Genomic DNA, 56,701 nt, shown 5'->3' on the forward strand with positions numbered 1-56,701 from the left:
TCGTCGATGATGGCGGTGCGGACGCTGCTGCTCGGGAAGGTGTTCGACCCGCGCGACATGCGCAGACGCGAGTTCGTGTTCCAGTCGCAACTGCTGTCGCAGCCAACCATTTCCTGGGTGGCGTTCGCCTGGCCTGACGGATCGCTCTATGCCGGGCACAAGCTCGGCGACGCCGTGATCGAGATGATCGAGCTTGGCCCGAACCGCAAGATGCGGATCGACCGCTACGAATTCGTCGGCAACGACCTCCAGCTCAAGAACACCCGGCTCGAGGATACCGACTATTCCGTCATCAATCAGGAATGGTTTCGGGTCGCGATCGACACCAACGATGAACACTGGTCGACGTTTTCAGCGCTTCCCACCGGTCCGAGGCTGGCGGCGGCGTTCGCGGCGCCGATCGAGATCGACCAGAAGCCCGCCGGCGTCATCGCCATCATCATCGAGCTGACGCGGGTTTCGAATTTTCTGTCGCAACTCACGGTCGGGAAATCGGCCGGCGCGTTCATTCTCGAACGGGACGGCAATGTGGTCGCGGCTCCCGACCCCGAGGCCAACGAACTGAACGCGTTGAAAACCGATCATCCGTTGTTTCCGGTCGCGGTGGCCGCGATGCGAGAGGCTGGCGATGCCTATCAACCGGGCGAGGGCGAGCCCCTACACAGGCAGGTGACACGGGACGGAAAAGCCTATCAGGCGGTGCTGACGCCGATCTCGTTTCCGGGCTGGTCGCTGGTGACCGTGGTGCCCGAGTCGGAATTTCTCGGGCCGGTGCAGATGACCATCCGGAACTTGCTGATCGGCCTTGCGATCCTGATCGTGTGTGCCGGGCTGCTCTCGGCCTGGCTGGCGCAGCGCCTGATCGCCGCCCCCCTGATCAAGGTGGTGGGCGAGATCAGGCATGTCGAGCGCTTCGATCTCGACCGCGTGAAGCGGCATTCGTCGCGGCTGACCGAGATCGAGAATCTGTCCAGCGCCATCGGTGACATGGCGCAGGGGCTCGCCGCGTTCCGGAAATACATCCCGGCCGATCTGGTGAAGCGGCTGATCAGCGACGGCGACGGCGCGCGTCTCGGCGGCGCGGTGCGGCCGATGAGCGTGATGTTCATCGATCTCGCCGGCTTCACCGGCATGTCGGAGCGGCTCGGCGACCGCATCATTCCGCTGCTGTCGCGCTATTTCGACGCCGTCTCGGTGCAGATCCAGAATCAGGGCGGCACCATCGACAAGTTCATCGGCGACGCCGTGATGGCGTTTTGGGGTGCGCCGGCGCCCCATCCCGATCACGCCGTCGATTGCTGCCGCGCGGCGTTGGCATGTCGTAGGGCGGTCGAGGAGGCGGGTCTGGTCGATGATCACGGCCAGCCCATCAAGATCAGGATCGGCATCAATTCCGGCGACATGCTGGTCGGCAATATCGGATCGGAAGTCCGGCTCAACTACACCGTGATCGGCGACGCCGTGAACATTGCGAGCCGCCTCGAAGGCACCAACAAGGTCTATGGCTCCACCATCATCATCGGCCCGGAAACGCGCCGGCTGGCGGGGACAAGCATCGTCGTTCGCGAACTCGACCGGCTTGCAGTCTATGGACGCGCGGGCGGCCTGCAGATCTACGAATTGCTCGGCATGGCCGGCGCGTTGGATGGCGCGAGCGACTGGGTCAGCCGTTACGAGGCCGGACTTGCAGCCTGGCGCGCGCGCGATTTCACCGCCGCGATCGGTTCGTTCGAAAAGGTTCTGGAAATTCGCAAAGACGACGCAGCGTCGGCGCTGATGATCGAGCGTTGCCGGTATCAGATCGAAAATCCCTCCGCGGACGACTGGGACGGCACCAGCATCGCGCGAACGAAGTAGGCGGAGAGTGTTGGTGGTTGCTTAGTTAAGCAATGTGATTAAGCTGGTGGCACGTTCCGCCGCGCCAAGACGGCGGTACAACAAAAGCTCTCCCGGGAGGGGCATGATGAGATCGAAGCCGATCAATCGTCGCGTCGTTTTGCAATCGTCGGTGGCCGCGACCGCCTGGCTTGCCGCAGCGCCCGCCCTGATCGGGCGCGCAGAGGCCGCCACGCTGAAACTCAAATGTTCGTCGTCGCTGCCGAACGATCCCAAATACGCCAACGGCCGCGTCTACTATGACAATCTGGTCAAGAGCCTGAAAGCGAACGGGCTCGGCGAGCAGATCGAGGTCACGTTCTTCCCCGACAACCAGCTCGGTCAGGAAATCGACGTCATCAATTCGGTCAAGCTCGGTGTCATCGACCTGATGGTATCGGGCTCATCGATCTCGGCCAATCTGGTGCCCCTGGTCGGCACCTTCGACCTCGGTTATCTCTTCACCAGTTTTCCGCAGCAGACCAAGGCGTTCGACGCCGGCGCCGCCAAGCCGATCGAGGACGCCCTGCTCAAGGGCGCCAATATCCGCATCATCTCCTGGGCCTATAATTTCGGCTCCCGCAGCGTACTGGCGAAGAAGCCGGTGAAGGGCCCCGATGATCTGGCCGGGCTCAAGATCAGGACGCTTCCGAATCCCGTCATCACCGAATGCCTGCGCCTGATGGGCGCCGCCGCGACGCCGCTGGCGTTCGGCGAAATCTACACGGCGTTGCAGGCCGGCGTGCTCGACGGACTGGAGCATGATCCGCCGACCATCCTCGCCAGCAAGTTCTACGAGACCGCGAAGAACTACGCGCTGACCCAGCATAATTTCTCGCCGCTCGCGACCTATTTCAGCGACGCGACCTTCAACCGGATGGATCCCAAGCTGCGGGAAGGATTTCTCGACGCCGCCAAGAAGGCCGCTGTCGACACCCGCGCGCACGGTCTCGAGATGGAGAAGGAGGCGCTCAAGAACCTCGCCGACAAGGGCGTCACCATCGTCGAATGCGACAAGGAGGCGTTCCGCAAGCGGGTTGCTCCGCAGAGCGAGAATTTCATCAAGGCGCGCCCCGAGGCGAAGCCCGTGGTGGACATGATCCGCGCGACGCAGGCTTGAGGGTACACGAGATGTCAGTCGCCGCGCCCGCGTCAAGCGGCGGCCGGATCACGGCTCCACTTCTTCGGTTGAGCGACACGGTGGCGGCGATCCTGCTCGTTGCCGACCTCGTGGTCGTCTGCGTGTCGGTATTGCTGCGATTTCTGTTCAACGCGCCGGTCGAATGGGCCGACGACGTTGCCCGCGGCCTGATGGTCGGATCGAGCTTCTTCGGCGCGGCCAGCGCACTGGCCCGCGCCGAGAATCTCGGCGTCGCGTTCTTTGTCGACATGCTGCCGGTCGCGGCCAGGCGGGTGGTCGATTCGATCGGGGCGCTGCTGGTGACGGTGGTCGCGGCCTATGTTGCATTCAACGCCATCAAGATGGGCTGGCTGACCACCGGGCAGACCTCCGGCTCCGGCCTGCCGCTGGAATGGACGTTCTACCCGATGGGAGCTGGTGCACTGTTCATGACGGTGTTCGCCGCCGAGATTTTTTGTAAGCGTTCCGTTCGCGACATGATGGCCGGACTGTTGGCAACGGCCGTGATCGCCGGGCTCTACCTGGCCTGGGATTTTCTAAGCCCCGATTCGGTGCCGTCGTCGGGCACGCTGATGCTGGTCGGCTTCTTCATCACGCTGTTTGGCGGACTGCCGATCGGGTTCGCGCTGGCGCTGGCGGCGCTGATCTTCATCTGGGTCGAAGGCACGCTGCCAGGCGTCATCTTCGCCCAGCAGATGGCGCGCGGCATCGACAATTTCGTGCTGCTCGCGATCCCGTTTTTCATTCTGGTCGGCTACCTGATGGAAGCCAACGGCATGTCGGTGCGGCTGATCGAACTGCTGCAGCGCGCGGTGGGGCGCATGCGTGGTGGCCTTAACGTCGTCATGGTGATGTCGATGGTGCTGTTCTCGGGCATCTCCGGTTCCAAAATGGCTGATGTTGCTGCCGTGGGCTCGGTGCTGATTCCGGCGGCGCGGCGCTCGCGGCAGAACCCTGGCAGCGCCGTGGCATTGCTGGCGGCGTCGGCGGTGATGGCCGAAACCATTCCGCCCTGCATTAATCTGATCATCCTCGGCTTCGTCGCCAATCTGTCGATCGGCGGTCTATTTGTGGCCGGCCTGTTGCCCGCGGGATTGATGGCGCTGGCCCTGATCGTGCTGTGCATCATTCTCGGCAAGCGTCCCGAGCCCGTCGAGGACGCTGAGCCGCAGGTGCCGGTGTCGGGCCTGTGGAGCGGCGCGATCGCGTCGTTCGGGCTGATCTTCATGATCTTCTTCGGCTTCAAGACCGGCTTTGCGACCGCCACTGAAATCTCGGCCTTTGCCGCGGTCTATGCCATCGTGATCGGCAGCATCGTGTTCCGCGAGCTCAGTTTCAAGACCGCCGCGCACAGTTTCGTGCAATCGGCGACGCGGTCGGGGCTGGTGTTGTTCATCGTCGCCGCCGCGCAGTCGCTGGCCTTCATTCTGACGCTGCAGCAGGTGCCGCATGCGGTCGGCGACTTCATGCTGTCGCTGTCGGGATCGCACGGCGTCTGGCTGTTCATGCTGCTGTCGATCGTGGTGCTGATCGTGATGGGCTCGGTGCTGGAGGGGGCTGCGGCGCTGATCATCTTCGGGCCGCTGCTGCTGCCGGTCGCGGTCAAGCTCGGCATCGATCCCTTGCATTTCGGCGTCGTGCTGGTGATTTCGATGGGGCTCGGCCTGTTTGCGCCGCCGCTCGGCCTCGGGCTCTATGGCGCCTGCCTGATCGGCAACGTGCCAATTGAGCAGACCATCAAGCCGATCCTGGGCTATCTTGGCCTGCTGCTGCTGTGCCTGCTGGTGATCGCATTCGTGCCGGCGATCAGCACGGCGCTGCCGCGCGCTTTGGGGTATTGAAGTGCCTGGGGTACTGACGTGAAAGTTCTGCTCACGCATACGCCGCAGGCGCGAGCGCAATATTACGGCGAGCGCAGCCTGGCCGGGCTGCAAGCTGTCGCTGACGTTAAGCTGCATCAGTCCGACGCGGCGCTGGATGCGATCGGCCTGATCGCGGCGGCACGCGATGTCGATATTGTCGTTGCCGACCGACTCACCGCCGGACCCAGCGAGATTTTCCCGAGACTGCCCAATCTGCGCGCCTTTGTCCGTTGCGCGGTCGATATCCGCAATATCGATGTCGGCGCTGCCTCAGCGGCCGGCGTGCTGGTGACGCAGGCCGGGCCCGGCTTCGTCCAGTCGGTCGCGGAACTGGCAATCGGCTTCATGGTCGATCTGTCGCGCGGCGTTTCGCGCGCCAGCGCCGACTATCATGCCGGGCACAAGCCCGCGATCGTGATGGGCCGGCAGCTGGCCGGCAGCCGCCTTGGCATCATCGGTTACGGCAGCATCGGTCGCTATCTCGCAGGGATCGCCAAAGTGCTGGGCATGGAGATTCTGGTCGCCGATCCCTTTGCGACCATCGACGATGCCGCCATCCGGCATCTACCGCTCGACGATCTCCTTGGTGAGGCCGACTTCGTCGTCTGTCTCGCGATCGCCAATGAAAAGACTGAGAACCTGATCGGGCAGTCGGCTTTGGCGCGGATGCGCCCTGACGCCTTCTTCATCAACCTGTCGCGCGGCAATCTCGTCGACGAGGCGGCGTTGTCGACGGCGTTGCGCGAGAGGCGCATTGCCGGTGCGGCGATGGATGTCGGCCGCGCACTGGACCAGATGCCGACGCCGGAACTGGCAAAGCTGCCGAACGTGATCGCGACGCCGCATATCGGCGGCCTGACGCCGCCGGCGATCGAAAGCCAGTCGCTGGAAACGGTACGCCAGGTCGAGAAGATCATCGCCGGTGAGATTCCGGTCGGTGCGGTCAATGCCGCGAACTGGACGCGGCGGCCTTGAAACTTCGAGGCGCGGATGTCAGCGTGATGTTGATCGGATGACCCGCTACACTGGGTCAGCAATGGAATCCCCGCTGATGCGACTTCCCTTCTTCTACGGCTGGCTGATCGTCGCGGTAACGTTCGTCACCATGGCGATCGGCGTCAATGCGCGCACCGCGTTCTCGCTGTTCTTTCCGCCAATCATCGGCGAGTTCGGTTGGGAGCGCGGCGTTACGGCGGGAGCCTTCTCTTTTGGCTTTGTGGTTTCCGGCGCGGTCAGCCCGTTGATCGGTCGCATGATGGACCGCTTCGGCCCGCGTGGAGTGATGGAACTCGGCGTCGCGCTGATGGGCGGTGGCTTGCTGCTGGCCCCGCTGACGACGCAGCCCTGGCATCTGTATCTGACCATCGGCGTGATGGTCGGCGCCGGCAGCGTCTGCCTCGGCTATTCCGGCCAATCGCTGTTTCTGCCGAACTGGTTCATCCGCCGCCGCGGCCTCGCGATGGGGCTGGCGTTCGCCGGCGTCGGCCTCGGCTCGGTGACCCTGTTGCCGTGGGTGCAGCACATGATCGAGCAGACCGGCTGGCGCACCGCCTGCACCGCGATGGGCATCCTGGTGCTCGTAGCACTCGCGCCGATCAATCTGGTGCTGCGCAAGAAGCCCGAGGATATCGGGCTGTTGCCGGACGGGGACGCCGCGCCGACTGCGACGTCCGCAAAGCCCGTCTCCAACATCGTCGATCCGGTCTGGGCCGGCACCGATTGGACGCTGGCGCGCGCGTTGCGCACCGCGCGCTTCTGGTGGATCGCGCTTGGTTATTTCTGCGGCCTGTACATCTGGTACGCGGTGCAGGTGCACCAGACCAAATTCCTGCTCGACATCGGCTTCAGCCCGAACGTCGCGGTCTGGGCGCTCGGCGTGGTCAGCCTGCTCGGCATTCCCGGCCAGATCTGGCTCGGGCATCTGTCTGATCGAATCGGGCGGGAATGGATCTGGGCCATCAGTTGCTTCGGCTTTGCCGTCTGCTTCGCGGCGCTGATCGGGCTGAAATATGCGCCGGTGCTGCCGCTGGTCTATCTGATGATTTTCACGCAAGGCGCGCTCGGCTATGGGCTGACCTCGATCATGGGCGCGGTAGTGCTCGAAATCTTCCAGGGCAGGCAATATGGCAGCATCTTCGGCACCATCATGCTGGCCGCGTTGGCGGGAGGCGCCGCGGGCCCCTGGGCAACCGGCGCGTTGTACGATCTTGCCGGCAGCTACACGCTGGCCTTTGCGATCGGCATTGCCGTCAGCCTGTTGTCCGCGATTGCGATCTGGCAGGCATCGCCGCGCAAGGTGAGGGCGGTCGCCGGCCAGATGTATAAGGTGCGAGATGTCTGATTTTTTCGTTTGTGTTACCCGGGGACATTGCTGACCAAGACTCCGACGACTTGAATAACCAGCAGGTCGCGGGCCAGGTTAGACCTTTCCCCGGACGGCCCCGAGCCTTCGCAGAAGCGCGGCCCCGTTCCGCGTTTGGCATGAACGGACCGGCCGGGCCGGTCCCGCGATGCGGCAAGCAGGCTTGCCTCAATGTCTTCGATTGGCTGTCTTGCACCCATCGAGAGGTCGACATGAAGTCGGCGCGGGGACCTCTCAGGGCTTCACGAACCGATAGGCGAAGCGATCGGTCTCGCCCTTGATCGAGGGATCGAACACCTTGATCGAGTGCGGATCGTCCTTGTTCGCGAGCACGGTGCTTTCCGCGTCCAGTACGAAGCCGGCCGCCTCCACCTCCTCACGAACGGATGCAGGCTCAATCCGATGCAGCGACTGGGCGTCGCTCGTGCCCGCTCCGACGGCGGCGGCGTGGTCCACGATGACGTAGGACCCACCGGGCTTCAGCCGCTCGTATACAGCTCGATTGAAGTGAGCCGCCGTCGCGCCCTTGGCCTGGATCAGCGCGGTGTGGAGATCGTGGTAGAACAGATGCAGCCACAGGACATCCGCTGGTTGCGTGAGCCCCGGCATTGCCAAGAGGTCCGCCGAGACGACTTCGACGTTCTCTCGGCCCGGCTCCTTCGCAAGCGTCCGCATGCGGCCGACCGGATCGTTCTTGAAGTGGGCGACTTCGGCCGGCACGAAGCTGTAAACCCGTCCTTCGGGTCCCACGATGTAGGAGAAGAGGCGGGTCCAGTCACCGTCGCCCGGGTAAATGTCGATGACGGTTGCGCCCGCGCCTACGCGTGCGAACCGGATCAGCTCGGATAGCTTGGATTGGTCGTACATCGGATTCTCCTTTGCGGTTGAGCACTCGACGAGCGCGCAGCGTGCGAGGCGGCGATCCACGGCTCATTCACCTTCGACGCCGAACCGATGGCCGCAGTCGGCCAGCGCTTTCACCGTTTGCTCCGAAGCCTGGATTTAGGCCCAGCGGCCGGCCTCCTCAAAATCAAGGCGAGGATTGCGCGGGAACACGGAACCTGCATCGCCGTGCCCAATGCTGCAGATGAAGTTCGACCGAACCCGCGTGCCTGAGAAGAACGCCTTATCCACGCCAGCGTTGTCGAAGCCGGACATGGGCCCGCAGTCCAGTCCCAACGCCCGCGCAGCGACGATGAGGTAAGCGCCCTGTAGCGTTCCGTTTCGCATTGCCGTCACCTCGGCCACGCCTGGTGCCGCGAAGTATTTCTTCATGACCTCGGCAGCGTGAGGCAAAAGCTTTGGCAGCTCGCCGGCGAAATCCAAATCGTGGCCGATAATGACCGTGACAGGAGCCTTCAGAATCTTCGGCTTATTCGGTTCCGCAGCAAGCCCGGCGAGCGTTGCCTTTCCATCGGGGCTACGCACCCAGACAAACCGCGCGGGGCTGCTGTTCGCCGATGTCGGGCCCCATTTCAGGAGGTCATAGATTTCGCGTACCAGATCGTCCCCTACAGGACGATCTGCCCATCCGTTGGGGGTGCGAGCGGAGCGAAGGATCTGATCAAGCCACTGATCGTTTAAAGCGGAAGTCATAGGTGGGAGCCTTTTCAGGAAATGGATGATGGTCGGCACAACATCGTGTCATGCCATCACGACGCACACGTCGAACTTGACTAGGTCCTTGCGTCGATCTGCGAGGCCCGCGCCAGTGCTTGCGTGTCGATGTACTCCTGGATGTGGGCGACTTTGCCGTCTCGAATGGTAATGTCGAAGACCCACTCGTCCTTGAACGGCCTATTCGTGGCTTTGATTTTTCCTGTAGCGACGCCGACGACCATAACCCGGTCTCCCTGCGCCACGAATTCGGGGGGCTTCGGGTATTGCGTTTCCACCTCTTCGGACGCCTTCTTGAGCACAGCCGCCAACTCCGCGTGCCCGCGGTGCGTGCCTGCCAGCGGCCAGCCTTCGCCCGGAATGATCCACTCGATATCTTCGGCAGCCAACGCCAGCAGATCGCGCGCGTTGCTGCTGCCCATGGCTGCAAAGAAATTCTTCACAAGCTTGACATTCTCTTCAGTGCTCATCGTATCTCTCCGTTTTCGCTCGGCGCGAATTCAGATGGCCGAGAAGCCGCCGTCGACGGACAACTCCACCCCGTTCACGAAGCTCGAATCGTCTGAAGCAAGAAACAGCGCGGCTGCCGCAATTTCCTCGGGACGACCCATCTTTCCCCGCGGGATCAGGGATTCGAACATCCGCTTCGCTTCCTCGGTGAGAACCTGGTCCTGCATCGGTGTGGCGATCGGACCTGGGTGCAGCACGTTCACCCGGATATTCCTGCCCTTGAGTTCGTTGAGCCACCCGCGTGCGAATGCGTGCAGCGCTGCCTTGCTCGCCGCATACACGCTGTAACCAGGAAAACCTTTGATCGAAGCAACTGACCCAGTCATGAAGATCGATCCGCCATCGTTGAACAGCGGCAGCGCCTTCTGGACCGTAAACAGCGTGCCGCGCGTATTCAGGCCGAAGGTCGTATCGAAATGCTGCTCGGTAATCTCGCCCAGTGGGACGGCTTCGCCCGTGCCGGCGCTCGCGTACAGGATGTCGATCCTGCCCTTTTCCCGCTTGACCGTGTCGAACAGACGGTCGAGGTCGTCGAGATTGGCCGCGTCGCCGCGCACGCCGGTCACGTTTCGGCCGATCAGCTTGACGGCCTCGTCCAGTGCCTCCTGTCTCCGGCCCGTGATGAAAACATGGGCGCCTTCTTCGACGAATCGCTGGGCGCTCGCCAGCGCCATGCCGCTCGATCCACCCGTGATGACTGCAACCTTACCTTCAAGCTTTCCCATGACTTCTTCCTTCCAGGCTTCCGCCTATGGTCGTTCGGGGACGCCCCCGAGAACCTCGACATAGGTCCGCCGGGGTCAGGCGTTGAGTGCGGAAACGCGCACATCGGTGGTGCGAAATCGATCCGGCCGGACGACCGACACCAGCCGCGACGATCGGTGTCCGCCGTTCGGAATTGCGCCGTGCTTGCCTGGCATAGGCCATGATTTCAGCCCGTACCGCTGTTCAATGTGTTAGATACGGGCTTTGGAAGGCGCACTGCGCGGTGCGGGATTGCACCATGATCGATTGGGATGACGTTCGCTACTTTCTTGCCGTCGCGCGCGGAGGCTCGGTGCGGGCGGCCGCCGAGCGCCTCGGTGTGAACCACGCGACCGTGCTGCGGCGCATCGCCCAGCTCGAGGAACGCCTCGGGGTCCACATGTTCGAAAAGCTTCCTTCGGGCTACCGCCTGACGGCTGCGGGCGAGGAGGTCCTCGAGTTCGCGGACCAGATGGAAGCGTCGTCGCACCTGCTGGAGACGCGCGTCTTCGGGCGCGACCAGAGCGTGCGCGGGCTTCTGCGGGTGACGCTGGCGCCGCCCCTCGCGACACACCTGCTCATGCCGGATTTCGCCGATTTCGCGCGTCTGCATCCGGACATCGAGATGGACATCTTGTCGTTCGGCGAGCTGGCAAATCTGACCAACCGAGAGGCCGACGTCGCGATCCGCGTCGTCTACGACCGCAAAACCCTGCCGCTCAATCTTCACGGCATGAAGGGACCGGAACTGTTCGGCGGCGTCTACATGTCTCGCGATCGACTGGCCGCGTGGCGTGCGGGCGCGCCTGATCCCATCCGGTGGATCGTCATAAGTATTCATGGAATTCCGGGTTGGGCCAGCGAGGGTGAGGTTCGCACCACAGGGGTTCCATTCAGGGTCACGGACGCCGAGGCGCAGATCGTTGCTGTACGGCAAGGGCTCGGGATCACGACACTGCCGTGCTTCGTCGGAGATGCCGACTCCCTGCTAGTGAGGGTGCCGGGCACCGGCCTGCACATGTACGGAACGCTCTGGCTTCTGACACAGGGAGAGACGCGCAAGACGAAGCGCGTGCGGCTCTTCACGGAGTTCGTATCCCGCAGGCTCGCTGCGTACGCTCCGCTTTTCGCGGGGCAGTCTGTATCGCGTGACTGATCTGCAGCAGTTCGCCATCGACGGCAAGTGCCTGCGAGCGCACATCCCGCAGCGAGCACACGCCCGAACTCACACTTTGTGAACGAAGATTTTCGAACACTTCGTTACGACGATGGTATCCCGATCGCTCGCTGCAGGTCGGCGATGGCGCGCAAAAAACTGTCGGCCGGCGTCTCCGGATCGATCAGCCGGTGCAAACGGAAACCGTCTTCCAGCGCCAGCACGACCGCGCCGACCCAGGCCGGATTCAGAATTCCGTTCTTGCCGCTGTTCTTCGCCGTGGTCTCGACGATGTCCGCGATCAGTTTTCGCCGGGCACGTAGCCGCTTGGCGAGTTCGGGCCGGCGCTTTTCGGCGCGCGCCACGAACAGGATCATCTCCATATGCAGCAGGGGCGAGCGGCCGAGCGGATCCTGCTTGCTGCGGTCCATGTTCCGGAGTGCGTTGATGAAATCCGGAAGGGTTTTATGCTCAGCCAGCAGCTCGTGCATGCGTCGTATAGATTGTTCGACGTGCTCCTCCATCATCGCGATGACCAGCTCGTCCTTGCTCTTGAAGTTCGAGTAGAACGCCCCGCGCGTAAAACCTGCCGCGGCCGCGATATCCTCGATGCTGGCGCCGCCGATGCCCTGTTCCTCGCAGACGCGGGCAGCCGCCTCGAACAGCTTTTCGCGGGTATCATCCCGTGTGGGTCGGGTTCGGACTCTTGACATCCTGGCAATTTAGGGCAGAATGCAACTCGATACAAGAGTGTATCGAGTTGCATTTTTCCGAATGACGTCGCCGTATACCGGCAAGATACACCGCGGTAACTCATTGAGGTCACCATGAACGAGCATGTTCAGACTGGGAATGGCGCGCCGCTGTTCAATCCGCTGTCGCCCGAGTTCATCAAGAACCCCTATCCGCATTACGAACGGATGCGCACCACCGATCCGATGCATGTGACGCCGCTCGGCGTGTTCGTCGCCAGCCGCCATGCCGAGGCCAGCCTGGTGCTGCGCGACAAGCGTTTCGGCAAGGATTATGTCGAGCGCACGATCCGGCGCTACGGTCCGAAGATCATGGAAGAGCCGGTGTTTCGCAGCATGAGCCACTGGATGCTGCAGCAGGATCCGCCGGATCACACCCGCCTGCGCGGGCTGGTGGTGAAGGCGTTCACGGCGCGCCGGGTCGAGGACATGCGCCCGCGCATCCAGCATATCGTCGATGAAACGCTCGATCGCATCATTCCGCAGGGCAAGATGGATCTGATCGAGGATTATGCGTTTCGCCTGCCGGTCACCATCATCTGCGACATGCTCGGCATTCCCGAAGAGCATCGCGAGGTGTTTTACACCGGCTCGCGCGATGGCGGACGCCTGCTCGACCCGGTGCCGCTGTCACCGGACGAAATCAAGCAGGGCAATGCCAGCAACGCGATGGCGGCGATGTACTTCCAGCAACTGTTCGAGTTGCGGCGCAAGACCCCCGGCGACGACCTGATCACGCAACTGTTGCAGGCCGAGGAAGACGGTAGCAAGCTTTCCAACGAAGAGCTGACCGCCAACATCATCCTGCTGTTCGGCGCCGGCCACGAGACCACGGTCAACCTGATCGGCAACGGTCTGCTGGCTCTGCATCGCAACCCCGATCAGCTCGAACTGCTCAAGGCCAGGCCTGAGCTCATCACCAACGCCATCGAGGAATTCCTGCGTTACGATTCCTCGGTGCAACTGACCGGCCGGGTCGCGCTGGAAGACATCGAGGATCTCGGCGGCAAGCGAATCCCCAAGGGCGAAAGCGTGCTGTGCCTGCTGGGCTCGGCCAACCACGATCCCGCGGTTTATCCCGACCACCCGGAGCGTCTCGATATTACCCGGCCCAATGTCAGGCCGCTGTCCTTTGGCGGCGGCATCCACTTCTGCCTCGGCGCCCAGTTGGCGCGGATCGAGGCCGAGATCGCGATTTCGACCCTGCTGCGCCGCCTGCCGGACCTGCGGCTCGATGACGCGATCAATCCGGAATGGCGTCCGACCTTCGTGCTGCGTGGCCTGAAGCGGCTGCCCGCGAGCTGGTAAATCCGGGGCTCCTCAGACAAAGACGAGAGCCTTGGTTTTGTATTTCAGAACCAGGGCCCTCGCGATGTTGCTGTGACTTCGCCATACTTGTCTCTATATACTGAGTTGCTCCGGCGCCGGTTCGGCTTCGCGCGGCCATGTGCCGGGGCGGTTCAAGGGGAGACACCGTGCAGACGACGCTGCTCGGCCTGGCATTCGCCTTCATCATTGCGCTCGTAGCCGCGCTGGTCGGGCCGTATTTCATCGACTGGAGCCAGTTCCGGCCGCAGTTCGAGGCCGAGGCGGCGCGAATCATCGGCGCCCAGGTTCGCGTCGGCGGCAAGCTCGACGCCCGGCTGCTGCCGGCGCCGTCGCTGCAGTTGCAATCGGTGGTGGTCGGTGGCGCCAACGATCTCGGCAAGGTTCGCGCTGACAAGCTCGACGTCGAATTCAGCCTCAGTTCACTGATGCGCGGCGAATGGCGCGCCACCGAATTGACCATCAACGGCATGTCGCTCGATCTCGGTCTTGATCCGAAGGGGCGGGTCGACTGGCCGGCCTCGACCGGGACGTTCAACCTCGGCTCGCTGGCGATCGATCGCCTGAATCTCACCGGCCGGATCGCGCTGCATGATGCGGCCAGCCGCAGCACGCTCGAACTGAACGACATCGCCTTCAGCGGCGACGTGCGCTCGCTCGCCGCCGGTGCGCTTCGCGGCGACGGCAACTTCATGCTTCAGGGCACGCGCTATCCGTTTCGCGTTTCCTCCGGGCAGGGCCCCGACGGCAACGGTACGCGCCTTCACCTCAATATCGATCCGGGCCAGCGTGCGTTCGCGGCCGATCTCGACGGCATCCTGAACTTCGACGCTCGGGCGCCGCGTTTCGACGGCGCGGTGACGCTGGCTACGCCAGCCGGCCAAAAGGGCAGGGGCGACGAACCGCCGTGGCGCATCATGGCGAAGGTCAAGACCGACTACTCGGCGGCCCGGCTTGAACAAATCGAGCTCACCCTTGGCGGCGACGAGCGCGCGTTGAAGCTCGCCGGCAATGGTGACATCCGCTTCGGCGCCTCGCCGCAGTTGCATGCTGCGCTGTCGGCGCGACAGCTCGATGCCGACAGGTTCGTCAGCAAGGACAATTCCGCCGAACCGGTTCGCGCCTGGCCGGCGCTGCGGGCGCTGATCTCGGCCATTCCGCCGGCGCCGATCCCGGCGCAGGTCGAACTCTCCACCGAGCAGGTGATGCTGGGCGGCCGCCCGCTACAGGACATCGCCGCCGAACTGCATGGCAACGCCAACACCTGGAGCGTCCACAAACTGGAGTTTCGCGCCCCCGGCACGACGCGGGTCTCGCTGAGCGAGGCGAGCGCCAAAGGCGCCGCGCCCGACCAGTTCAAGGCCGCGCTCACGATCGAATCCACCGATCCGGATGCACTGATGACCTGGCTGCAGGGCCGCGGCGATGCCGCCTATCGCAGCCAGAAGCCGCTGCGGCTGCGCAGCGACGTCACCATCGCGCCTGACGGATTCACCTTCGACGCCTTGAAGGCGGATATCGACGGCGGCGCCGTCGAAGGGCGGATTGCGGTGTCGCACCGGCAGGCCAACAGCGGTTCCAGAGTCGATGCGCAATTGAAGGCGGAACGGCTGGATATCGATGCGGCCACGGCGTTCGTCCGGTCGCTGGCGGGACCGCAGGGCGACTGGCCGGACGAGGGCGCACTCTCGCTCGATATCGGCAGCGCCATTTCGGCCGGTCAGGAATTGCGTCCGTTACTGGCAAAGCTTGGCTACGGGCCGAAAGCGTTTTCGCTGGACCAGTTGAAGATCGGCCGGCCCGACAGCGTGATGCTGGAAGGCGCCGGCAATTTCGACCGCGCCAACGCGACCGGAAAACTGAAAATCGATTCGAGCGCGGCGTCGCTCGGTCAGCTCACCAGCCTGATCGCGCCGTTTGCACCGGCGCTGGTCGCGCGGGTCAACGCGATGGGCTCCGCTCCGGGGCCGGCGCGGCTGAAGATCGCGCTCGATCTCGACAAGACCGCCGGGCAGGCCGATCGCGCCAATGCGCGCGCCGTCATCGATGTCGACGCGCCGCTGCTCAAGGGTGTCACCACCATCACCGCGAAGCCATCCGTCTCGGCGATCCACGGCATCGATCTCACAGCACTTGGGCGCAGCGAGCTCGGGATCGAGTCCAATCTGTCGTCGACGCAGGGCCGCGCCTTGCTGGCGCTGCTTGGCGTTAACAGCGTCATTGCGGCGGGCGAGGGGCCGGCGCAGTTCGAAGGCTCGGCAGCGGGCGCGTGGGGCGCGCCGTTGCGGCTGAAGGCCAGGATCTCGGGCACGGGACTGGATGCCGAAGCGGATGGTTCCGCGGAGCCGTGGGCGCAGGATGCCAAAGCCAGTCTCAATCTGAAAGTTCGCAGCGGCGATCTCGGACCGCTGCTCGATCTCAAGTCCACCGATACGCTGGCGCAGAATATCGGTCTGTCGGCGCGCGTCTCGCTTGCGGGCAACAAATTGACGTTCGACGATCTCGACAGCAGCATCGCCGGTTCGCGGTTGCGCGGACGCGTCGCGGTAGTACTTGGCGACGAGAAAAGCATCGAAGGCGAAATCGGTGTCGATCAACTGGCGCTGGCGCCGGCTTTCACGTTGGCGATCGGTGCGGCCGGACATGATGCGGCCGAACCGCTCGGCGCCGGACTGGTGAAGGGCTGGCGCGGCAGAATCGCGTTTCAGGCCTTGCGCGGTCTGCTGCCGGGCGGCAGCGAATTGCGGCCGGTGAGCGGCGTCGTCAAGAGCGACGGCCAGTCGCTGACGTTCGATGCCATCAAGGGCAGGATCGGCGGTGGCGAAGCCAGCGCCACGATCGACACCCGGCAAAGCGCCGACGGCATAGCCATGAATGCGAGCGTCCAGTTGAGCCGCGTCGACGGCACGGCCTTGCGCTATCGCAATCTCGCGATGCCGGCCGGCCACGCCTCGCTGCAGATGACGCTGGCCAGCCAAGGCCGCAGCGCTTCGGCGCTGTCGGGCGCGCTGACCGGCAGCGGAACGGTGACGCTGGAATCGGCGAAGATCGCCGGCCTCGATCCGCGCGCCTTCGACGTGGCGGTCCGCGCCAGCGACAGCGGGCAGGTGAAGGATGACGCCAGATTGAAGCAGATCGTCGAGCCGGCCCTGGCGGCGGGCACGCTGTCGATCGCGTCGGCGCAGGTCCCGTTCAACATCAGGGACGGCCGCATCAGGGTCGGCGCCACCACGCTCGATGCCAACGGGGTGAGGGCGATCGTCTCCGGCGGATACGATATCCCCGCCGATCAGGCTGATATTCGCGCAGCCCTTGCGCTAACGCTGACGGCCGGTCGCCCCGAGATTCAGTTATTTGCCGTCGGCACATCAGACACGCTCAGTCGAAGCGTCGATGTTGCCACGTTGTCTTCGTGGCTCTCGGTGCGGGCGATCGACCACGAAACCAAACGGCTCGATGCCATCGAGCGCGGCGAACCGCCGCCGCCGGCGCCGGCGCCGGTGTCGCTGCCGCCGCAAGAGGATACGCCACCGCCGGCACAGCAGACGCTCCCGCCAGGCGAGCCGCTGACCCAGGTGCCGCTGCCCGGCCGCGATCCGCGAAGGCTTCCGGCAAAACGCAAGGCCGCCGTGCCGCGTCCGCAGGCCGGGCCGCCCGTGGCTACGGCGCCTGCGCCGGCCACGAGCCAGCAGCAGGTGGCGCCGCTGCCGTCACCGATCGAGGTGAAACCGGCGCCGGGTCCCGCAAAGCCGAAACCGAAGCCGCCGTTGGTGCTGACGCCGCAGGTGGCAAATCCGCCGCCGCGTCCGGCATTTCAGAACAACAACTAAAGCGTGATGAGATCAGGTTGGGCCGCGGCACCGGCCCGTTTTCGCGTGCCATCCTACTTTGCATGGGGTTGTTTTCGAGATTTTGTGTCGAGCGTGATCTCCCGCTCAATGCCGATCGCCTGCAGAAAGGTCCGGTCGTGGCTCACCACGATCAGCGCGCCGTCAAATCCTTTCAACGCTTTTTCCAGTTCCTCGATCGAGCCCAGATCGAGATGATTGGTCGGCTCGTCCAGCAGCAGCAACAGCGGCGGCTCCGGCCGGGCGAACACGCAGGCCATGCCCGCGCGCAGCCGCTCGCCGCCACTGAGCGTGCCGGCGATTTGCAGCGCCGCGCGGTTACGGAAGGCAAACCGCGCCAGCGCGGCGTGCGCGTCATTGGCGGTCAGCTCCGGATTGAGCCGGCGCAGATTGTCGAGAATGCTCGTTGCGGAATCAAGCAGGCCGACATGCTGGTCGAGCACGGCGACGCGCGGGGTCCGGCGGTCGATGTCGCCGCTGGAAGGCGCGAGTTCTCCCGTCATCAGGCGGAACAGCGTCGTCTTGCCGGAGCCGTTGGCACCGCGGATCGCGATCCGCTCGGGGCCCCGCACCTCGAAAGACAGCGGTCCGAACAGGCGGCGCTCCGCAAACCTCATCGCCACTTCCTTGAAGGCGATCAGCGCGCGGCCGCGCGGCAGATGTGTCCGGGGAAGCTCGATCGAAAGGGGCGTCAGGATTTCGACCTGCGCACGGGCCGTCTCGAGCGCTTCGGTACGATCGCCGATCAGCCGGTCGGCCAGATGGCTTTCGCGGGCGCCGCTCTCTTCTGCCTGCTGCTTGCTGGCATCCAGCAGGATTTTGCTGTGGCTGCCCGAGGCGCGATAGGCGCGGCCGGCTCTGTCGCGGCGGGCCTTCTTCTCCCGCGCCTTCTGCAACGCGCGTTCGGTTTGGCGTAACGCATCCGATGCCCGGCCGAGGTCCGCTTCGGCGCGGGCGCGGGCCGCATCGCGCGCCTGCGCAAAACCGGACCACGCGCCGCCGAACACGTTGACACCGATGGGGGTCAACTCGACGATACGGTCGACGCGTTCCAGCAATGCGCGATCATGGCTCGCGACGAGGACGCCGCCCTGCCAGCGTTCGAGCAGTTGCGCCACGGCCTGCCTTCCATCGGTGTCGAGATTGTTGGTGGGCTCGTCGAGCAGCAGCAGATCCGGCGCCTCGATCAGCAGGCGCGCCAGCGCGATCCGGGTTCGCTCGCCGCCGCTCAGCGAGGCGACCCGGCGCTCGAGCGGCAGTGAGGCCAGTCCGGTTTCGATCAGCGCTGTCTGCAGCCGCTCTTCAAGTGTCCAGTCGGCCTCGGCGGCGTCGTCAAGCGAGCCTTCGCCGCGCTCGAGCCGGTGCAGGCGTGCGAGGTCGGCTTCGACGCCGAGCGCCTGAGCCACCGAGAGGCGGTCATCGGCCAGTTGTGCGAGCATACCGATCGAGCCGACGCGCTGAAGCGATCCGCTCGCAGGTTCGATCTCGCCGGCGATCAGGCGCAACAGCGTGGATTTGCCGCAGCCGTTGCGGCCGACCAGGCCTGTTCGCTCGCGCCCGAGCGCGAGCGTCAGGCCGTCGAACAGTTGATGTCCGTCAGGGGCGACGAGGGAAATGGAATCCAGAATGAGAAATGCCGACATGGAGAGCTTCCGAAATGGACAGGTTTCGCGGAGCGGTGAGCTTTGCGATGTCCATTTCTCTCTCCAGGGACTGTCGTGACGGATTCAGCCGGCATTGCCTCGGCAATAGCGGCTAGCGACCGTCATTAAATACGCGTTGGCGTAATTCGTCTAGGCCTGCGGCCGCGCGTCCGGTGCTACAGCAGCGGCGGTTGGTATCGCGCGCGTCCGGAAATAATCGAGCACGAAAAGCCGGATCGCCGACGACAGGTTGCCCTGCTGGCGATTGCCGTCGATCTCGCCGACCAGTTCGGACAGCGTCATGTTTCGCAAGCCCGAGATTTCCTTCATGCCATTCCAGAAAGCCTCTTCGAGGCTGACGCTGGTCTTGTGACCGGCGACGACGATCGAACGTTTGACAACGGGCGACTTCATGATGCGTCTCCGCCATCGAGATTGTTTTGGAGCTTGTGTTGTTCCAGCAGGTGGCCGGCGCGATCCTTTGTCTGCTGATCGAGTGCGCGTTCGGATTTGGTGCGACCAAAGCGCGCACGGTTGGCGTCGGCCTGTTTCGCCGACTGCTCCCGCTCATTGCGCTTCTTGAATCGCTTCAGGTTGACGATGTCCCCCATGCCAGCCTCCATCATTCAGCGGCTCGAAGGTGTGACGGTCGTAGGCAGAAGCGGCCGCGTAGCGCGCAAACAAATCCGATGGTCATCCAGAATCCCCGTGTCGAACTCTTTGATAGCATCAAAAAATGAATTTCGCTCTGCGAAAACAACATGATTGGTGCTCCTACCATGCGTCAGAGCGACGGCGATAGATGATCCACCTCATTCTTTAGGCGTTATGATCTATAATTATATCACTCACCCGTAGTTTCCCGGGGCCGGTGCGGCACTCAGCCCGGGTGTGTCATTTTGTCCGGCTGCACCAGCCGATCGAATTCGTCGGCAGCAACAAACCCTAGGCGCACAGCCTCTTCTTTCAATGTGGTGCCGCGCGCATGCGCGGACTTGGCGACCTTGGCCGCATTGTCGTACCCGATTTTTGGCGCGAGCGCGGTCACCAGCATCAGGGAACGCTGCATCAAGTCGCGGATGCGCTTTTCGTCGGCGCGTATGCCCACCACGCAATGCTCGGTGAAGGAGCGAACCACGTCCGACAGCAACTGAATGGAATTCATCATACAATATGCCAGCACCGGCTTGTACACGTTCAGCTCGAAATGTCCCTGGCTTCCGGCCACCGTGACGGCGGTCTGGTTGCCGAACACCTGGCAGCAGACCATCGTCATCGCTTCGCATTGGGTCGGATTGACCTTGCCCGGCATGATCGACGAGCCCGGTTCGTTTTCGGGCAGGATCAATTCGCCGAGACCGGAGCGCGGCCCCGATCCCAGGAAGCGAATATCGTTGGCGATCTTGAACAGGCCGGTCGCCACCGAATTGATCACGCCATGGACCAGCACATAGGCATCGTTGGAGGCCAGCGCCTCGAACTTGTTCGGCGCGCTGGTGAACGGCAGTTTTGTAATCTTGGCGACGTGCCGCGCAAACGACTTGGCGAATTTCGGCTTCGAGTTGAGGCCGGTGCCGACGGCGGTGCCGCCTTGCGCCAGCGGATAGAGATCCTTCACCGCGATCCGCAGCCGCGCGATGCCGCTCTCGACCTGCGCGGCATAGCCGGAAAATTCCTGGCCCAGCGTCAGCGGCGTCGCGTCCTGGGTATGAGTCCGGCCGATCTTCACGATCTTCGCGAAGGCTTTCTCCTTCTTGCGCAGCTCGCGATGCAGCTCGCTCAGCGCCGGGATCAGGTCGGCCACGATGCGTCCCGCTGCGGCGATATGCATCGCGGTCGGAAATGAATCGTTGGAGGACTGGCTCATATTGACGTGATCGTTGGGATGAACCGGCTTCTTGGTGCCGAGTTCGCCGCCGAGCATCTGGTTGGCGCGGTTGGCGATCACCTCGTTGAGGTTCATGTTGGTCTGGGTGCCGGAGCCGGTCTGCCAGACCACGAGCGGAAAATGGTCGTCGAGCTTGCCTTCGATCACCTCGCGCGCGGCGCGGGTGATGGCGCCGGTGCGGCGGGCGTCGAGCAGGCCGAGCTCACGGTTGGTTTGCGCGGCGGCGAGTTTGACGATGCCCAGCGCATGGACGATTCCGATCGGCATCCGGTCGTGGCCGATCTTGAAATTCTGCCGCGAACGTTCGGTCTGCGCGCCCCAATACCGATCGGCGGCAACATCGATCGGACCGAAACTGTCGGTCTCGCTGCGGGTGGAGCTATTTCGGGATGTTTCTGATCGAGCCATAAGCAATGTCCGTAGCGATGTCTGTTGCGCCGCGAATTGGCGCAACGTCCACTCTACAGGGTGGCTTCTCGCCCGCGGACTATTTCTTTCGGAATCGATCCAGCCGCACCACTTCGGCGCCTTCGCTCGGCTTCGCCGGTTCGTCCTTGTTCTCCGCGGCAGGCGAGGGGGCGGCATCGGGCAAGGCGGACGGCGCGGCAACGGCGGGAAGCTTGGCCCCCGGCGCGTCTACGGCCGCGTCGGCATCGGACGGCTCGAATTGCAATCCGAACTGCACCGAAGGATCGAGGAAGCTCTTGATCGCGGCGAACGGGACCACCAGCCGCTCCGGGATGCCGCCGAACGACAGTCCGACCTCGAACCGATCCTCGGTCACGACTAGGTCCCAGAACTGATGCTGCAGGATGATGGTCATCTCTTCCGGATATTGTGCGAGCAGCCGCGGCGACAGCTTCACGCCATCGGCGGTGGACACGAAGGTGATGAAGAAGTGATGCTCTCCCGGCAGGCCGTGTTCGGCGGCATCGGTCAGCACGCGGCGCAGCACCCCGCGCAGCGCGTCGCGCGCCAGCACGTCATAACGGATGTGATCGGTCGCCATGGAAGTCCTGTCACTTTGAAATGGCCGCGATGCCGGTTGCCCGACTCGCCTTTTGACCCATGCTACCCCGGCCTGCGTCGCAGGTCAGCAGCCGTCATGGAACGAATTTGCGGTAGAAACGCCCCATCGGGGGCAAATTGCGGGAAAAATGAAGGTGGAGGCTTCTGTTGCCAGGTGCCTCCGAACCCCGCCTAGCGGAGCTTAACCCACCAGGACTTTAGACTTGGTCTTTCAAACTGCGTTACGCAGCCTGAGCAACCGGAGCATAGTTGTCGTTTGCAACTATTGCGTAGCCCGATAACGGCGGAACCATACCGGGAAAAAACACGCCCTTTACGCCCTCGTCGATCCTGGTTCGCCCCCGCCGAAACCCGCTGGCATGATCCGGAAAAGTGGATACCGGTTTTCCGAATAAGATCATGCCCAACTGACGGGCTTGGGTGGAGGCGCCGGGTACTGCCCCCGGGTCCGAATGGTTTATTGCGACGGCAATTTATTTCCATAGCCGGCGAACCGGCACCCCCAATATAGGGCGCAAATATCGAGAAAAAAAGTGCCCGGCCGGACGTCAAGCCGTCCTCCGAGCCGGACAGTCATGTTCCAAGCGAGGAAGTTTCGCTGAATTTGGGTTGGCCTCGGACGAGCCGGCGTTCTAGTTTTGCGCCATGCCTCAGGATTCCCCGCCGGCCGCCGTCCCGGCGCCGGACGTTCCAGCTTCCATCCCGCCAAATCAGCCCGGCCTGCTCGAGCTGTTCGTGGCGTTCGCCAAAATGTCGCTGGCCGGCTTCGGCGGCGTGCTGGTCTGGGCCCGGCGCGGCATCGTCGACCAGCACCGCTGGATGACGGCGGAGGAATTCAACGAGACCTTTGCGCTGTGCCATTTCCTGCCAGGCCCGAACATCGTCAATCTGTCGGTCGTATTCGGATCGCGGTTTCGCGGCGTTGCCGGTGGCTTCGCGGCGTTTGCCGGACTGGTCGGCCCACCGATGCTGATCGCGACCGCTCTTGCCGCCGTTTACGCCCGCTACGGCGAGATCGACGCGCTGCGGCGTATTCTGGCGGGCGTCGCCTGCGCGGCGGTCGGACTTTTGCTGGCGGTCGTGTTCAAGATGATGATGCCGCTGATCAAGAAGCGTGACGCGGTGGGGATCGTGATCCTGATCGCGGTGTTCATCGCGATCGGATTGTTTCGGCTGCCGCTGCAGGAGGTGCTGCTGGTGGGCATTCCGCTGAGCCTCGCCATCACTTATTTCATGCGCCGCCGGGTGAACGGATGAATTCAGACGCCAACCCGATCTGGACGCTCGTTTGGACTTTCGCATTGATGTCGCTGTTTGCGGTTGGTGGTGCGAATTCGGCTGTTCCCGAAATGCACCGGGTCGCGGTCGACGTGCACCACTGGATGACCGACAGGCAGTTTGCCGATATCTTCGCGATATCCCAGCTCTCGCCGGGGCCGAATGTCCTGATCGTGACGCTGATCGGCTATTCGGTTGCGGGTGTGGCCGGCGCGCTGACCGCGACGGTTGCGATGTGCGGCCCGACCGCCGTCCTTGCCTATTATGTAAGCCGGCTTCTCGCGCGGTCGAGCCATTCACCCTGGCCTGCAATCATTCAGGCGGCGCTGGTTCCACTTTCGATCGGGCTGATGGGCGCCAGCGGCCTGATTTTGGCGCTGACGTCGGACCGGAGCTGGGTGGCCGGCCTGATCACGGTGGCGGCGGCGGTATTGGCGTTTGCTACCCGGCTAAATCCGCTCTGGATGTTGGTGGCCGGGGGGGCTTTGGGTTTTGCTGGCGTTATCTGAGGAAAATCGCTAGGCAAGACCGGGGTCTGCACTAAACACTATCCAAACAATATGGGCGGGAAAGCCCTGTCCGGGGAGAGAGATCGATGAGTGATACGCCGAGCCATGTGCCGGTCAAATTCAAGATGCCGAAATGGGTTCGTGGTCCGCAGGATTTTGTCGGCGGAATTGCGCTCATGGCTATCGCCGCATTTGCCCTGTGGGCATCGAGCGATTTGCAGGGCATGCACGGGTTTTCGTTCGGCGCCGGGACCGCTCCCCGGATGTTCGCTGTTCTTTTGCTGGGACTGGGCGCCGCCGTTACCCTGATGGGGCTTCTGACTGACGGCGAACACATCACGGTCTATGCGTGGCGGGGTCCGCTGTTCGTGTCGTTGGCCATCGTTTCCTTCGCAGTCACGATTCGTCCCCTCGGTCTCATCATCTCGGCGTTTGCCAGCTTCATCATTTCCGCGCTGGGAACGCCGGAGACCAAGTGGAAGGAAACCATCATCGTCGGCATTTGCCTGACGATCGGTTGTAGCCTGCTTTTCCCCTATGCGCTTGGGTTGCCGCTGCAGCTCCTCCCGCGTTTCCTGGTTCAGTGAGGGCGCAATGGCCGAACTCTTTTCCAATCTTGCTCTCGGTTTTGGCGTCGCCTTTACCCCCATCAACCTTTTGCTGTGCCTGATCGGCGCCCTCGTTGGCACGCTGGTCGGCGTGCTGCCGGGCATCGGCACCATCGCGACGGTGGCGATGCTGCTGCCGATCACGTTCGGACTGCCGCCGGTCGGCGCCCTGATCATGCTCGCCGGCATCTACTACGGCGCGCAATATGGCGGCTCGACCACCTCGATCCTGGTCAATATTCCGGGTGAGGCGACATCGGTCGTGACCACGCTCGACGGCTTCCAGATGGCCAAGCAGGGCCGTGCCGGCCCGGCGCTGGCGATCGCCGCGATCGGCTCGTTCTTCGCCGGCTGCGTCGCGACCGTCCTGATCGCGGTGCTCGGTGCGCCCCTGACCAAGCTCGCGCTGGCCTTCGGTCCTGCCGAATATTTCTCGCTGATGGTGCTCGGCCTGATCTTCGCGGTGGTGCTGGCCAAGGGCTCGGTGTTGAAGGCGATCGCGATGATCGTGTTCGGGCTGTTGCTCTCGATGGTCGGCTCCGACATCGAAACCGGCGCCTCGCGCATGGCGTTCAACATCCCCGAGCTCGCTGACGGTCTCGGCTTTGCCACGGTGGCGATGGGCGTGTTCGGTTTTGCGGAAATCATCCGCAACCTCGACCACGGCGCCGAGATGGACCGCAATCTGGTGCAGCAGAAGATCACCGGGCTGATGCCGACCAAAAAGGATCTCAAGGATTCCTTCCCGGCCATCCTGCGCGGCACGGCGCTCGGATCGATCCTCGGCATCCTGCCGGGCGGCGGTGCGGTGATCGCCTCGTTCGCGGCCTATACGCTGGAAAAGAAGATCGCCAAGGATCCGTCGCGGTTCGGCCGCGGCGCGATCGAAGGCGTGGCGGCGCCGGAAAGCGCCAACAACGCGGCGGCGCAGACCTCGTTCATCCCGCTGCTGACGCTCGGCATCCCGCCGAACGCGGTGATGGCGCTGATGGTCGGCGCGATGACCATTCACGGCATCGTGCCGGGTCCGCAGGTGATGCAGAAGCAGCCCGAACTGGTATGGGGCATGATCGCCTCGATGTGGATCGGCAACCTGATGCTGATCATCATCAACCTGCCGCTGGTCGGCATCTGGGTGCGGTTGCTGCGGGTGCCGTACCGGCTGATGTTCCCCTCGATCGTGATCTTCTGCGCGATCGGCATCTACTCCATCAACAACGCGCCGGTCGACGTCGTCCTCGCCGGTGCGTTCGGCCTGCTCGGCTACTGGCTGATCAAGCATGATTTCGAGCCCGCGCCGCTGCTGCTCGGAATGGTGCTGGGCCCGTTGATGGAAGAAAACCTGCGCCGGGCGCTCTTGATCTCGCGCGGCGACTGGTCGGTCTTCCTGACCCGTCCGCTGTCGGCGATTTTGATGGCGATCGCGGCCTTCCTGCTGGTGCTGGCGGTGTTGCCGTCGCTGCGCAAGAAGCGCGACGAAGTGTTCGTGGAGTCGGAAAGCTGATCTTGAGCTGACCTCGCGCCGACCCTGCGTCGGCGCGCCGCATCCCGAAGTCGAATCGACTTCAGGCGTGCTGCTGTGAGATGAATGCCGGCCGGTTGGGCCGGCATTTTTTTTTCGGACTTTCCTGGAGAGACAGCGATGAAACGTTACGGGCGCTCGCTTGCGAGCGGTTGCGTTGCCATGCTTGCGGCGCTGTGCGGCGCTGTGCGGCGTTGTGGCGCAGGCGCAGGCTCAAGCCTATCCGACGCGCAGCATCACCATGATCGTGCCGTTCGCGGCCGGCGGTCCGACCGACGTCATCTCGCGCATCGTTACCTCGCATATGGCGCAGACGCTCGGCCAGAGCATCATCATCGAGAATGTGGTCGGTGCCGGCGGCACCACCGCCACCACGCGCGCGGCGCGCGCCGCCAATGACGGCTACACACTGATCACCGGGCACATGGGCACGCATGCGGCCGCGGTGCCTTTGTATCCGAATCTCGCCTATCATCCGGAAAAGGATTTCGAACCCGTTGGCCTGCTCGCCGGCACGCCGATCCTGATCCTGGCGCGCAAGGATTTTCCGCCGAAGGATCTCAAGGAATTCATCGCCTATGTGAAGGCCAACGAGGCCAAGGTCAACGCCGCGCATGCCGGCGTCGGCTCGGTGTCGCATGTCTCGTGTCAGCTCCTGAATTCGGTTCTCGACATCAAGCCGACCGGCGTTCCCTTCAACGGCACGGGTCCGGCGATGAATGCGCTGGTGGGCGGGCAGGTCGACTACATGTGCGACCAGATCGTCAACGCGGTGCCGCAGATCAACGCCGGCACCATCAAGGCCTATGCGGTGGCGACGCCGGAGCGCAATCCGTCGCTATCAAATATTCCGACCACCGCGGAAGCTGGCCTTCCGGTGTTCCAGGCGCAGGCGTGGAACGCGATCTTTGCGCCGAAGGGAACACCGGCGCCGGTCATCGCCAGGTTGAACGAGGCGGTCGGCAAGGCCCTCAATGACGAGACCGTCCGCAAGCGCCTGCTCGAACTCGGCAGCGTGATCCCGGGGCCGGCGGATCGTACCCCGGAGGCGTTGGCGGCATTGGTGAAATCCGAAATCGCGAAGTGGACGCCGGTGCTCAAGCCCGCAAGTTAATCAACGCGATCAAGTGGATAGGCGAGGGGCGGGACCATCGGTTCCGCCCCTTGTCGTTTGCCGGCCGAAGCCTCATTTTTTCGGGTATAAATGCGGTTAGATAACCGAATCGGCGTGTCGGTCGGCTATCCCGGCCGCTAAATTCGCGATCCCGAAAAGCCCGAAACGTCAGCCATGAATCAATACCACGATCTGCTCGAACGGATTCTCGCCGATGGCGCCGAGAAGCACGACCGCACCGGCACCGGTACGCTGTCGGTCTTCGGCCATCAGATGCGCTTCAATCTGTCGGCCGGTTTTCCGATGCTGACCACCAAGCGGCTGCCGTTGAAGGCGATCGTCCATGAACTGCTGTGGTTCCTCCAGGGCGACACCAACATCAAATACCTGAAGGACAACGGCGTTTCGATCTGGGACGAATGGGCCGACGCCAATGGCGATCTCGGTCCCGTCTACGGTTCGCAGTGGCGATCCTGGCCGGCGCCGGACGGGCGCAGCATCGACCAGATATCCAACGTCGTTGACATGATCAAACGCAATCCGGACTCGCGGCGCTTGATCGTCAGTGCGTGGAATCCGGCCGACGTCGACAAGATGGCGCTGCCACCCTGTCACTGCCTGTTCCAGTTCTATGTCGCGAACGGCAAATTGTCGTGCCAGCTCTACCAGCGCTCCGGCGACGTGTTCCTCGGTGTGCCCTTCAACATCGCCTCCTATGCGTTGCTGACGATGATGGTGGCGCAGGTGACGGGACTGAAACCCGGCGATTTCGTGCACTCGCTCGGTGACGCGCACCTGTATTCGAACCACCTGGAGCAGGCGCGGTTGCAACTGACGCGGCCGACGCGTTCGTTGCCGGTGATGAAGATCAATCCCGATGTGAAGGACATCTTCGCGTTCCGCTACGAAGACTTCGCGCTCGAAGGCTACGACCCGCACCCGCACATCAAGGCCGCGGTCGCTGTATGAGTCGCGGTGTGAGCGATTGAATGTCCCTTGTCATCCGCCGCGTGCGCCAGGGCGAAGCAGGACTTGTCCTGTCCTTTGTTCGCGAACTCGCCGAGTATGAAAAACTGCTCCACGAAGTGGAGGCGACCGAAGCCGATATCGACGCGGCGTTGTTCGGCACCAATCCCCGGCTATTTTGCGAAATCGCCGAGTGGGACGGCGAGCCTGCAGGCTTCGCGGTCTGGTTCATCAATTTTTCGACCTTTAGCGGCCGTTCGGGCATCTATCTGGAGGACCTGTTCGTTCGCCCGCCGTTGCGCGGCAAGGGTATCGGCAAGGCACTGCTGGCGTATCTCGCCGGCGAGTGCGTGGCAAAGGGCTGGTCGCGCCTGCAATGGTCGGTGCTGGACTGGAACACGCCATCGATCGAATTCTACAAATCGCTCGGCGCCGAATTGATGGACGAGTGGACGGTTTGCCGGGTCGGCGGTCCGGCGTTGACGGCACTTGCGCAAGGGGCGCGCTGATGGAAATCGTCTTCGTTGTCGCGGTTGCCGAAAACGGCGTGATCGGCGCCAACGGCGCGATGCCGTGGCGGCTGAAATCCGACCTGCAGCGTTTCAAGGCGCTGACGTTCGGCCGGCCGGTGGTGATGGGCCGCAAGACCTTCGCCTCGATCGGACGGCCGCTGCCCGGCCGGACCAATATCGTGGTGACACGCGATCGCGAGTTTCGCGCCGCCGGCGTAGTCGTCACCAACTCCGCTGCCGATGCCATGGCGATCGCGACCGGCGATGCGCTGCGGCGTTTCGCCACTGAGATCGCGATCATCGGCGGCGCCGAAATCTACGCTCAATGCATGGATCGCGCCGATCGGCTGGAAATCACCGAAGTGCACGCCCGGCCTGATGGCGATACGCGTTTCGCCACAATTGATGCGGCGGACTGGGAAGAGGTCGCACGCGTGCGGAATCCGGCGGGTCCCGACGACAGCGCTGACTTCTCCTATGTGACATTTCGTCGGTGCGACCGGCGTTAAGCCTCGCATTAACCCCGCTAACCAATGTTTACATTGACAATTATGGCATCGCGCATAGCTGCTTCGAGCGCCAAGCTTGCGTTGTAAGGGCCCGGGCGGTCCCCTATAAAGCCGGGCGGATAGGCGAGGCCGGGTATCCCACCCAAAACAGGCGGACCCGGGCCCCGCGGAGGAGATTTATATGCCGTGGAAGAATCAAGGCGGGGGCCCGTGGGGCTCGGGTCCGAAAGGACCGTGGGGCAACGGTCCGCAATCGGTTGGGCCAAGGCCTCCCGATCTTGAGGACCTTCTGCGCCGCGGCCAGGACCGGCTGCAGCAGCTTCTGCCCGGCGGCCATTTCAGCGGCATGGGCATCGCCCTGGTGCTGATCGGCGCGCTGGCGATCTGGGGCCTGTCCGGATTTTTCCGCGTGCAGTCGGAAGAGCTCGGCGTCGTGCTGCGCTTCGGCAAGCATGTGCGCACGGTACAGCCCGGCCTGAACTATCATCTGCCCTATCCGATCGAGACCGTGCTGCTGCCGAAGGCGCTGCGCGTCTCCACCATTTCGATCGGCATGACCCTGATCGACGATCCGGCGCGGCGTGGCCGCACCATGCGCGATGTGCCGGAAGAAAGCCTGATGCTGACCGGCGACGAGAACATCGTCGACGTCGACTTCACCGTGTTGTGGCGGATCAAGCCCGACGGCGTCGGCAACTATCTCTTCAATATCCAGAATCCCGAAGGCACCGTGAAGGCCGTGGCTGAAAGCGCGATGCGCGAGGTGGTCGGCCGCGCCAACATCCAGCCGATCCTCACCGGCGCGCGCACCACGACCGAAGCGGGCGTGCAGGACCTGATGCAGAAGACGCTCGACAGCTACGGCTCCGGCATCCTGGTGCAGCAGGTGCAGATGCAGAAGGTCGACCCGCCGGCGCAGGTGATCGACGCGTTCCGCGACGTGCAGGCCGCACGCGCCGACCTCGAGCGGCTGCAGAACGAAGCGCAGACCTATGCCAACCGTGTCGTTCCCGACGCGCGTGGCCGCGGCGCGCAAATCCTCCAGGTCGCCGAAGGCTACCAGCAGCAGGCGATCGCCGAAGCCAAGGGCCAGAGCTCGCGCTTCCTGAAAGTCTACGAAGAATACAAGAAGGCGCCCGACGTGACCCGACAGCGTATTTATCTGGAGACGATGGAGCGGGTTCTCGGCGGTTCCGAGAAGCTGGTCTATGACGGCGGCGGCAACGGGCAAAGCATCGTGCCGTATCTGCCGCTCAGCGAGTTGACGCCGCGGCGTCCGCAGGCGCCAGCCACGACCGGCCAGCCGCAGCAGGGAGGCACGCGATGAGATCCCCCGTTGCAGGCATTGCTGCCCTGATTGTCCTGTTTGTTGTCGTCATCATCGGCTACAGCTCGGTCTTCACCGTCTCGCAGACCGAACAGGTGCTGGTGGTGCGGCTCGGCGAACCCGTTCGCGTCGTCACTGAACCCGGCCTGAACTTCAAGGCCCCGTTCATCGACAGCGTGATCTCGATCGACAAGCGCATTCTCGATCTGGAAAACCCGTCGCAGGAAGTGATCGCCTCCGATCAGAAGCGGCTGGTGGTCGATGCTTTCGCCCGCTACCGCATCAAGAACGCGCTGCGTTTCTACCAGAGCGTCGGCTCGATCCAGGCCGCCAACATCCAGCTCACGACGCTGTTGAACGCGTCGCTGCGCCGGGTGCTGGGCGAGGTCACCTTCATCACGGTGGTGCGCGACGAGCGCGAAGCGCTGATGAACCGGATTCGCGACCAGCTTGACAAGGAAGCCGACGGTTACGGCATCCAGGTGGTCGACGTCCGTATCCGCCGCGCCGACCTGCCGGAGCAGAACAGCCAGGCGGTCTACCAGCGGATGCAGACCGAGCGGCAGCGCGAGGCGGCGGAGTTCCGTGCCCAGGGCGGCCAGAAGGCGCAGGAGATCAGGTCGAAGGCGGATCGTGAAGCTACCGTCATCATCGCCGAGGCGAATTCGACGGCCGAACAGACCAGGGGCGCCGGCGATGCCGAACGCAACCGCCTGTTCGCCGAGGCCTACGGCCAGGATCCGGATTTCTTTGCCTTCTACCGCTCGATGACGGCCTATGAGAACGGGCTCAAGTCGAGCGATACCCGCTTCCTGCTGCAGCCCAATTCGGAGTTCTTCCGCTTCTTCGCCAATCCGGCCGGCCATCCGCCGGTGGCGGCGGCCCCGGCCGCGCCCAAGCCGTAAGGTTGGCGGCGGGGTACAAAAGGTGTAGCGAAGCGGAAGCCGCTTCGCTGCCATAAGCGCGAAAAGCGCCGCTAACGGGAGGTTGCCATCCGATGAGGTCCATAGCGTTCACCGACTTCCTCATCGGTGTGGGAATCCTGTTTGTGCTGGAAGGCCTGATGTTCGCGGCAAGCCCGGCCTGGATGCGCCGCGCCATGAAGAGTGCGCTGGCCACGCCCGACAATATTCTGCGGGTGGTCGGCATCGGATCGGCGGTCGCGGGTCTGGTCCTGATCTGGTTCGTCCGGCGGTAGTTTTAGGCACCGTCATTCCGGGGCGTGCGACGCAAGAACCTCAGGGGTGCACTTGCACCCCGGGGAATCGCGAGATACCCGATCCGCCATTGCGCATCTGAAGTCTGGTTCCTTCGGACCGTCCCGGAATGACGGCCACTAAACTGTTTGCAAACCCCTGTTGCATCAACGAAATCGTGAGCCATCGGCGACCGGTTTTTCGCCGGATTGTCCGGCTCAAATGCTTGCGCCGCGGACCCGTTCGGGCGCACTGTGGACGCCATCGACCCCTTGGAGAGAAGCTGACATGACCGGTGCCAGACCCGCCTTGAGCCGCAGCCTGCGCCTGATGGGGCTTGCGATCACGCTCAGTGCCGCCAGTCTGCTGGCGTCCGCGCCAGCCAGTGCGCGGGGGCCGGACGGCATTGCCGACATTGCCGAGAAGGTGATCGACGCTGTCGTCAACATCTCGACCTCGCAGACCGTCGAGGCCAAGGGCGGCGACCGGGGCGCGATGCCGCAATTGCCGCCGGGGTCGCCATTCGAGGAATTCTTCGACGACTTCTTCAAGAACCGGCGCGGCGGCGGCCCCAAGGGCGGCGGCGACAAGAACAGCGACATGCAGCCGCGCAAGACCAATTCGCTCGGCTCCGGCTTCATCGTCGATACGTCGGGCATCGTCGTCACCAACAATCACGTCATCGCCGACGCCGACGAGATCAACGTGATCATGAACGACGGCACCAAGATCAAGGCCGAACTGGTCGGCGTCGACAAGAAGACCGACATCGCGGTTCTGAAGTTCAAGCCGGTGAAGCCGCTGATCGCGGTGAAGTTCGGCGATTCCGACAAGCTGCGTCTCGGCGAGTGGGTGATCGCGATCGGCAATCCGTTCTCGCTCGGCGGCTCGGTCACGGCCGGCATCGTTTCGGCGCGCAACCGCGATATCAGCCAGGGGCCGTATGACAACTACATCCAGACCGACGCGTCGATCAATCGCGGCAATTCCGGCGGCCCGCTGTTCAACCTCGATGGCGATGTGGTCGGCGTCAACACGCTGATCATTTCACCGACCGGCGGCTCGATCGGCCTTGGCTTCGCGGTCCCGTCCAAGACCGTCGCCGGCGTCGTCGATCAGCTCCGGCAGTTCGGCGAACTGCGCCGCGGCTGGCTCGGCGTGCGCATCCAGCAGGTCACCGACGAGATCGCCGAAAGCCTCAACATCAAGCCCGCCCGCGGCGCGCTGGTCGCAGGGGTTGACGAAAAGGGCCCGGCGAAACCTGCGGGCATCGAACCCGGCGATGTCGTGGTCAAGTTCGACGGCAAGGACGTCAAGGATCCGAAGGATCTGTCGCGCGTGGTGGCTGACACCGCGGTCGGCAAGGAGGTCGATGTCGTGATCATCCGCAAGGGTGCCGAGGAAACCCGCAAGGTGACGCTCGGTCGCCTCGAGGATAACGACAAGACGCAGCAGGCTTCCGCCAAGGCCAAGGAAGAGCCGGCTGAAAAGCCGGTGACGCAAAAGGCGCTCGGCCTCGATCTGGCCACGCTTAGCAAGGACCTGCGCGGCAAATACAAGATCAAGGAAAGCGTCAAGGGCGTGGTCATCACCGGCGTCGACGGCACGTCCGATGCCGCCGAAAAGCGGCTGTCCGCCGGCGACGTCATCGTCGAGGTGGCGCAGGAGGCCGTGAGCAACGCCGCCGATATCAAGAAGCGGGTCGACCAGCTCAAGAAGGACGGCAAGAAGTCGGTGCTGCTGCTGGTCGCCAACGGCGACGGCGAGCTGCGCTTCGTCGCACTGAGCGTGCAGTAGGGTTGGTTCGTTACGAACGATGTTGTGTGTGCGTCGTCCCCGCCTAGTGCGCAATTGCGCACGGGGAGCGAGGACCCATACGCCGCGGCCGTTGTATTAAGAAACGCTGTTCGACGACTTTTCGTAACCACGAACGCCTGTCGTTATGGGTCCCCGCTCCCCGTGCGCAATTGCGCACTAGGCGGGGACGACGCAGAGAGTTTATCCCTCCACGAACTCCTCGCGACGATAGCCCTGCGCGTACAACAGCGCGCTGAGATCGCCGTAGTCGATCCTTACTGCGGCGGCTGCGGCAACCGCGGGCTTGGCGTGATAGGCGACGCCGAGGCCGGCCGCTTCGATCATGCCGAGATCGTTGGCGCCGTCGCCGGTCACCAGCGTGTCGATTTCGTCGAGATCGAAGGATTCGCGCAGCTCAACCAGGGTCGCAAGCTTGGTGGCGCGGCCCAAAATCGGCTCGGTGACTTCACCGGTGAGTTTGCCGTCGCGAACCGTGAGTTCGTTGGCGCGGTTTTCCTGGAAGCCGATTTTGGCGGCGACCGCGTTGGTAAACAGCGTGAAGCCGCCCGAGATCAGGCAGGTCCAGGCGCCGTGCGCGCGCATCGTGGCGACCAGTTCGCGGCCGCCCGGCGTCAGCGTGATGCGTTTTTCCAGCACCTCGTCGATCACGCCGACCGGCAAATCCTTCAGCAGCGCGACGCGCTCGCGCAGCGCGGGTTCGAACTCGATTTCGCCGCGCATCGCGCGTTCGGTGATGGCGGCGACGTGCGCTTTCAGGCCGGCGAAATCGGCCAGTTCGTCGATGCACTCCTGGCCGATCATGGTGGAATCCATGTCGGCCAGAAAAAGCTTCTTGCGCCGGAACGCGGCAGGCTGCACCACAATGTCGATCGGCAGGTCGCCGCGCGCCTTTTGCAGGCGGGCTTCGATCGCCTTGATGTCGGCCTGGCTATTGAAGGATTGGCCTGCGAAGGGGATATCGACCGCCACCTCGTCGAACAGCCATTGTGCTGACCCCGGCGAAGGCAGCACGGCCAGCGCGCCGTCGACGATGGTGGAGTCGAGCGCGGGGTTGGCGGGATTGCAGATGAGCGTGGCGACGAGGGACATGCAGGCGGGTTCGCAAGGTTTGAGCAAGCAGGATGTGAGCAAGCCCGTGCTTATCGCAGGGCCGACCGCCAGCGGCAAGTCGGCGCTGGCGCTCGCGCTTGCGCAAAAAACCGGCGGTGTCGTCATCAACACCGATTCCATGCAGGTCTATCGCGACCTCCACATCATCACGGCGCGACCGACGCCGGACGAAGAGGCGGTCGTGCCGCATCGTCTCTACGGCCATGTCGATGCGGCCGTGAATTTTTCCGCCGGCGCCTGGGTGACGGACGCAGCAAAAGTGCTGGCAGACGCGCGCGCGCAGGGACGCCTGCCGATCTTCGCCGGCGGTTCCGGCCTGTATTTCAAGGCGCTGACGCGCGGTCTGTCGGCAGTGCCGCCGATTGCCGCCGAGGTGCGCGAGGACGTCCGCGCGCGGCTGGAACGGGACGGCGTCGAAGCGCTGCATGCCGAGCTTGCAGTGCGTGATCCGGCGTCGGCCGATCGCCTCAAGCCGCGCGACCGCACCCGGATCGCGCGTGCGCTGGAGGTGGTGGAGGCGACCGGCCGCTCGCTGACCGACTGGCACCGGGAGGGCCTGCCGCCGCTGCTGCCGCCGGGTGAGTTTGCGGCACTGTTCATCGCGCCCGAACGCGATGCGCTCTACGCCCGGATCGATGCCCGGTTCGATGCCATGCTGGCGGGCGGGGCGCTGGACGAGGTCGCCAGCCTGGCATCGCGAAACCTCGATCCGCTGCTGCCGGCGATGAAGGCCCACGGCGTACCGGCGCTGATCCGCCACCTCAAGGGCGAGATCACGCGCGAGGCCGCCGCCGAGACCGGCCGCGCCGACACCCGCCATTACGCCAAGCGGCAATTCACCTGGTTCCGGCATCAACTGCCGGAGTTCGAATGGGTGATGCCGGGAGATGCGAGGGGCTGGGTGGCCAGTGTCATTCCGGGGCGCGAAGCGAACCCGGAATCTCGAGATTCCGGGTCTGGTCCTTCGGACCATCCCGGAATGACGTGGAGTTGAACAACAGCCGCGCATAGCCGGAACCGCAAATTCGCACTCGCCGAATGACCGGAACACCGCTAAGCTGGCGAAATCGGGCTGAACGCCGCCCTCCCTTGACTTCCGGGGACCGGACGGTATAACCCGCGCAACCTTTGGGAAGTCCGAGACCTCGAATGCGTAATATTATTACCAAGCTCCTTATCGTAGTCGTACCCAGGCGCACCGCCGGGGGTGGCTGAAGGCCATCCAAATTCGGGCGGTGTGCATGGGGCCTCTGGGGCCCTTTTTTATTTCCCAAATTCTCGAAACCGAAAAAGCCGCTGGCGACAGCGGATCCGGAGCAAGCCAAGGAAACGCGTTATGACCGACAACAGCCACGATCCGAACCAGATGTCCGGCGCCGCGATGATCGTGCGCGCGCTCATCGATCATGGCGTCCAGCACCTGTTCGGCTATCCCGGCGGCGCGGTGCTTCCGATCTACGACGAGATATTTCAGCAGAGCGAGGTCGAGCACATCCTGGTCCGCCACGAGCAGGGCGCCGGCCACGCCGCCGAGGGCTATGCGCGCTCGACCGGCAAGCCGGGCGTGGTGCTGGTGACCTCGGGTCCCGGCGCCACCAACATGGTGACGCCACTGACGGATGCGCTGATGGATTCAATTCCGCTGGTCTGCATCACCGGGCAGGTGCCGACGCATCTGATCGGCAATGACGCGTTCCAGGAGTGCGATACCGTCGGCATCACCCGTCCCTGCACCAAGCACAATTGGCTGGTGCGCGACGTCAACGATCTCGCCAAGGTGTTGCATGAGGCGTTTTACGTTGCGACCACCGGCCGTCCCGGACCGGTGCTGGTCGACGTGCCCAAGGACGTTCAGTTCGCGGTCGGCACCTACCATCCGCCGCGCAAGTCGGACGTGCACGCGTCGTATACGCCGCGGGTGAAGGGCGATGCGGCGCAGATCCGCAAGGCCGTGGCGCTGCTGGCATCCGCCAAGCGGCCGGTGATCTATTCCGGCGGCGGCGTCATCAATTCCGGACCCGAGGCATCGAAGCTGCTACGCGACCTGGTCGAGGCGACCGGCTTTCCGATCACTTCGACCCTGATGGGGCTCGGCGCTTATCCAGCGACCGGCAAGAACTGGCTGGGCATGCTCGGCATGCACGGCACCTACGAGGCCAACATGACGATGCATGATTGCGACGTCATGCTGTGCGTCGGCGCGCGCTTCGACGACCGCATCACCGGCCGCGTCGATGCGTTCTCGCCGAACTCCAAGAAGATCCACATCGACATCGATCCGTCCTCGATCAACAAGAACATCCGTGTCGACGTGCCGATCATCGGCGACTGCGGCAACGTGCTCGGCGACTTGCTGCAGGTGTTCAAGGCGGAAGCCAAAAAACCCGACATCAAGGCGTGGTGGGCGGAGATCGCCAAGTGGCGGGCGCGCAACTCGCTGTCCTACAAGAAGAGCAACGATATCATCCTGCCGCAATACGCGATCGAGAAGCTGTTCGAGGCGACGCGTGGGCGCGACACCTACATCACCACCGAGGTCGGCCAGCACCAGATGTGGGCGGCGCAGTTCTTCGGCTTCGAAGAACCGCACCGCTGGATGACGTCGGGTGGTCTCGGCACCATGGGCTATGGCCTGCCGGCCGCGCTCGGCGTGCAGGTTGCGCATCGCGACAGCCTCGTCATCGACATTGCCGGCGACGCCTCGGTGCAGATGACGATGCAGGAGATGTCGACGGCGGTTCAGTATGAACTGCCGATCAAGATCTTCATCCTGAACAACCAGTATATGGGCATGGTGCGGCAGTGGCAGCAGCTTCTGCACGGCAACCGGTTGTCGCATTCCTATTCGGAAGCGCTGCCGGATTTCGTCAAGCTCGCGGACGCGTTCGGTTGCGTCGGCCTGCAGGCGATCAAGCCCGGCGATCTCGACGGCGCGATCAAGGAAATGATCTCGATCAAGCGCCCGGTGCTGTTCGACTGCCGCGTCGCGGCGCTGGAAAATTGCTTCCCGATGATTCCGTCCGGCAAGGCGCACAACGAAATGCTGCTGCCGGTGGAAGCTACCGACGAAGCCACCGCCGCGGCCTTCGCCGGCGGCAAGGCGCTGGTGTGAGATGAACTGATGTTTGATCTCAGCCAGCTCGAGCACGCGCAGGAAGTCGTCGCGGCGGCAATGCCGCCGACGCCGGCGCATGCGTGGCCGTTGCTGGCACAGCGGCTCGGCGCGTCTGTCATCGTCAAGCACGAGAACCACACGCCGATCGGCGCCTTCAAGGTGCGTGGCGGGCTGGTTTACGTCGATCGCCTCAAGCGCGAGCGGCCCGGCATCGCAGGCTTGACCTCGGCGACGCGCGGCAATCACGGCCAGAGCCTTGCTTTCGCGGCCGGCCGCTACCGGCTGCCGGTGACGATCTATGTTCCGCGTGGCAACTCGGTTGAGAAAAACCGTGCCATGCAGGCCTTCGGCGCCGAACTGATCGAGCACGGCGAGGATTTCGAGGCTGCGCGTCTCGAAGCCATACGCCAGGCCGAAGCCCGCGGGCTTGAAATCGTGCCGTCGTTCCATCCCGATCTGGTTCGGGGCGTCGCGACCTACGCGCTCGAACTGCTGCGAACCGCGCCAGACCTCGACGTGCTCTATGTACCGATCGGGCAGGGCTCGGGCATCTGTGGCTGCATCCTGGCGCGCGACCTGCTTGGGCGCAAAACCGAGGTCGTCGGCGTGCAGTCGACCGAAGCACCGTCCTATGCGCTGTCGTTTGCGGCCGGCAAGATCGTCTCAACCGAAACCGGCAACACCCGGGCCGACGGCATGGCGACGCGCGTACCTGATCCGGACGCGTTGGCGATCATCGCCAAGGGCGCCTCGCGCATCGTGCAGGTCACCGACGACGAGATCGGCGCCGCCGTCCGTGCCTACTGGACCGACACGCATAATCTGGCCGAAGGCGCGGGCGCTGCCCCGCTTGCCGCGGCGCTGCAGGAAAAGACCCGCAATCGCGGCAAGCGCGTCGGACTGATCCTGTCGGGCGGCAATATCGATTTCGATCTGTTTCAGAAATGGATCGCGCAGGAAGTTGTCACGACGCCAGATCGAATGGCGGTGTGAGGATGATTATCGGCGCGCAACAAACACCGATGTCATCGTCCGGCTTGACCGGACGATCCAGTACGCCGCGGCTTCCGGGGTCATCCCGGATGCCGGCGATTACTGGATGCCCGCTTTCGCGGGCATGACAACCGAGAATGACAAGGGGACGACAATGAACCAGCCCGCATCCGCCTACTTCCTCGAAGAGCGCCACGATCCGACCGAGGCGCACACGCTGTCGGTGCTGGTGCAGAACGAGCCGGGCGTACTCGCGCGCGTGATCGGACTGTTTTCGGGGCGCGGCTACAACATCGAAAGTCTCACCGTCTCCGAGACCGAGAGCCAGAAACATCTCTCCCGCATCACCATCGTCACCACGGGTACGCCGATGGTGATCGAGCAGATCAAGCACCAGCTCGACCGTATGGTTCCGGTCTATCGCGTCGTCGACATGACGCTGACCGGCCGTTCGATCGAGCGGGAACTGGCGATGGTCAAGGTGCGCGGCGGCGGCGACAGCCGCGTCGAGGCGTTGCGGCTGGCGGATGCGTTCCGCGCCCGCGTGATCGACGCCACCACCGAAAGCTTTGTGTTCGAGATCACGGGCAATTCCGCCAAGATCAGTCAATTCATCGACCTGATGCGCCCGCTCGGCCTCGTCGAGGTGTCGCGCACCGGAGTTGCCGCGATCGGGCGCGGGCCCGAAGGGATGTGAACATGCTGGCGCGCGACTGGTACTACAATCAAAGGCGACAGCTCGGGCTCGATTCCGCGGTCGCCTCGATCTATGACCGGCATGACGACAGCGACGTCCGGGCGCGCGCCGCGCTCACCATGCTCGGCGTGCAGCGCGGCTGGCGCGTCGCCGATATCGGTTGCGGCAATGGCGTCCTGGCCTGCGAGGCCGCCCTGCTCGGCGCCGAGGTCGACGCCATCGATATTTCGCCGGCGATGCTGGCGCTCGCCAAGATCTACGCCAGGGACCGCAAGGTCGCGGTCCGCACCCAGCCTGCGGGCATGCTGAGCTTCGCCTATCAGCCGAATTCATATGACCTGATCGTCAGCGAATTCACCCTGCACCATCTGCCGGATTTCTGGAAGGCGGTGGCGCTGGCCAGAATCTTCGCCGCGCTCAAGCCCGGCGCCAACTTCTACCTGCGCGACATTGTGTTCGTCAGCATGCCCGACGGGGTCGAGCGCGATGTCGAGCAATGGGCCGATTTCACCATCAAGAACCACGATTTCGAACGCGAAGGCGTGGTGACCCATATGCGCGACGAATACTCGACCTTCGGCTGGGTGATCGAGCGCATGCTGGCCGATGTCGGCTTCACGCTCGAAGCGGTCGATTATCACGCGCCGCTGCACGGCACCTATCTCCTGCGCAAACCGAAGCCGGACCAACAGAGCTAGAAAAAAATGAAACCGGCCGATGTCTGCATCGCCGTCCCGGCGGTGGCGATCCGGGGCTTGCCTTTGCGGCGAGCCGGATCAGGCCGGCCGCAGATCGCGTAAGGCCCGCCATGTCGCACTCGCTCCTGATCGCCTTTGTGATGTTCGCCACCGTGATGTTCTTCACGCCGGGGCCGAACAACATCATGCTGCTGTCCTCGGGGCTGACCTACGGCTTCCGTCCGACCATCCCGCATATCCTCGGCATTACGTTCGGCTTCGCCTTCATGGTCGGCGCGGTCGGCGTCGGGCTGGGGACGGTCTTCATCGCCTATCCGGTACTGCAGACCATCCTGAAATATGCCGGCGTCGCCTATCTGGTCTACCTGGCGGCTGTGATCGCGATGTCGGGGCCGGTCTCCCCCGACCAGGACGTCGGGCGCAGGCCGATGACGTTCTGGGGCGCGGCCATGTTCCAGTGGGTCAACGTCAAGGGCTGGGTCATGGTGATCGGCACCATCACCGCCTATGCGGCGATCGCGGCCTATCCCTGGAACATCGCGATCCAGGTTGGCCTGAGCCTGCTGCTGGGATCGATTTCCTGTGTCGCCTGGGCCCTGTTCGGCAGTGCGCTGCGGCCGATCCTGACCTCCCCGCTGATGGTGCGGGCCTTCAACATCGTGATGGCGATCCTGCTGCTGGCCTCCCTCTATCCCGTCTTCATGGATGCATGATGCCGCACTGCGCTATGCGAGATGAGGGTTTCCCCTGAGGGGAAAAAGCTCTAGACAACGCCGGAAATTCGCGGGCGACCGGCGGTCCCTACCACCCAAATGCCTGATTAACCGGCCGATTTTGGCCACCGATGAGGAAACGACTATGCGAGTTTATTACGATCGTGATGCCGACCTGAACCTGATCAAGGGCAAGAAGGTTGTCATCGTCGGCTACGGCAGCCAGGGTCATGCCCACGCGCTCAACCTGAAGGATTCCGGCGTCAAGGACGTCGCCATCGCGCTGCGCAAGGGTTCGGCCTCGGCCAAGAAGGCGGAAGCCGCCGGCTTCAAGGTGATGGAAGTCGCCGAAGCCGCCAAATGGGCCGACCTCGTCATGATGCTGACCCCGGACGAATTGCAGGGCGACATCTATCGCGAGCACCTGCACGACAACATGAAGAAGGGTGCGGCGCTGGTGTTCGCCCACGGCCTCAACGTCCACTTCAACCTGCTCGATCCCCGCGCCGATCTCGACGTGCTGATGATCGCCCCCAAGGGCCCCGGCCACACCGTGCGCTCGGAATACCAGCGCGGCGGCGGCGTGCCCTGCCTGATCGCGATCGCCAAGGACGTCTCGGGCAACGCCCATGACCTCGGGCTTTCCTACGCCTCGGCGATCGGCGGCGGTCGCGCCGGCATCATCGAGACCTCGTTCAAGGAAGAATGCGAGACCGATCTGTTCGGCGAGCAGGTGGTGCTGTGCGGCGGCCTGGTCGAGCTGATCAAGGGCGGCTTCGAGACCCTGGTGGAAGCCGGCTACGCGCCCGAGATGGCCTATTTCGAGTGCCTGCACGAGGTGAAGCTGATCGTCGACCTGATCTATGAAGGCGGCATCGCCAACATGAACTACTCGATCTCCAACACCGCCGAATACGGCGAATACGTCACCGGCCCGCGCATCGTCACATCAGAGACCAAGGCCGAGATGAAGCGCGTCCTGAACGACATCCAGTCCGGCAAGTTCGCCCGCGACTGGATGCTGGAGAACAAGGTCAACCAGACCTCGTTCAAGGCGACCCGCGCCAAGCTCGCCGCCCACCCGATCGAGGAAGTCGGCGAGAAGCTCCGCGACATGATGCCGTGGATCAAGAAGGGTGCTCTCGTCGACAAGACCAAGAACTGAGGCTTGATCCAAGTGTGGGATCGCGCGCGATCCCGATGAAGAAGAGTGCGCTGCCGCAAACGAAAAATTAAGGCAGGATCGGCATGATCAGGCGAGATCGCGGACACGCGGTCTCGCCGTTTGTTCGAAGAATTGAGCGTTGATTTAGATTCTTGAACGCTCCGTGTCAGGCGCCTGGCCTGACCCTTTAGAAACACCGACTTGATGCTCCCTCCGCATCCTCCGCGCGAACTAGCTCAAGCAATCTGTTAACAGCGAAAAGTCGTGGAATTACCGAGTCAAAGCGCGGTTTCTTAATGCGCGTTTGATGCAGCTCGATGATCGGTCGAACAGGCGAAGTTGATCGGCGTTTCCAGAATCAAATGATGGGTCAAGCCGCCTGCCGCGGCCTATTTCTCGATCCGGTTATGAAGCTGCCAGAACCGCACGGTGCGCTGAGCGGTCTCCATCGACAGCTTGCGGAAATCGCGCTGCGCGACCTCCAGCGTCGGCTCGTCGATCGGGTATTCGTTCGGCCGGTTGCGCAGGATGCTCTCCACCGTAGGCCAGTTGAGTTTGGCCGACCGGCAGGGGATCAGGATCAGGTCGTTGCGGGGGCCTTCCATCAGCCGGCCCATCAGGTCGAGCGGCATGTCGTTGAGAACCGCCAGCGAGACGGTGACCTCGTCAAACTTCCCGGCTTCGGCAAAGTTGTAGACCGCCGCGTCGTCCAGTTCGTTCAGCCCCTTCATCAGCTTGACGAGTTGCTCGGCCACGCCGTAGCTCCGCCTCGGAGCGGGCGCTTCGCCCGCGATCGCATCGAGCACCTTCCTGATCTCTTCCCGGATCGAGGGCGGCGCGATCGCCAGCAGGCGGGCGCGCACGGCCTCCTTGGCGCGCCGCAGCAGGTCGCGCAGGAACTTGGCGGGCAGGTCGACGCGAAGGCCGAGGATCTCGATCAGCTCATCGTCGTTGGTGGCCCGGGCAATGATGGCGGAATAGCCCTCTTCGGAAAAATGCGCGCCGGCATTGTTGGCGAGCTTCCGGATCACCCTGCCTTCGCCGCGGTCGACGATGACGTCGGTCACGGCGGCGGGCAGGTCGGCCCGTCCCGAGATGGCGAGCAGGTGTTCCTGTCCCTTGGTGCTGGCGATCTGGATCAGCGTTTCGGTGCCGAGCCGGCTCGAATGCGTCAGCACGTCGCCGGCGACGGCGATTTCGTCGTCCTGGGCCAGATGCTGGATCACCTCGAACGGCGCGTAGTCGAGCGGCGCCAGCCGCTTCGAGAGCTCAGCCTTGGCCCGCGTTTCGACCCGCGCGATCAAAAGGCAAAGCACGTCATCGAAGACCTGGACCTGGTCGTCGCTAAGACGGTCGCCCTCATTGAGGAAGAGATCGGTGACCTGCCGCAGGGTGTCGACCCGTTTGGAGGATGAACCACCCCTTACGGCGTCTTCAAGTTCGGCGATGATCGAGTGAGCCGGCTGTTGCACGGAGGCAGCCTGTTTGTTGTTTCAATTTCAGGCTGCACAATGCCGCTAGGCGCCTTACCCCGGCGTTAAAGCGGAACTGGGTAGAATTACAGAACGACCGCCGCGAAAGCAGGCAAAAGCCGGTTCGCCATCATGGCGTCGCGTGCCGGTGCAGCAGCACGCCGATCATTTGCGCGGTTTGCATTCGAGATTGCTTTACCAAGCTTGCTGCGCCGCACGCAGCGTTTCACGCGACAATTGGCCTCTGTATGTGGTTTGCGAACCGCTTCCGGTACCCCGGTCCGGCTGCTATCCTCTCCAAATCGTTCCACAAAAAACTCGAATAGGAAACTGTCCAACAAGAAGCCGTCAAGCCTGGCCCGCATCCGAGGAGGAAACTCATGAAGCGCGTGCTTAAGGATTTTTTCACGACGAACTTCATTAAAGCTCTGCTAGGGGCGATCGGACTTTCCGGACTGATCATCGTCGCGGCCACCGTGTCCGCTGCCGCGCAAAAGAAATACGACACCGGCGCATCCGACACCGAGATCAAGATCGGCAACATCATGCCGTATTCGGGGCCGGCGTCGGCCTATGGCATCATCGGCAAGACGATGGGCGCCTATATGCGGATGGTTAACGACAATGGCGGCGTCAACGGCCGCAAGATCAACTTCATTTCCTATGACGACGCCTACAGCCCGCCGAAAACGGTCGAGCAGGCCCGTAAACTGGTCGAGAGCGACGAGGTATTTCTGATCTTCGCGCCGCTCGGTACCGCGTCGAACGCGGCGATCCAGAAATACATGAACACCATGAAGGTGCCGCAGCTTTTCGTCGCCACCGGCGCCTCGCGCTGGGGCGACCCGGAGCACTTCCCCTGGACCATCGGCTGGCAGCCGAACTACCGCGCCGAGGCGCGGATCTACGCCACCTACATCCTGCAGCATCATCCCAAAGCCAGGATCGGCGTGCTCTACCAGAACGACGATTTCGGCAAGGACTACGTGCTGGGCTTGAAGGATGTGCTGCGCGACAAATACGACACCATGGTCGTCGCCAGCGTGCCCTACGAGATCAGCATGCCGACGGTGGATTCGCAGGTGGTGGCGATCAAGAGCGCCAACCCCGACATTTTCGTCAATATCGGGACGCCGAAATTTGCTGCCCAGGCGATCAAGAAGATCGCCGAACTCGGCTGGCACCCGATCCACATCATGACCAACGTGTCGGCCTCGGTCGGCGCGGTGCTGAAACCTGCGGGCCTGGAAAACGCGGCCGGCATCCTCAGCGCCGGCTACCAGATGGACGTCACCGATCCGCAATGGGACAGCCATCCCGGCATGCAGAAATACCGTGCCTTCATGGCGAAGTATTATCCGGAGGCCGATCGGTCCGAGAGCGGGCCGTTGACGGCCTACAATACTTCGACGGCTTTGATCGAGGTGCTGAAACGGTGCGGTGACAATCTCACCCGCGAGAACGTCATGAAAATAGTCGCCAACATGGATTTCGAGATCAACACCTATATCCCCGGGATCCGCATCAAGACCTCGCCGACGGATTTCTATCCGATCGAACAGGTCCAGATGATTAAATTCACCGGCGAGAAATGGGAGCTGTTCGGCCCGATCATCGACGGCCACGCGGAGTAGGCAGGGCCGGATGTCGGGACGAGGGCGCCCCTATCCCGCGATGGCCGGAATTCGGCGATGGCCCCGCTGCGGCGGACGCGGCTTGTTCGTTCGGATCGGCGGCGGAGCCGCAGGCCGCGTGTCGCATTTCGCCCCGTTCTTCATCCGCGTCTTCAGCTCCTTGCTGGCGCAGACCAGGCGTGCGCGCAGCTCTTGTGCCTGCGCGATGTGACGGTCGAGTTCGGACAATTTTCGCGCGATCTGCCCGATGAGATAGTCGTGGCGCAGGCCGTGACGCTTGGTCTCTGCCAGCGCCCCCTTGATCTCGTCGAGTGTAAAGCCGAGCGATTGCGCCTGCAGGATCATGCTCAACGCGTCAGCCGAACTCTCGTCATACTCACGGTAGCCCGCTTGTGTCCGGCGCACCGGTTGCACCAGGCCTTCGTCCTCGAGAAAGCGGATCTTCGACGGCGCCACATCGAACCGCCGCGCCAGTTCACCGATCTGCATCGCCGGAATCTCCCCGAAAAGCCGCCAAAGGTGCCTTGACCTTCAAGTTAGGTTGAAGGTGTAAGGTGGCCTGATCCGTCCCCGATTTCAAGGTCAATCCATGCACGCACCGGTCCCGCCTTCATCGCTGTTCGCTCCGCTGACGCTGCCGAACCAGGCGGTCGTTCCCAACCGCATTGCCAAAGCGGCGATGGAAGAAAACATGGCGGACAGCAGCCAGCTTCCCGGCGAGAATCTGCGGCGGCTGTATGCGAACTGGGCCGGCGGCGGTGCCGGATTGATCCTGTCCGGCAATGTGATGATCGATCCGGCGGCGCTAACTGGACCCGGCGGCGTGGTGCTCGACGTGCGCCAGCCGATCGAGCCCTTCAAGGCCTGGGCGCAAGCGGGGATGCGGGACGGCGGCCAGATGTGGCTGCAGATCAACCATCCTGGCCGGCAGGTTTTCGCCGCGATGGGGCAGGAGGCGGTGGCACCTTCGGCCATCGGCGTCGACCTCGGAGCCTATTCGCACTTGTTTCAGGTGCCGCGTGCGCTCGATGAAGCTGACATTGCCGGGATTGTCGCGCGTTTTGCCACCACCGCCAGGTTGGCGGAGGCAGCGGGCTTTTCCGGCGTGCAGATCCATGCCGCGCACGGCTATCTGATCAGCCAGTTTCTTTCCCCGCTCACCAACCGGCGCACCGATGCATGGGGCGGCGAGTTGCATAACCGCGCCCGGCTCCTGCTCGACGTCGTCAGGGCGGTGCGAGCCGTGGTCTCGCCCGGCTTCTCGGTCGCGGTAAAGCTGAACTCGGCCGATTTCCAGAAGGGCGGCTTCGAGGCGTCGGATGCCGTACAGGTGGTGCGCTGGCTCAATGAGTTGCCGGTCGATCTCGTTGAATTGTCCGGCGGCTCTTACGAAAGCCCGGCCATGCAAGGTGCACCGCAGACCGGTGGCACCGCCGCGCGCGAGGCCTATTTTCTCGACTTTGCCCGCGACGTCAGCGCGGTGGCGCGCATGCCGGTCATGGTCACCGGCGGCATCCGCCGGCGTGCCATTGCCGAACAGGCACTCAGGCCGAGCGAGGGCAGGCCGGGTGTCGCGATGGTCGGCATTGCCAGCGCTTTTGCGTTCGAACCGAAGCTGGCGGAAAAGTGGAAGGGCGACGAAGCCCTGGACGTCCAGATCCCAAGCGTCGGCTGGCGCAACAAGGCCTATGCAAGCCTTGCGAAGATGGCCCTGGTGAAGCTGCAACTGCGCCGCCTCGGCAGGGGCCGGCAGCCGAAACCCAATGCCAGTCCACTGCTGTCATTGATCCGCCAGCAGATCATCACCAAGCGGCGCACCCGGCTTTACCGGACCTGGGCGTCTCAGGCACGGGTTGAACCATCCGGAGCATGATATCGTGCGCGGTCGCACGAGCTTGAGGACTGGCCTTTCCGCGCAAGATGTCGGAAAACCGTCGCGAAAAGGAATTTCGTCATGAAATCTGTCGTCATCACCGGCGCGTCCACCGGTATCGGCTGGGCTACCGCCAAGCTGCTGCTCGACCGCGGCTTCCGCGTCTTCGGCAGCGTGCGCCGGCAGGCCGACGCCGACCGCCTCAAGAACGAGTTCGGCGCCAATTTCACCCCACTGCTGTTCGATGTCACCGACGAGGCGGCGGTGCTGGCGGCGGCGCGCGAGGTGCGCAGCGCGCTGAACGGCGAAACGCTCGCGGGCCTCGTCAACAATGCCGGTATCGCGGTCGCGGGCCCCGTGCTCGAACTCGCCGCTGACGAATTCCGCCGTCAGATGGATGTCAACGTCATCGGCCCGATCATCGCAACGCAGGCGTTCGGTCCGCTGCTCGGCTCCGACCCTTCGCTGAAGGGGCCGAAGGGGCGGATCGTGATGATTTCCTCGGTGGCGGGTAAAAACGGCAATCCGCTGATGTCGGCCTACTCGATGTCGAAGCACGCGGTCGAGGGACTGTCCGAGAGCCTGCGCCGCGAAATGATGCTGTTCGGGATCGACGTCATCATCGTCGCGCCCGGCCCGGTGAAGACTCCGATCTGGGGCAAGGCCGACGAAGTCGACATTTCCGGTTACCAGAATTCGCCGTACTTCGCGGCGCTTGGAAAAATTCGCAAGTTCATGATGCATCTCGGCGAAATCGGATTGCCGCCGGAGAAGATCGCCGAGCGAATCTTTGAAGCACTGACATCGGCCAGTCCCAAAGTGCGCTATCAGATCACGCCGGACCCGATGCGGCATCTGATGACGGCGCTATTGCCCAAGCGCACCGTCGACAACATCATCGCCAAACGCCTTGGCCTGGTGCCGCGGCCGTGAGTATGACGTTGAAACTGGTTTTGGGCGCCGCCGCGCTGCTGGCGCTGGCCTCGGTCGCCGATGCCGGCGATCAGGGCGATCCCGAAGCGTCCTGCGACGGCAACACGTTTCAGATGGTCGAGTGTCTCAAGGCCAAGACCGCGCAATGGGACAAGCGGATGACCATTGCCTATCAGCAGGCGCTGAAGGATGCGGTGCCGGCGCAGCACGATCAATTGCGCGCGGCGCAGCGGCTGTGGATCCAGTACCGCGACGCCAATTGCCTGTATTACGGTCTCGGCGAGGGCACCATCGCGCGGCTCGATGCCGGCGAGTGCATGCGCAGCATGACCGAAGCGCGGGCAAAAGAGCTGGAAGGCCTCGGTCATCAGTGACGGCTGGCTATCCGCAATGACGAAGACTGGAAAGAACCTCGCGGAACTGACCCGGCTCGCCGATGAGGCGCTTCGCAGCCAGCCCGGCTGCGAAACCGCGTCGGTGCCCGGTCTTTACGGCCTGCCCGATGTCCGGGAAGGGCGGAACTGGGAAATTCCCAATGTCGTGCTGGGCGACAGCCTGATCAGCGATGTCGATCGGGCCGTCATCACCGTGCACCATCAGCTTGGCCGAAAATACTATTTGCTGATGGACCAGTAAGGCTAACCCGCCGGCATGGCGCGTTGTGGCCGCGGCGCCATTGCGATCATGCGCAGCGCGAACACCGCGACCAGCGGAATCAGGAACAGCGCGTAGAGCGGCATGTCGGGAATCCGCTTGCCGAACGACACCATGAACTGCAGCAGCAGATAGTAGCCGCCCGTCAGGTGCAGCATGCGCCAGGCGCGCGCGCCGATCGCAGCCGCGGTGCGATCGAACGAGGTTGCGGTCATGCCGATGATGAAAGCATAGCCGATGCCGCCAAAGACGTAGGAAGCGATCGAGGTCGCGCCCGCATAATCAGCGGGATCCATCACGGCGAAGCAGACAATCGCGACCGCGTGGATGGCGTGCGACGCGGCGAAGGTGACGCCGAGATAGCGGCGGTTGCGGCGCTGCCACCTGGTCCACGCATTCGGCCACAGCCGTGCCAGCGCCGCGGCGCCGAAGGCGAGGCAGAAGAACAACAGCGAGGTCCGCGCGGTGAAGCGGATCACCATGCGCACGCCATCGACCTCGAAGTGCCGCATGCCTGATATCCAGAGGCTCAAGGCCACCAGGGTCAGCGCCAGCACGGCGAACAGCCGCCAGCCCTCAAACCAGTTTTGACGTGTCGGCATGTTCCACTCCCTCTGATACTGCCGTCATTGCATAATGTAATCACCAGTTACATGCCAAGCGCCGGGACGGTCAATCCGTGTAATCGGTGCTTACATTCACAAGCTAGTGATGCTAGGAAGAGGGAATGCGTCCCGTTAAAACGACCGCCGCCGCCAAGCCACGCCGCCGGACCGCCCGCGCACCGGCGCCAAAGCCCTATCACCATGGTGATCTCCGCCGGGTTCTGATCGACGCCGCGCTGCAGCTGGTCGGCGAGGGCGGTCCCGACGCGGTCAGCGTCCGCGAGGCCGCCCGCCGCGCCGGCGTCTCGCCCGGCGCCCCGTTCCGGCATTTTCCGAGCCGCGACGCCCTGATGCAGGCGGTGGCGGAGGAGGCGCAGCGGCGGTTTCGGGCGGAGATCGAGGCGGCGCTGTCGGAGGCGCCGGTCGGCGATCCGCTGGCGCGCTTCCGCTCGCTGGGATTAGCCTATGTGCGCTGGGCGATGCACAACCCGACCCATTTCGAAATTCTCTCCAGCCGCCGCTTTTTTGACCACGACAAGGCGGCCGGCGTCTCCGCCGAGAACGCCGAACTGATCGAACTGACCGAACGCGCGCTCGCCGAAGCGTACGCGAAAGGCCAACTCCGCCCGGAGAACCTGAAGGCAGTCCAGATCGCCGGCCGCGCGCTGGTCTATGGCTTTGCCCGGATGAACATCGACGGCCATTTTCCGCGCTGGGGCGTCGACGGCAGGGAAGCCGAACGGACGGCGGAAGCCATCATGGATCTCTTTATTGAGGGGATCGCGAAGCGTCCCGGGCGCGCCTAACGTCATTTTCGTGCGAATGCAGGCCATATCGAGCCCAAGACCTGATTTTTCGGCAATCACAGCCTAAAATATCAAATGATTGAACTTTCCCGCTCTGGGGGTGTTATCCCGTTCCCCGAGGCCGCCATCATGACCATTCCCCGCAAGGTGAATAGCTACGCGCCATCGGCTCCGGAGCCGGTAACCCCGCCGCACTGTCGCTTTTGTCGCATGCGCATGGATCTGACGCGCATAAGTCCCTATACCGGGGGGCATGTTCTCAGATACTTCATCTGCCCCAACTGTCATCTGACGGAATGCGTGAAGGTATGAACTGGCGCTCGTGCTGCCCCGGCAAATTCATTGCGCGTTCATGACGATTCCACTACGTTTTTATGACACGACACAGGTTCCGGCTGGGTCGTGCGTCTCCTGGTCGTCGCCAGCCAAGACCTTTGTATTGCGCCGGGTCATGTTGTTTCCCGCCAATGGCGCCCGCGCCAAACCCAGGACCGTCCGCCTCCACCGTCGCAACCGGCGTCGCCGGGATCGGCTTCTGGCGGCTATCGGCCGTCGCCGCGCCGCATCTGGCGGCGCTGGCGATCATGTATCAGACCGAAACCGATTTCGGTGCACGCACCGGCTTCGTGCTGTCCTGGGGCATCCTGAACTTCTTCTTCATCACCCTGTTGCGGAGGCCCGCTCTGTCGGGCGCGCTGTCGCTGACGCTGGTCGTGGTGCTGGTGCTGCTGTCGCAGTTGAAGCACTCCGTGGTGCAGATGACCGCGAACTTCGTCGACCTGATGGTGATCGATCGCGACACCGCGGCCTTCCTGTTCACGATCTTTCCGAACCTGCGCTGGTCGGTGATATCAGCCGGCCTGGTTACGATCCCGCTGATGTATGCGCTGTGGTGGCTCGATCCGTTCCGCATCCGCCGCCTGCCGGCGCTGGCCGGCATGCTGGCCTGTCTGGCGGCGCTGGTGGGCTACGCCATCACCTGGCCGGATGAAGCCTGGCGCGGCTATTACGACGACGGCTATCTGTCGAAATTCTCCCGCTCCGGCGTCACTGCCGTTTCCGATTTCGTCCATTACGGCTTCATGGAGTCGGCGGCTTCCGTCCCCGAGCGTCTCAAGGTGCCGCTGGTGGACTCCTGCCATCCCGCGGGCCGGCGGCCGAACATCATCATGATTCATGATGAGTCGAGTTTTGATATTCGCGCCGCCGACGGCATCAAGGTGCCGCCGGGCTACGGCAGCCATTTCCAGTCCTTTGACGGCAAGGAGCGCAAGTTTCTCGCCGAGAGCAATGGCGGGCCGAGCTGGTTCACCGAATACAACGTGCTCGCCGGTCTGTCCTCGCGTTCGTTCGGCCGCTTTGCCTATTTCGTGACGCGCATCGCCTCGGGACGGGTCGAGCGCGGTCTGCCGCTGGCGCTGCGCCGCTGCGGCTATTCCACGCTGTCGCTGTATCCGGCCTATGGCGCCTTCATGAGCGCGCGGAGTTTCCAGACCACGACCGGCATCCAGCGCTTCCTCGATGCGCGCGATCTTGGCGCCAAGGATGTCGAGCCCGACGCCTTCTTCTACGACAAGGCCCTGAAGCTGATGGCCGAACAGCCGGTCAATTCGCCGCTGTTCACCTTCGTCTATCTCGCCGCCAATCACTTCCCCTGGGAAACCAAATTCCGTCCCGATCTGATGCCGTCCTGGCGCCGTCCCGGCAACGCCGCTTCGGTCGACGAATATTTGCGCCGGCAGGCGATGAGCGCGGGCGACTATTTTTCCTTCGTCGCGGCGCTGAAGAAGAAGTTCCCGTCGCAGCCCTTCCTGATCGTGCGTTATGGCGACCATCAGCCCGAATTCTCGCCGCAGCTTCTCGATCCCGCGCTCGACGAAGCCGGCATCGGCAAGAAACTGGAAAACTACGATCCGCGCTATTACGCGACCTATTACGCGATCGACGCGGTCAACTTCGAGCCGGTGAAGAGCCCGACCGTGATGGACACGATCGACGCGGCCTATCTGCCGCTGGTGATCCAGGAAGCCGCCGGCATTCCGCTCGACCCGTCGTTCGAGGAGCAGAGGGCGATCATGCTCCGCTGCAACGGCGTGTTCTACGACTGCAAGGACGGCGCCGAGGCCCGCCGTCTCAACCGCCTCTTGATCGACGCCGGAATGATCAAGGGATTGTAGATTTATCCGTCATGGCGCTTCGTAGGGTGGGCAAAGCGAAGCGTGCCCACCATCATTCGCCAAACGCATCTTGAATCTCGTTCAGGTCTCCTCCCCAATCCGCTGGAAGCAATCCGCGTTCAACGTATCGGTGAAAACTGCTATGGCTCGTGAAGCCGGCTGACCTTAAAGATGGTGGGCACGCTTCGCTTTGCCCACCCTACGAACGATGCCCGGGAATTAGCAATCCCTCATCACTTGCCGATCTTCTCCCACAGCCAGCGCGCCACCGCGTCGGGCGAACTCGTCGCGTCGTTGCCGGCGGCGCGCAGATTGGCTTCGCGCATGGTGGCGATGGTGATCTTGCCGAGCAGCGGCTGCAGCGCGTCGCGCAGCGCCTGGTCGCCGGCGCGTTTCGGCGCCAGCAGCACCATCGCGTCGTAAGGCGGGATCGCGTGCCTGACGTCGTCGAGCACCACCAGATCGTATTTGGCGATCAGCCCGTCGCTGGTGTAGCCCGCGATCACGTCGACCTCGCCGGATGCGGCCGCCGCATACATGAAGTCCGGCTGCATCTGCCGCTGGGCGCGGAACGAGAGGCCATAGGCCTTCCTCAGTCCGGCCCATTCGGGGCGCGAGAAAAATTCGTAGTCGGCGGCGATCGACATCCCGGGAGCGCGAGAGGCGAGATCGGCGACGGTGCGGATGCCGAGTTGCTCGGCGCGCTTGCGCGGCATCACCAGCGCATAGGCGTTTTCGAAACCGAGCTGGCCGAGCAACGTGATGTTCTGGGCGGCGAGCGTGGTCTTCAGCTCGACGAGCAGCTCCTCGCGCGGTTTGATGTCGTTGTGGTGGAATTGATTGGCCCATAGCGTGCCGGAATAGTCGACATAGACGTCGATATCGTTGCCCGCCAGCGCGTCGAAGATCACGTTGGAGCCGAGGCCCTCGCGCGAGGTGGCGGCGAGCCCGGCCGCCTGCAGCCGCTGCGCCATCAGCGCCGACAATACATACTGCTCGGTAAAGGTCTTGGCGCCGACGACGTAACTCGATTGCGAGCGGGCCATGGAAGGCACCAGCGTCGCCGCGACCAGGCAGGCGATGGCGACGCCGCCGAGTGCGATCCGCAGGCGGCTGCGCAGGCGCAGGCCGTCTTCGATCAGCGCCAGCAACTGGTCGACCGCCAGCGCCAGCACGGCGGCGGCGAGGCAGCCGAACAGCACGAACACCCAGTTCTGGGTCTGCAGTCCCGCAAAGATATAGTTGCCCAGGCTGGTCTGCCCGATCGGCGTCGACAGCGTCGCGGTGCCGATCACCCAGACCGCGGAGGTCCGAATTCCCGCCATCATGACCGGCAGCGCCAGCGGCAGTTCGACCGTGAACAGCGACTGCCGCGGCGTCATGCCGACGCCCTGCGCCGCCTCCAGGATCGCGGCATCGACGCCCTGCAAGCCGGTGATGGTGTTGCGCAGCACCGGCAGCATCGAATAGAGCGCCAGCGCCAGCACCGCGGGGAGAAATCCGAAGGCGGAAAAACCGACCCCGAACCAGGACAGCGAGAGCGCCGCCAGCGCCAGCAGCAGCGGATAGAACAGCGCCAGCAAAGCGAGCCCCGGCACCGTCTGCACGATGCTGGCGAGACCCAGCAGCGCGCCGCGCAGCACCGGCCGATGGCGCGACAGGATAGCAAGCGGCAGGCTGACGAGAAGACCGAGCGCCAGCGCGGTGACGCTGACGCGGACATGGTTGCCGAGATAATCAGGCAGGTGGCCCAACGCCTCGCCCCAGCGCGGATCGGAGGACAGACTCATGCCGCACCGTCCCGCGGCAGCAAGGCGCTCAGCCGCTCGGCCTGCCGCCGCGGCGTGCGCAGGAGTTCGCCGACATAGGCGTCGCCGCTACGAGAGAGCTCCGCCGGCGTGCCCTCCGCCAACAGCCGCCCGCCGCGCATGACCGCGACGCGGTCGGCCAGCAGGATCGCCTCGGTCATGTCGTGGGTGATCATGACCGTGGTCAGGCCCAACTTCTGATGCAGCGCGCGATAGTCGTCGCCGAGCGCATCGCGGGTGAGGGGATCGAGCGCGCCGAACGGCTCGTCCATCAGCACGATGCGCGGTTTGGCGGCGAGCGCCCGCGCTACTCCGACGCGCTGGCGTTGGCCACCGGAGAGTTCATGCGGCAGCCGGTCGCGATAGTCTTTGCGGTCAAGCCGCACCAGATCGAGCAGCTCATCGACCCGCGCGGCGATTTCATCGGCCGGCGTTCCCAGCAGTTTTGGGGTAATTCCAATATTGCCGGCGACGTCGATATGTGGAAACAGCCCGCCGCTCTGAAAGACATAGCCGATCCGCCGGCGCAGCCCGATCGGGTCCAGGTTGCCGATATCCTCGCCCTCGACCTTGATGGTCCCGCGGTCGGCCTCGATCAGCCGGTTCGTCAGCCGCAACAGTGTGGTCTTGCCCGAGCCGGAGCCGCCGACAATGGCCAGGAATTCGCCCTCGGCGACCCCAAGCGAGACGTCGTCAACTGCAACCACGCGGCCGCCGTCGAAGGTCTTGGCGACATCCGCATAGGCGATGAGGGGAGCAGGCGGCATGCAGTCCGATCTCTACTATCACCCTCCCCGGAGGGGAGGGTGAAGATGAACTACCACGTCATGACGCCGCGTTGAACTTATCCGTCCGAACCGCTAAGGCATTTGTCCAAACGGGGAGAAGACAGGGTGGATACGGTACAGCCGACGGCGATCGCGCTCGAAGACGCGACGGTGGCATTCCGGCTGGCCGGGGACCGGGTCTATACCGCCGTGGAACAGGCCGATCTTTCGGTCGCCCATGGCGAATTCGTCGCCATCGTCGGCCCCACCGGCTGCGGGAAATCCACGCTGCTCAATGTCGCGGCCGGGCTGCTGAAGCCCGCGGCGGGATCGGTGAAGATCTTCGACCAGCCGCTTCACGGCCTGAACCGGGATGCCGGCTATCTGTTTCAGGCCGATGCGCTGTTCCCATGGAAGACCGCGATCGACAACGTCGCCATCGGGCTCGAGATATCGGGTGCGCCACGCGAGCAGGCGCTGCAGCGCGCGCAGGGCTGGCTGACGTCGGTGGGGCTTGGTGCGTTCGGCAACCGCTATCCGCACATGCTGTCGGGCGGCCAGCGCAAGCGCGTCGGCCTCGCGCAGGTCCTGATCCGCGATCCCAAGATTCTCTTGATGGATGAGCCGTTCGGTCCGCTCGACGCCCAGACCCGGCAGATCATGGGCAACCTGCTGCTGGAACTGTGGAACGCCGACCGCAAGGCAGTGTTGTTCGTCACCCACGATCTGGAGGAAGCGATCGCGCTGGCCGACCGCGTCGTCATCATGTCGGCGGGACCAAGCGCGCGCATCATCGGCGACTGGCGGGTGGCGCTGCCGCGGCCGCGCGACATTTCCGAAATCCGCATGGAAAAGGAATTTCACTCGCTGCACCGTGAGATATGGAGTGTCTTGAAGGACGAGGTGTTGAAGGGCTACGCACAATCAGCTGCCGGGTGATTGCGCTAAAAACAAACAAACCCAGGAGATGTCATGTCGGGACGTGGTTCGATTTTCGCTGGCGCCGTGGTGTTGGCGGCCTTCTGCGGCGCGCAGCAGGCGAGTGCGCAGGGTGTGTTCACGCTGAGTTCGCCGAGCTTCAAGGACGGCGAGCGGCTGGCGACCAAGAACGCCGGCAATAACAAGTCCAATCCGAATTGCGTCGGCGAAAATATTTCGCCCGCGCTGAACTGGTCCAACCCGCCCGAGGGTACCAAGAGCTATGCGCTGATGATGTTCGATCCCGAAGGGCGTCCGCCCGGCGGCGTCAGCCACTGGGTGGCCTATGGCATTGCGCCCTCCGTCACCGGTTTCGCCGAAGGCGAAGTCTCCAAGCCGAGCGACAAATATGTCGGCGGCATCGGCACCAACAAGTTCAATTTCTACACCGGCCCCTGCACCCCGGCCGGGCCGTTGCATCACTACACCTTCACGCTGATCGCGACTGATCTTGAGCCGACCGCGCTCAAGGAAGGCATGACGCGCGACGAATTGATCAAGGCGCTCGACGGCCACGCCAAGCAGGCGACCGGTCTGATCGGTATTTTCTCCAAGCCATGAGCAGGATCGTCATGATGAGAGGAGCTTGAACGTGTCGAGGATCAGGCTCCTCTCACTACAGATATTGGTCGCGGTCGTCGCTCTCGGGCTATGGCAGTTCTTCGCCACGGTTCCGGTGTTCGGCCGCATGTGGCTGCCACCGTTTTTCTTCTCCAACCCGGTCGACGTCTTCAGCCAGATCGTTCATTGGTTCGCGACCGGGGTGATCTGGAAGCACCTCGTCATCACGCTGTGGGAATCGACCCTGGCGTTCGTGATCGGCTCGCTGGGCGGCGTCCTGGTCGGGTTCTGGTTTGCGCGACAGCCGCGCGTCGCCGCGGTGTTCGATCCCTATGTGAAAATGTTTAACGCACTGCCGCGCGTGGTGCTGGCGCCGATCTTCACGCTGTGGCTGGGGCTCGGCATCTGGTCCAAGGTCGCGCTCGGCGTAACCTTGGTGTTCTTCATCGTGTTCTTCAACGTCTATCAGGGCGTCAAGGAAGTCTCCAACACGGTGCTCGACAACGGCCGCATGCTTGGCATGAATGAACGGCAGCTGACGCGGCATGTGTACTGGCCGTCGGCGCTGTCGTGGATGTTTTCCTCGCTGCACACCTCGGTCGGCTTCGCCGTGGTCGGTGCCGTCGTCGGCGAGTATCTGGGGTCGGCGGCCGGCCTCGGCTATTTGATCCAGCAGGCCGAAGGCGTGTTCGACGTCGCCGCCGTGTTCGCCGGCATGTTCGTGCTGTCGGCGTTCGTCATTTTGATCGACATGGTGGTGACGGTGGTGGAACGGCGGCTGCTGGTCTGGCGGCCAACCGCGTCGGAGAGCCGGGGGTAGGGTTTTCGCC

The 56,701-nt window shown here is 63.6% G+C and carries 53 protein-coding genes and 1 other RNA gene (1 of these 54 only partly in view); 37 read left to right on the forward strand and 17 right to left on the reverse strand.

Annotation, left to right across the window (positions count from 1 at the left end; all coding sequences use genetic code 11):
* The 5 genes from BLR13_RS26110 to BLR13_RS26130 form a co-directional block, all read left to right on the forward strand.
* A protein-coding gene (locus tag BLR13_RS26110) for an adenylate/guanylate cyclase domain-containing protein (RefSeq protein WP_074817952.1) crosses the window boundary here: on the forward strand, positions 1-1,857 show its 3' portion. The gene continues 189 nt to the left of window position 1, outside the view; 1,857 of the gene's 2,046 nt are visible here — the last part of the coding sequence; the start codon falls outside the window, past its left edge; it ends in the stop codon at positions 1,855-1,857.
* Positions 1,858-1,963: 106 nt separating this feature from the next.
* On the forward strand, positions 1,964-2,995 hold the full coding sequence (locus tag BLR13_RS26115) for a TRAP transporter substrate-binding protein (protein ID WP_074831098.1): 1,032 nt from the start codon (positions 1,964-1,966) through the stop codon (positions 2,993-2,995).
* Between the two features lie 11 nt (positions 2,996-3,006).
* The gene (locus BLR13_RS26120; RefSeq protein ID WP_074817950.1) at positions 3,007-4,857 is read left to right on the forward strand and encodes a TRAP transporter large permease; all 1,851 of its coding nucleotides are present in this window, start codon (positions 3,007-3,009) and stop codon (positions 4,855-4,857) included.
* An 18-nt stretch (positions 4,858-4,875) separates the two neighbouring features.
* The gene (locus BLR13_RS26125; protein ID WP_074817948.1) at positions 4,876-5,853 is read left to right on the forward strand and encodes a hydroxyacid dehydrogenase; all 978 of its coding nucleotides are present in this window, start codon (positions 4,876-4,878) and stop codon (positions 5,851-5,853) included.
* Between the two features lie 76 nt (positions 5,854-5,929).
* Entirely contained in the window at positions 5,930-7,219 is a 1,290-nt protein-coding gene (locus BLR13_RS26130; protein ID WP_091976754.1) for an MFS transporter, read from the forward strand.
* A 255-nt stretch (positions 7,220-7,474) separates the two neighbouring features.
* On the opposite strand, the gene BLR13_RS26135 is transcribed toward BLR13_RS26130, so the two are convergent.
* The 4 genes from BLR13_RS26135 to BLR13_RS26150 all read right to left on the reverse strand — a co-directional run bounded on the left by BLR13_RS26135 (position 7,475) and on the right by BLR13_RS26150 (position 10,092).
* Positions 7,475-8,107 carry a class I SAM-dependent methyltransferase gene (locus BLR13_RS26135; protein ID WP_074817945.1) on the reverse strand — a complete coding sequence of 211 codons (633 nt, stop codon included), beginning with the start codon at positions 8,105-8,107 and terminating at the stop codon, positions 7,475-7,477.
* A gap of 135 nt (positions 8,108-8,242) precedes the next feature.
* Positions 8,243-8,836: a malonic semialdehyde reductase gene (locus BLR13_RS26140; protein WP_074817944.1), complete on the reverse strand. Its 594-nt coding sequence runs from the start codon at positions 8,834-8,836 to the stop codon at positions 8,243-8,245.
* 80 nt (positions 8,837-8,916) lie between these two features.
* Complete coding sequence (locus BLR13_RS26145) at positions 8,917-9,327, reverse strand: nuclear transport factor 2 family protein (protein ID WP_074817942.1); 411 nt, start codon at positions 9,325-9,327, stop codon at positions 8,917-8,919.
* A gap of 30 nt (positions 9,328-9,357) precedes the next feature.
* On the reverse strand, positions 9,358-10,092 hold the full coding sequence (locus BLR13_RS26150) for an SDR family NAD(P)-dependent oxidoreductase (RefSeq protein ID WP_074817939.1): 735 nt from the start codon (positions 10,090-10,092) through the stop codon (positions 9,358-9,360).
* 278 nt (positions 10,093-10,370) lie between these two features.
* Here BLR13_RS26150 and BLR13_RS26155 point away from each other — a divergent pair, with 278 nt between their 5' ends.
* Positions 10,371-11,267: a LysR family transcriptional regulator gene (locus tag BLR13_RS26155; protein ID WP_074817937.1), complete on the forward strand. Its 897-nt coding sequence runs from the start codon at positions 10,371-10,373 to the stop codon at positions 11,265-11,267.
* A 104-nt stretch (positions 11,268-11,371) separates the two neighbouring features.
* Here the strand turns inward: BLR13_RS26155 and BLR13_RS26160 are convergent, their stop codons facing one another.
* A complete protein-coding gene (locus tag BLR13_RS26160; protein ID WP_074817935.1) occupies positions 11,372-11,980 on the reverse strand; it encodes a TetR/AcrR family transcriptional regulator in 609 nt (202 codons plus the stop codon).
* Between the two features lie 114 nt (positions 11,981-12,094).
* On the opposite strand from BLR13_RS26160, the gene BLR13_RS26165 reads away from it, so the two are divergent.
* Positions 12,095-13,327, forward strand: a complete 1,233-nt coding sequence (locus BLR13_RS26165; protein ID WP_074817933.1) for a cytochrome P450 — start codon at positions 12,095-12,097, stop codon at positions 13,325-13,327.
* A 167-nt stretch (positions 13,328-13,494) separates the two neighbouring features.
* The gene (locus tag BLR13_RS26170; protein WP_074817931.1) at positions 13,495-17,175 is read left to right on the forward strand and encodes an AsmA family protein; all 3,681 of its coding nucleotides are present in this window, start codon (positions 13,495-13,497) and stop codon (positions 17,173-17,175) included.
* Between the two features lie 53 nt (positions 17,176-17,228).
* On the opposite strand, the gene BLR13_RS26175 is transcribed toward BLR13_RS26170, so the two are convergent.
* The 6 genes from BLR13_RS26175 to ssrA form a co-directional block, all read right to left on the reverse strand.
* Positions 17,229-18,836: an ABC-F family ATP-binding cassette domain-containing protein gene (locus tag BLR13_RS26175; protein ID WP_074817928.1), complete on the reverse strand. Its 1,608-nt coding sequence runs from the start codon at positions 18,834-18,836 to the stop codon at positions 17,229-17,231.
* Positions 18,837-18,986: 150 nt separating this feature from the next.
* On the reverse strand, positions 18,987-19,250 hold the full coding sequence (locus BLR13_RS26180; protein WP_074817926.1) for a ribbon-helix-helix domain-containing protein: 264 nt from the start codon (positions 19,248-19,250) through the stop codon (positions 18,987-18,989).
* Positions 19,247-19,447, reverse strand: a complete 201-nt coding sequence (locus BLR13_RS26185; protein WP_074817924.1) for a DUF4169 family protein — start codon at positions 19,445-19,447, stop codon at positions 19,247-19,249. The genes BLR13_RS26180 and BLR13_RS26185 overlap by 4 nt, the downstream gene beginning before the upstream one ends.
* 269 nt (positions 19,448-19,716) lie before the next feature.
* A complete protein-coding gene (gene fumC / locus BLR13_RS26190; protein ID WP_074817922.1) occupies positions 19,717-21,132 on the reverse strand; it encodes a class II fumarate hydratase in 1,416 nt (471 codons plus the stop codon).
* A 79-nt stretch (positions 21,133-21,211) separates the two neighbouring features.
* On the reverse strand, positions 21,212-21,733 hold the full coding sequence (locus BLR13_RS26195; protein WP_074817920.1) for an SspB family protein: 522 nt from the start codon (positions 21,731-21,733) through the stop codon (positions 21,212-21,214).
* Positions 21,734-21,886: 153 nt separating this feature from the next.
* Positions 21,887-22,290, reverse strand: a transfer-messenger RNA (tmRNA) gene (gene ssrA / locus BLR13_RS26200).
* 108 nt (positions 22,291-22,398) lie between these two features.
* On the opposite strand from ssrA, the gene BLR13_RS26205 reads away from it, so the two are divergent.
* The 12 genes from BLR13_RS26205 (at position 22,399) to BLR13_RS26260 (ending at position 33,091) form a co-directional block, all read left to right on the forward strand.
* On the forward strand, positions 22,399-23,010 hold the full coding sequence (locus BLR13_RS26205; protein WP_074817918.1) for a chromate transporter: 612 nt from the start codon (positions 22,399-22,401) through the stop codon (positions 23,008-23,010).
* Positions 23,007-23,540 carry a chromate transporter gene (locus BLR13_RS26210; RefSeq protein WP_074817916.1) on the forward strand — a complete coding sequence of 178 codons (534 nt, stop codon included), beginning with the start codon at positions 23,007-23,009 and terminating at the stop codon, positions 23,538-23,540. The genes BLR13_RS26205 and BLR13_RS26210 overlap by 4 nt, the downstream gene beginning before the upstream one ends.
* 86 nt (positions 23,541-23,626) lie before the next feature.
* Positions 23,627-24,127 carry a tripartite tricarboxylate transporter TctB family protein gene (locus BLR13_RS26215; RefSeq protein ID WP_074817913.1) on the forward strand — a complete coding sequence of 167 codons (501 nt, stop codon included), beginning with the start codon at positions 23,627-23,629 and terminating at the stop codon, positions 24,125-24,127.
* Positions 24,128-24,134: 7 nt separating this feature from the next.
* A complete protein-coding gene (locus BLR13_RS26220; protein WP_074817912.1) occupies positions 24,135-25,652 on the forward strand; it encodes a tripartite tricarboxylate transporter permease in 1,518 nt (505 codons plus the stop codon).
* Positions 25,653-25,827: 175 nt separating this feature from the next.
* Entirely contained in the window at positions 25,828-26,784 is a 957-nt protein-coding gene (locus tag BLR13_RS26225) for a tripartite tricarboxylate transporter substrate binding protein BugD (RefSeq protein ID WP_074817911.1), read from the forward strand.
* Positions 26,785-26,958: 174 nt separating this feature from the next.
* On the forward strand, positions 26,959-27,753 hold the full coding sequence (locus tag BLR13_RS26230; protein WP_074817909.1) for a thymidylate synthase: 795 nt from the start codon (positions 26,959-26,961) through the stop codon (positions 27,751-27,753).
* 20 nt (positions 27,754-27,773) lie between these two features.
* Entirely contained in the window at positions 27,774-28,259 is a 486-nt protein-coding gene (locus BLR13_RS26235; protein WP_074817907.1) for a GNAT family N-acetyltransferase, read from the forward strand.
* Positions 28,259-28,771: a dihydrofolate reductase gene (locus BLR13_RS26240; protein WP_074817905.1), complete on the forward strand. Its 513-nt coding sequence runs from the start codon at positions 28,259-28,261 to the stop codon at positions 28,769-28,771. The genes BLR13_RS26235 and BLR13_RS26240 overlap by 1 nt, the downstream gene beginning before the upstream one ends.
* Before the next feature lie 181 nt (positions 28,772-28,952).
* Positions 28,953-30,098 carry an FtsH protease activity modulator HflK gene (hflK, locus tag BLR13_RS26245; RefSeq protein WP_074817904.1) on the forward strand — a complete coding sequence of 382 codons (1,146 nt, stop codon included), beginning with the start codon at positions 28,953-28,955 and terminating at the stop codon, positions 30,096-30,098.
* On the forward strand, positions 30,095-31,003 hold the full coding sequence (gene hflC / locus BLR13_RS26250) for a protease modulator HflC (RefSeq protein WP_074817901.1): 909 nt from the start codon (positions 30,095-30,097) through the stop codon (positions 31,001-31,003). The genes hflK and hflC overlap by 4 nt, the downstream gene beginning before the upstream one ends.
* Positions 31,004-31,095: 92 nt before the next feature.
* Positions 31,096-31,296, forward strand: a complete 201-nt coding sequence (locus tag BLR13_RS26255) for a DUF2065 domain-containing protein (RefSeq protein ID WP_074817899.1) — start codon at positions 31,096-31,098, stop codon at positions 31,294-31,296.
* Between the two features lie 286 nt (positions 31,297-31,582).
* Positions 31,583-33,091 carry a Do family serine endopeptidase gene (locus tag BLR13_RS26260; RefSeq protein WP_074817897.1) on the forward strand — a complete coding sequence of 503 codons (1,509 nt, stop codon included), beginning with the start codon at positions 31,583-31,585 and terminating at the stop codon, positions 33,089-33,091.
* A 201-nt stretch (positions 33,092-33,292) separates the two neighbouring features.
* On the opposite strand, the gene serB is transcribed toward BLR13_RS26260, so the two are convergent.
* Complete coding sequence (gene serB, locus BLR13_RS26265) at positions 33,293-34,201, reverse strand: phosphoserine phosphatase SerB (protein WP_074817895.1); 909 nt, start codon at positions 34,199-34,201, stop codon at positions 33,293-33,295.
* Here serB and miaA point away from each other — a divergent pair.
* From miaA to ilvC, 7 genes are all read left to right on the forward strand, one after another.
* Entirely contained in the window at positions 34,200-35,216 is a 1,017-nt protein-coding gene (miaA, locus tag BLR13_RS26270) for a tRNA (adenosine(37)-N6)-dimethylallyltransferase MiaA (RefSeq protein WP_083387583.1), read from the forward strand. The two genes, serB and miaA, sit on opposite strands and share 2 nt — an antisense overlap.
* 342 nt (positions 35,217-35,558) lie before the next feature.
* Positions 35,559-37,334, forward strand: coding sequence for an acetolactate synthase 3 large subunit (locus tag BLR13_RS26275; protein WP_074817892.1), 1,776 nt, complete (start codon positions 35,559-35,561; stop codon positions 37,332-37,334).
* A 9-nt stretch (positions 37,335-37,343) separates the two neighbouring features.
* The gene (locus BLR13_RS26280; RefSeq protein WP_074817890.1) at positions 37,344-38,330 is read left to right on the forward strand and encodes a threonine dehydratase; all 987 of its coding nucleotides are present in this window, start codon (positions 37,344-37,346) and stop codon (positions 38,328-38,330) included.
* Between the two features lie 154 nt (positions 38,331-38,484).
* Positions 38,485-39,027 (forward strand): acetolactate synthase small subunit, encoded by a 543-nt coding sequence (gene ilvN / locus BLR13_RS26285; protein WP_074831096.1) that lies wholly within the window; start codon positions 38,485-38,487, stop codon positions 39,025-39,027.
* Positions 39,028-39,029: 2 nt separating this feature from the next.
* On the forward strand, positions 39,030-39,725 hold the full coding sequence (locus tag BLR13_RS26290; RefSeq protein WP_074817888.1) for a class I SAM-dependent methyltransferase: 696 nt from the start codon (positions 39,030-39,032) through the stop codon (positions 39,723-39,725).
* Positions 39,726-39,835: 110 nt separating this feature from the next.
* Positions 39,836-40,438 carry a LysE family translocator gene (locus BLR13_RS26295; RefSeq protein WP_074817886.1) on the forward strand — a complete coding sequence of 201 codons (603 nt, stop codon included), beginning with the start codon at positions 39,836-39,838 and terminating at the stop codon, positions 40,436-40,438.
* Positions 40,439-40,583: 145 nt separating this feature from the next.
* Positions 40,584-41,603 carry a ketol-acid reductoisomerase gene (gene ilvC, locus BLR13_RS26300; RefSeq protein WP_074817884.1) on the forward strand — a complete coding sequence of 340 codons (1,020 nt, stop codon included), beginning with the start codon at positions 40,584-40,586 and terminating at the stop codon, positions 41,601-41,603.
* A gap of 389 nt (positions 41,604-41,992) precedes the next feature.
* On the opposite strand, the gene BLR13_RS26305 is transcribed toward ilvC, so the two are convergent.
* Positions 41,993-43,075, reverse strand: a complete 1,083-nt coding sequence (locus BLR13_RS26305; protein WP_074817882.1) for a DUF2336 domain-containing protein — start codon at positions 43,073-43,075, stop codon at positions 41,993-41,995.
* 380 nt (positions 43,076-43,455) lie between these two features.
* On the opposite strand from BLR13_RS26305, the gene BLR13_RS26315 reads away from it, so the two are divergent.
* Positions 43,456-44,709, forward strand: coding sequence for an ABC transporter substrate-binding protein (locus tag BLR13_RS26315; RefSeq protein ID WP_074817880.1), 1,254 nt, complete (start codon positions 43,456-43,458; stop codon positions 44,707-44,709).
* Positions 44,710-44,739: 30 nt separating this feature from the next.
* Here BLR13_RS26315 and BLR13_RS26320 read toward each other — a convergent pair whose 3' ends face one another.
* Positions 44,740-45,198 carry a MerR family transcriptional regulator gene (locus tag BLR13_RS26320; RefSeq protein WP_074817878.1) on the reverse strand — a complete coding sequence of 153 codons (459 nt, stop codon included), beginning with the start codon at positions 45,196-45,198 and terminating at the stop codon, positions 44,740-44,742.
* Between the two features lie 100 nt (positions 45,199-45,298).
* Here BLR13_RS26320 and BLR13_RS26325 point away from each other — a divergent pair, with 100 nt between their 5' ends.
* The 4 genes from BLR13_RS26325 (at position 45,299) to BLR13_RS26340 (ending at position 48,151) form a co-directional block, all read left to right on the forward strand.
* The gene (locus tag BLR13_RS26325) at positions 45,299-46,582 is read left to right on the forward strand and encodes an NADH:flavin oxidoreductase/NADH oxidase family protein (protein ID WP_074817876.1); all 1,284 of its coding nucleotides are present in this window, start codon (positions 45,299-45,301) and stop codon (positions 46,580-46,582) included.
* Positions 46,583-46,663: 81 nt separating this feature from the next.
* Positions 46,664-47,515, forward strand: a complete 852-nt coding sequence (locus BLR13_RS26330; protein ID WP_074817874.1) for an SDR family oxidoreductase — start codon at positions 46,664-46,666, stop codon at positions 47,513-47,515.
* A 2-nt stretch (positions 47,516-47,517) separates the two neighbouring features.
* Entirely contained in the window at positions 47,518-47,889 is a 372-nt protein-coding gene (locus BLR13_RS26335) for a lysozyme inhibitor LprI family protein (protein ID WP_244525274.1), read from the forward strand.
* Between the two features lie 16 nt (positions 47,890-47,905).
* Positions 47,906-48,151 carry a hypothetical protein gene (locus BLR13_RS26340; RefSeq protein WP_074817872.1) on the forward strand — a complete coding sequence of 82 codons (246 nt, stop codon included), beginning with the start codon at positions 47,906-47,908 and terminating at the stop codon, positions 48,149-48,151.
* Between the two features lie 2 nt (positions 48,152-48,153).
* Here BLR13_RS26340 and BLR13_RS26345 read toward each other — a convergent pair whose 3' ends face one another.
* Complete coding sequence (locus tag BLR13_RS26345) at positions 48,154-48,771, reverse strand: hypothetical protein (RefSeq protein WP_074817870.1); 618 nt, start codon at positions 48,769-48,771, stop codon at positions 48,154-48,156.
* A gap of 125 nt (positions 48,772-48,896) precedes the next feature.
* Here BLR13_RS26345 and BLR13_RS26350 point away from each other — a divergent pair, with 125 nt between their 5' ends.
* Together BLR13_RS26350 and BLR13_RS26355 are read left to right on the forward strand one after the other, a co-directional pair.
* Positions 48,897-49,580: a TetR/AcrR family transcriptional regulator gene (locus BLR13_RS26350; RefSeq protein ID WP_074817868.1), complete on the forward strand. Its 684-nt coding sequence runs from the start codon at positions 48,897-48,899 to the stop codon at positions 49,578-49,580.
* Positions 49,581-50,047: 467 nt separating this feature from the next.
* Positions 50,048-51,757 (forward strand): sulfatase-like hydrolase/transferase, encoded by a 1,710-nt coding sequence (locus tag BLR13_RS26355; RefSeq protein WP_074817866.1) that lies wholly within the window; start codon positions 50,048-50,050, stop codon positions 51,755-51,757.
* A gap of 233 nt (positions 51,758-51,990) precedes the next feature.
* On the opposite strand, the gene BLR13_RS26360 is transcribed toward BLR13_RS26355, so the two are convergent.
* Together BLR13_RS26360 and BLR13_RS26365 are read right to left on the reverse strand one after the other, a co-directional pair.
* A complete protein-coding gene (locus BLR13_RS26360; protein ID WP_074817864.1) occupies positions 51,991-53,547 on the reverse strand; it encodes an ABC transporter permease/substrate-binding protein in 1,557 nt (518 codons plus the stop codon).
* Positions 53,544-54,332: an ATP-binding cassette domain-containing protein gene (locus tag BLR13_RS26365; RefSeq protein ID WP_074817863.1), complete on the reverse strand. Its 789-nt coding sequence runs from the start codon at positions 54,330-54,332 to the stop codon at positions 53,544-53,546. Before BLR13_RS26365 ends, BLR13_RS26360 begins: the two co-directional genes overlap by 4 nt.
* 126 nt (positions 54,333-54,458) lie before the next feature.
* On the opposite strand from BLR13_RS26365, the gene BLR13_RS26370 reads away from it, so the two are divergent.
* Genes BLR13_RS26370 through BLR13_RS26380 form a run of 3 tightly spaced genes read left to right on the forward strand, consistent with a single transcriptional unit; the run spans position 54,459 to position 56,691 of the window.
* Positions 54,459-55,271 carry an ABC transporter ATP-binding protein gene (locus BLR13_RS26370; RefSeq protein WP_074817861.1) on the forward strand — a complete coding sequence of 271 codons (813 nt, stop codon included), beginning with the start codon at positions 54,459-54,461 and terminating at the stop codon, positions 55,269-55,271.
* 33 nt (positions 55,272-55,304) lie between these two features.
* Positions 55,305-55,871 carry a YbhB/YbcL family Raf kinase inhibitor-like protein gene (locus tag BLR13_RS26375; protein ID WP_074817859.1) on the forward strand — a complete coding sequence of 189 codons (567 nt, stop codon included), beginning with the start codon at positions 55,305-55,307 and terminating at the stop codon, positions 55,869-55,871.
* A gap of 31 nt (positions 55,872-55,902) precedes the next feature.
* On the forward strand, positions 55,903-56,691 hold the full coding sequence (locus tag BLR13_RS26380; protein WP_074831093.1) for an ABC transporter permease: 789 nt from the start codon (positions 55,903-55,905) through the stop codon (positions 56,689-56,691).
* Positions 56,692-56,701 lie beyond the last annotated feature (10 nt).

The sequence above is a fragment of the Bradyrhizobium ottawaense genome (assembly GCF_900099825.1).
GTDB lineage: Bacteria > Pseudomonadota > Alphaproteobacteria > Rhizobiales > Xanthobacteraceae > Bradyrhizobium > Bradyrhizobium ottawaense_A.

Coding starts and splice junctions, on each gene's coding strand:
- BLR13_RS26115 (WP_074831098.1), top strand. CDS start 1,964: ATGAGATCGAAGCCGATCAATCGTCGCGTCGTTTTGCAATCGTCGGTG.
- BLR13_RS26120 (WP_074817950.1), top strand. CDS start 3,007: ATGTCAGTCGCCGCGCCCGCGTCAAGCGGCGGCCGGATCACGGCTCCA.
- BLR13_RS26130 (WP_091976754.1), top strand. CDS start 5,930: ATGCGACTTCCCTTCTTCTACGGCTGGCTGATCGTCGCGGTAACGTTC.
- BLR13_RS26135 (WP_074817945.1), bottom strand. CDS start 8,107: ATGTACGACCAATCCAAGCTATCCGAGCTGATCCGGTTCGCACGCGTA.
- BLR13_RS26140 (WP_074817944.1), bottom strand. CDS start 8,836: ATGACTTCCGCTTTAAACGATCAGTGGCTTGATCAGATCCTTCGCTCC.
- BLR13_RS26145 (WP_074817942.1), bottom strand. CDS start 9,327: ATGAGCACTGAAGAGAATGTCAAGCTTGTGAAGAATTTCTTTGCAGCC.
- BLR13_RS26150 (WP_074817939.1), bottom strand. CDS start 10,092: ATGGGAAAGCTTGAAGGTAAGGTTGCAGTCATCACGGGTGGATCGAGC.
- BLR13_RS26155 (WP_074817937.1), top strand. CDS start 10,371: ATGATCGATTGGGATGACGTTCGCTACTTTCTTGCCGTCGCGCGCGGA.
- BLR13_RS26160 (WP_074817935.1), bottom strand. CDS start 11,980: ATGTCAAGAGTCCGAACCCGACCCACACGGGATGATACCCGCGAAAAG.
- BLR13_RS26165 (WP_074817933.1), top strand. CDS start 12,095: ATGAACGAGCATGTTCAGACTGGGAATGGCGCGCCGCTGTTCAATCCG.
- BLR13_RS26175 (WP_074817928.1), bottom strand. CDS start 18,836: ATGTCGGCATTTCTCATTCTGGATTCCATTTCCCTCGTCGCCCCTGAC.
- BLR13_RS26180 (WP_074817926.1), bottom strand. CDS start 19,250: ATGAAGTCGCCCGTTGTCAAACGTTCGATCGTCGTCGCCGGTCACAAG.
- BLR13_RS26185 (WP_074817924.1), bottom strand. CDS start 19,447: ATGGGGGACATCGTCAACCTGAAGCGATTCAAGAAGCGCAATGAGCGG.
- fumC (WP_074817922.1), bottom strand. CDS start 21,132: ATGGCTCGATCAGAAACATCCCGAAATAGCTCCACCCGCAGCGAGACC.
- BLR13_RS26195 (WP_074817920.1), bottom strand. CDS start 21,733: ATGGCGACCGATCACATCCGTTATGACGTGCTGGCGCGCGACGCGCTG.
- BLR13_RS26205 (WP_074817918.1), top strand. CDS start 22,399: ATGCCTCAGGATTCCCCGCCGGCCGCCGTCCCGGCGCCGGACGTTCCA.
- BLR13_RS26210 (WP_074817916.1), top strand. CDS start 23,007: ATGAATTCAGACGCCAACCCGATCTGGACGCTCGTTTGGACTTTCGCA.
- BLR13_RS26215 (WP_074817913.1), top strand. CDS start 23,627: ATGAGTGATACGCCGAGCCATGTGCCGGTCAAATTCAAGATGCCGAAA.
- BLR13_RS26220 (WP_074817912.1), top strand. CDS start 24,135: ATGGCCGAACTCTTTTCCAATCTTGCTCTCGGTTTTGGCGTCGCCTTT.
- BLR13_RS26230 (WP_074817909.1), top strand. CDS start 26,959: ATGAATCAATACCACGATCTGCTCGAACGGATTCTCGCCGATGGCGCC.
- BLR13_RS26235 (WP_074817907.1), top strand. CDS start 27,774: ATGTCCCTTGTCATCCGCCGCGTGCGCCAGGGCGAAGCAGGACTTGTC.
- BLR13_RS26240 (WP_074817905.1), top strand. CDS start 28,259: ATGGAAATCGTCTTCGTTGTCGCGGTTGCCGAAAACGGCGTGATCGGC.
- hflK (WP_074817904.1), top strand. CDS start 28,953: ATGCCGTGGAAGAATCAAGGCGGGGGCCCGTGGGGCTCGGGTCCGAAA.
- hflC (WP_074817901.1), top strand. CDS start 30,095: ATGAGATCCCCCGTTGCAGGCATTGCTGCCCTGATTGTCCTGTTTGTT.
- BLR13_RS26255 (WP_074817899.1), top strand. CDS start 31,096: ATGAGGTCCATAGCGTTCACCGACTTCCTCATCGGTGTGGGAATCCTG.
- BLR13_RS26260 (WP_074817897.1), top strand. CDS start 31,583: ATGACCGGTGCCAGACCCGCCTTGAGCCGCAGCCTGCGCCTGATGGGG.
- miaA (WP_083387583.1), top strand. CDS start 34,200: ATGCAGGCGGGTTCGCAAGGTTTGAGCAAGCAGGATGTGAGCAAGCCC.
- serB (WP_074817895.1), bottom strand. CDS start 34,201: ATGTCCCTCGTCGCCACGCTCATCTGCAATCCCGCCAACCCCGCGCTC.
- BLR13_RS26275 (WP_074817892.1), top strand. CDS start 35,559: ATGACCGACAACAGCCACGATCCGAACCAGATGTCCGGCGCCGCGATG.
- BLR13_RS26280 (WP_074817890.1), top strand. CDS start 37,344: ATGTTTGATCTCAGCCAGCTCGAGCACGCGCAGGAAGTCGTCGCGGCG.
- ilvN (WP_074831096.1), top strand. CDS start 38,485: ATGAACCAGCCCGCATCCGCCTACTTCCTCGAAGAGCGCCACGATCCG.
- BLR13_RS26290 (WP_074817888.1), top strand. CDS start 39,030: ATGCTGGCGCGCGACTGGTACTACAATCAAAGGCGACAGCTCGGGCTC.
- BLR13_RS26295 (WP_074817886.1), top strand. CDS start 39,836: ATGTCGCACTCGCTCCTGATCGCCTTTGTGATGTTCGCCACCGTGATG.
- ilvC (WP_074817884.1), top strand. CDS start 40,584: ATGCGAGTTTATTACGATCGTGATGCCGACCTGAACCTGATCAAGGGC.
- BLR13_RS26315 (WP_074817880.1), top strand. CDS start 43,456: ATGAAGCGCGTGCTTAAGGATTTTTTCACGACGAACTTCATTAAAGCT.
- BLR13_RS26320 (WP_074817878.1), bottom strand. CDS start 45,198: ATGCAGATCGGTGAACTGGCGCGGCGGTTCGATGTGGCGCCGTCGAAG.
- BLR13_RS26325 (WP_074817876.1), top strand. CDS start 45,299: ATGCACGCACCGGTCCCGCCTTCATCGCTGTTCGCTCCGCTGACGCTG.
- BLR13_RS26330 (WP_074817874.1), top strand. CDS start 46,664: ATGAAATCTGTCGTCATCACCGGCGCGTCCACCGGTATCGGCTGGGCT.
- BLR13_RS26335 (WP_244525274.1), top strand. CDS start 47,518: ATGACGTTGAAACTGGTTTTGGGCGCCGCCGCGCTGCTGGCGCTGGCC.
- BLR13_RS26340 (WP_074817872.1), top strand. CDS start 47,906: ATGACGAAGACTGGAAAGAACCTCGCGGAACTGACCCGGCTCGCCGAT.
- BLR13_RS26345 (WP_074817870.1), bottom strand. CDS start 48,771: ATGCCGACACGTCAAAACTGGTTTGAGGGCTGGCGGCTGTTCGCCGTG.
- BLR13_RS26350 (WP_074817868.1), top strand. CDS start 48,897: ATGCGTCCCGTTAAAACGACCGCCGCCGCCAAGCCACGCCGCCGGACC.
- BLR13_RS26355 (WP_074817866.1), top strand. CDS start 50,048: ATGGCGCCCGCGCCAAACCCAGGACCGTCCGCCTCCACCGTCGCAACC.
- BLR13_RS26360 (WP_074817864.1), bottom strand. CDS start 53,547: ATGAGTCTGTCCTCCGATCCGCGCTGGGGCGAGGCGTTGGGCCACCTG.
- BLR13_RS26365 (WP_074817863.1), bottom strand. CDS start 54,332: ATGCCGCCTGCTCCCCTCATCGCCTATGCGGATGTCGCCAAGACCTTC.
- BLR13_RS26375 (WP_074817859.1), top strand. CDS start 55,305: ATGTCGGGACGTGGTTCGATTTTCGCTGGCGCCGTGGTGTTGGCGGCC.